This window comes from Pseudomonas sp. FG98 (assembly GCF_057808595.1).
Genome location: NZ_JBMDIJ010000004.1, coordinates 1 through 55,903, shown reverse-complemented (window position 1 = coordinate 55,903; position 55,903 = coordinate 1). Strand labels below are relative to the sequence as shown.

Annotated in this window: 54 protein-coding genes and 2 pseudogenes (1 of these 56 cut by a window edge); 24 read left to right on the top strand and 32 right to left on the bottom strand. The window is 63.8% G+C overall.

The window, feature by feature from the left end:
• A protein-coding gene (phaC, locus tag ACODSK_RS04270; protein ID WP_489014109.1) for a class II poly(R)-hydroxyalkanoic acid synthase crosses the window boundary here: on the top strand, window positions 1–131 show its 3' portion. 1,552 nt of this gene lie to the left of the window's left edge; only the last 131 of its 1,683 coding nucleotides appear in the window; the start codon falls outside the window, past its left edge; it ends in the stop codon at window positions 129–131.
• 12 nt (window positions 132–143) lie between these two features.
• Window positions 144–758 carry a TetR/AcrR family transcriptional regulator gene (locus tag ACODSK_RS04265; RefSeq protein WP_489014108.1) on the top strand — a complete coding sequence of 205 codons (615 nt, stop codon included), beginning with the start codon at window positions 144–146 and terminating at the stop codon, window positions 756–758.
• 148 nt (window positions 759–906) lie between these two features.
• Here ACODSK_RS04265 and ACODSK_RS04260 read toward each other — a convergent pair whose 3' ends face one another.
• From ACODSK_RS04260 to ACODSK_RS04250, 3 genes are all read right to left on the bottom strand, one after another.
• Entirely contained in the window at window positions 907–1,755 is an 849-nt protein-coding gene (locus tag ACODSK_RS04260; protein ID WP_489014107.1) for a phasin family protein, read from the bottom strand.
• Window positions 1,756–1,765: 10 nt separating this feature from the next.
• On the bottom strand, window positions 1,766–2,185 hold the full coding sequence (locus ACODSK_RS04255; protein ID WP_489014106.1) for a phasin family protein: 420 nt from the start codon (window positions 2,183–2,185) through the stop codon (window positions 1,766–1,768).
• Window positions 2,186–2,320: 135 nt separating this feature from the next.
• Window positions 2,321–2,596 carry a polyhydroxyalkanoic acid system family protein gene (locus ACODSK_RS04250; protein WP_489014105.1) on the bottom strand — a complete coding sequence of 92 codons (276 nt, stop codon included), beginning with the start codon at window positions 2,594–2,596 and terminating at the stop codon, window positions 2,321–2,323.
• Window positions 2,597–2,723: 127 nt separating this feature from the next.
• Here ACODSK_RS04250 and ubiE point away from each other — a divergent pair, with 127 nt between their 5' ends.
• From ubiE to ACODSK_RS04195, 11 genes and pseudogenes are all read left to right on the top strand, one after another.
• Complete coding sequence (ubiE, locus tag ACODSK_RS04245; protein WP_330076054.1) at window positions 2,724–3,494, top strand: bifunctional demethylmenaquinone methyltransferase/2-methoxy-6-polyprenyl-1,4-benzoquinol methylase UbiE; 771 nt, start codon at window positions 2,724–2,726, stop codon at window positions 3,492–3,494.
• Window positions 3,494–4,117 carry a ubiquinone biosynthesis accessory factor UbiJ gene (locus ACODSK_RS04240; protein ID WP_489014104.1) on the top strand — a complete coding sequence of 208 codons (624 nt, stop codon included), beginning with the start codon at window positions 3,494–3,496 and terminating at the stop codon, window positions 4,115–4,117. Before ubiE ends, ACODSK_RS04240 begins: the two co-directional genes overlap by 1 nt.
• Entirely contained in the window at window positions 4,114–5,718 is a 1,605-nt protein-coding gene (ubiB, locus tag ACODSK_RS04235) for a ubiquinone biosynthesis regulatory protein kinase UbiB (protein WP_489014103.1), read from the top strand. The genes ACODSK_RS04240 and ubiB overlap by 4 nt, the downstream gene beginning before the upstream one ends.
• A 73-nt stretch (window positions 5,719–5,791) precedes the next feature.
• Window positions 5,792–6,184, top strand: a complete 393-nt coding sequence (gene hisI, locus ACODSK_RS04230; protein WP_330076051.1) for a phosphoribosyl-AMP cyclohydrolase — start codon at window positions 5,792–5,794, stop codon at window positions 6,182–6,184.
• Between the two features lie 2 nt (window positions 6,185–6,186).
• Window positions 6,187–6,522: a phosphoribosyl-ATP diphosphatase gene (locus ACODSK_RS04225; protein ID WP_489014102.1), complete on the top strand. Its 336-nt coding sequence runs from the start codon at window positions 6,187–6,189 to the stop codon at window positions 6,520–6,522.
• 25 nt (window positions 6,523–6,547) lie between these two features.
• The gene (locus ACODSK_RS04220) at window positions 6,548–6,820 is read left to right on the top strand and encodes a twin-arginine translocase TatA/TatE family subunit (RefSeq protein ID WP_330076049.1); all 273 of its coding nucleotides are present in this window, start codon (window positions 6,548–6,550) and stop codon (window positions 6,818–6,820) included.
• 4 nt (window positions 6,821–6,824) lie between these two features.
• A complete protein-coding gene (gene tatB / locus ACODSK_RS04215) occupies window positions 6,825–7,226 on the top strand; it encodes a Sec-independent protein translocase protein TatB (protein ID WP_489014101.1) in 402 nt (133 codons plus the stop codon).
• Window positions 7,223–8,014, top strand: a complete 792-nt coding sequence (tatC, locus tag ACODSK_RS04210) for a twin-arginine translocase subunit TatC (protein ID WP_489014100.1) — start codon at window positions 7,223–7,225, stop codon at window positions 8,012–8,014. Before tatB ends, tatC begins: the two co-directional genes overlap by 4 nt.
• A complete protein-coding gene (locus ACODSK_RS04205) occupies window positions 8,011–8,718 on the top strand; it encodes a 16S rRNA (uracil(1498)-N(3))-methyltransferase (RefSeq protein ID WP_489014099.1) in 708 nt (235 codons plus the stop codon). The genes tatC and ACODSK_RS04205 overlap by 4 nt, the downstream gene beginning before the upstream one ends.
• Window positions 8,719–8,866: 148 nt before the next feature.
• Window positions 8,867–9,928 (top strand): annotated as a pseudogene (locus ACODSK_RS04200) (methyl-accepting chemotaxis protein); the annotation flags it as partial.
• Complete coding sequence (locus tag ACODSK_RS04195; protein ID WP_489014285.1) at window positions 9,911–10,783, top strand: methyl-accepting chemotaxis protein; 873 nt, start codon at window positions 9,911–9,913, stop codon at window positions 10,781–10,783. The pseudogene ACODSK_RS04200 and the gene ACODSK_RS04195, both read left to right, overlap by 18 nt.
• Window positions 10,784–10,888: 105 nt before the next feature.
• Here the strand turns inward: ACODSK_RS04195 and ACODSK_RS04190 are convergent, their stop codons facing one another.
• The 18 genes from ACODSK_RS04190 to hutC form a co-directional block, all read right to left on the bottom strand.
• Window positions 10,889–11,623 carry an amino acid ABC transporter ATP-binding protein gene (locus tag ACODSK_RS04190; protein ID WP_489014283.1) on the bottom strand — a complete coding sequence of 245 codons (735 nt, stop codon included), beginning with the start codon at window positions 11,621–11,623 and terminating at the stop codon, window positions 10,889–10,891.
• Window positions 11,616–12,578: an amino acid ABC transporter permease gene (locus ACODSK_RS04185; protein ID WP_489014098.1), complete on the bottom strand. Its 963-nt coding sequence runs from the start codon at window positions 12,576–12,578 to the stop codon at window positions 11,616–11,618. Before ACODSK_RS04185 ends, ACODSK_RS04190 begins: the two co-directional genes overlap by 8 nt.
• 77 nt (window positions 12,579–12,655) lie before the next feature.
• Window positions 12,656–13,456, bottom strand: a complete 801-nt coding sequence (locus ACODSK_RS04180) for a transporter substrate-binding domain-containing protein (RefSeq protein ID WP_489014097.1) — start codon at window positions 13,454–13,456, stop codon at window positions 12,656–12,658.
• Window positions 13,457–13,644: 188 nt separating this feature from the next.
• A complete protein-coding gene (mdoH, locus tag ACODSK_RS04175; protein ID WP_489014096.1) occupies window positions 13,645–16,218 on the bottom strand; it encodes a glucans biosynthesis glucosyltransferase MdoH in 2,574 nt (857 codons plus the stop codon).
• Window positions 16,211–17,953: a glucan biosynthesis protein G gene (locus ACODSK_RS04170; protein ID WP_489014095.1), complete on the bottom strand. Its 1,743-nt coding sequence runs from the start codon at window positions 17,951–17,953 to the stop codon at window positions 16,211–16,213. Before ACODSK_RS04170 ends, mdoH begins: the two co-directional genes overlap by 8 nt.
• A 264-nt stretch (window positions 17,954–18,217) precedes the next feature.
• A complete protein-coding gene (dtd, locus tag ACODSK_RS04165) occupies window positions 18,218–18,655 on the bottom strand; it encodes a D-aminoacyl-tRNA deacylase (protein WP_075804885.1) in 438 nt (145 codons plus the stop codon).
• Window positions 18,652–19,626 carry a prolyl aminopeptidase gene (gene pip / locus ACODSK_RS04160; RefSeq protein ID WP_489014094.1) on the bottom strand — a complete coding sequence of 325 codons (975 nt, stop codon included), beginning with the start codon at window positions 19,624–19,626 and terminating at the stop codon, window positions 18,652–18,654. Before pip ends, dtd begins: the two co-directional genes overlap by 4 nt.
• Window positions 19,627–19,822: 196 nt before the next feature.
• Window positions 19,823–20,623, bottom strand: coding sequence for an N-formylglutamate deformylase (gene hutG, locus ACODSK_RS04155; protein WP_489014093.1), 801 nt, complete (start codon window positions 20,621–20,623; stop codon window positions 19,823–19,825).
• A 9-nt stretch (window positions 20,624–20,632) separates the two neighbouring features.
• Window positions 20,633–21,838, bottom strand: a complete 1,206-nt coding sequence (gene hutI, locus ACODSK_RS04150) for an imidazolonepropionase (protein WP_489014092.1) — start codon at window positions 21,836–21,838, stop codon at window positions 20,633–20,635.
• Between the two features lie 12 nt (window positions 21,839–21,850).
• Complete coding sequence (gene hutH, locus ACODSK_RS04145) at window positions 21,851–23,386, bottom strand: histidine ammonia-lyase (protein WP_489014091.1); 1,536 nt, start codon at window positions 23,384–23,386, stop codon at window positions 21,851–21,853.
• A 21-nt stretch (window positions 23,387–23,407) separates the two neighbouring features.
• Window positions 23,408–24,931 carry a histidine ammonia-lyase gene (gene hutH, locus ACODSK_RS04140; RefSeq protein WP_489014090.1) on the bottom strand — a complete coding sequence of 508 codons (1,524 nt, stop codon included), beginning with the start codon at window positions 24,929–24,931 and terminating at the stop codon, window positions 23,408–23,410.
• Window positions 24,932–24,939: 8 nt separating this feature from the next.
• A complete protein-coding gene (locus ACODSK_RS04135) occupies window positions 24,940–25,770 on the bottom strand; it encodes a quaternary amine ABC transporter ATP-binding protein (RefSeq protein WP_489014089.1) in 831 nt (276 codons plus the stop codon).
• Window positions 25,767–26,618, bottom strand: coding sequence for an ABC transporter permease (locus tag ACODSK_RS04130; RefSeq protein ID WP_489014087.1), 852 nt, complete (start codon window positions 26,616–26,618; stop codon window positions 25,767–25,769). The genes ACODSK_RS04135 and ACODSK_RS04130 overlap by 4 nt, the downstream gene beginning before the upstream one ends.
• A gap of 28 nt (window positions 26,619–26,646) precedes the next feature.
• Window positions 26,647–27,621: an ABC transporter substrate-binding protein gene (locus ACODSK_RS04125; protein WP_489014086.1), complete on the bottom strand. Its 975-nt coding sequence runs from the start codon at window positions 27,619–27,621 to the stop codon at window positions 26,647–26,649.
• Window positions 27,622–27,700: 79 nt separating this feature from the next.
• Window positions 27,701–29,113: a purine-cytosine permease family protein gene (locus ACODSK_RS04120; protein ID WP_489014085.1), complete on the bottom strand. Its 1,413-nt coding sequence runs from the start codon at window positions 29,111–29,113 to the stop codon at window positions 27,701–27,703.
• 124 nt (window positions 29,114–29,237) lie between these two features.
• A complete protein-coding gene (gene hutU, locus ACODSK_RS04115; RefSeq protein WP_489014084.1) occupies window positions 29,238–30,920 on the bottom strand; it encodes a urocanate hydratase in 1,683 nt (560 codons plus the stop codon).
• Window positions 30,921–31,244: 324 nt separating this feature from the next.
• Window positions 31,245–31,823 carry a HutD/Ves family protein gene (locus tag ACODSK_RS04110; RefSeq protein ID WP_489014083.1) on the bottom strand — a complete coding sequence of 193 codons (579 nt, stop codon included), beginning with the start codon at window positions 31,821–31,823 and terminating at the stop codon, window positions 31,245–31,247.
• Entirely contained in the window at window positions 31,820–32,530 is a 711-nt protein-coding gene (gene hutC, locus ACODSK_RS04105; RefSeq protein WP_489014281.1) for a histidine utilization transcriptional repressor HutC, read from the bottom strand. Before hutC ends, ACODSK_RS04110 begins: the two co-directional genes overlap by 4 nt.
• Before the next feature lie 143 nt (window positions 32,531–32,673).
• Between hutC and ACODSK_RS04100 the strand changes: the two genes are divergently transcribed.
• On the top strand, window positions 32,674–34,038 hold the full coding sequence (locus ACODSK_RS04100) for a formimidoylglutamate deiminase (RefSeq protein ID WP_489014082.1): 1,365 nt from the start codon (window positions 32,674–32,676) through the stop codon (window positions 34,036–34,038).
• Between the two features lie 366 nt (window positions 34,039–34,404).
• Here the strand turns inward: ACODSK_RS04100 and ACODSK_RS04095 are convergent, their stop codons facing one another.
• Window positions 34,405–34,968 (bottom strand): lipocalin family protein, encoded by a 564-nt coding sequence (locus ACODSK_RS04095; RefSeq protein ID WP_489014279.1) that lies wholly within the window; start codon window positions 34,966–34,968, stop codon window positions 34,405–34,407.
• Entirely contained in the window at window positions 34,968–35,222 is a 255-nt protein-coding gene (bamE, locus tag ACODSK_RS04090; protein ID WP_330076028.1) for an outer membrane protein assembly factor BamE domain-containing protein, read from the bottom strand. The genes ACODSK_RS04095 and bamE overlap by 1 nt, the downstream gene beginning before the upstream one ends.
• Window positions 35,223–35,449: 227 nt before the next feature.
• On the opposite strand from bamE, the pseudogene ACODSK_RS04085 reads away from it, so the two are divergent.
• Together ACODSK_RS04085 and ACODSK_RS04080 are read left to right on the top strand one after the other, a co-directional pair.
• Window positions 35,450–36,487 (top strand): annotated as a pseudogene (locus ACODSK_RS04085) (HAMP domain-containing protein); the annotation flags it as partial.
• Between the two features lie 24 nt (window positions 36,488–36,511).
• Window positions 36,512–37,342, top strand: coding sequence for a methyl-accepting chemotaxis protein (locus ACODSK_RS04080; protein WP_489014277.1), 831 nt, complete (start codon window positions 36,512–36,514; stop codon window positions 37,340–37,342).
• 122 nt (window positions 37,343–37,464) lie between these two features.
• On the opposite strand, the gene ACODSK_RS04075 is transcribed toward ACODSK_RS04080, so the two are convergent.
• From ACODSK_RS04075 to ACODSK_RS04065, 3 genes are all read right to left on the bottom strand, one after another.
• Entirely contained in the window at window positions 37,465–38,061 is a 597-nt protein-coding gene (locus ACODSK_RS04075; protein ID WP_489014081.1) for a DUF924 family protein, read from the bottom strand.
• A 7-nt stretch (window positions 38,062–38,068) separates the two neighbouring features.
• Window positions 38,069–39,079, bottom strand: coding sequence for a class 1 fructose-bisphosphatase (locus tag ACODSK_RS04070; protein ID WP_489014079.1), 1,011 nt, complete (start codon window positions 39,077–39,079; stop codon window positions 38,069–38,071).
• A 144-nt stretch (window positions 39,080–39,223) separates the two neighbouring features.
• Window positions 39,224–41,674, bottom strand: a complete 2,451-nt coding sequence (locus ACODSK_RS04065) for a glycogen/starch/alpha-glucan phosphorylase (protein WP_489014078.1) — start codon at window positions 41,672–41,674, stop codon at window positions 39,224–39,226.
• A 209-nt stretch (window positions 41,675–41,883) separates the two neighbouring features.
• Here ACODSK_RS04065 and ACODSK_RS04060 point away from each other — a divergent pair, with 209 nt between their 5' ends.
• Entirely contained in the window at window positions 41,884–42,288 is a 405-nt protein-coding gene (locus tag ACODSK_RS04060; protein ID WP_489014077.1) for a YkgJ family cysteine cluster protein, read from the top strand.
• 163 nt (window positions 42,289–42,451) lie between these two features.
• Here the strand turns inward: ACODSK_RS04060 and typA are convergent, their stop codons facing one another.
• Both typA and thiI read right to left on the bottom strand, forming a co-directional pair.
• Window positions 42,452–44,275 (bottom strand): translational GTPase TypA, encoded by a 1,824-nt coding sequence (gene typA / locus ACODSK_RS04055; RefSeq protein WP_489014075.1) that lies wholly within the window; start codon window positions 44,273–44,275, stop codon window positions 42,452–42,454.
• 115 nt (window positions 44,276–44,390) lie between these two features.
• Window positions 44,391–45,845 carry a tRNA uracil 4-sulfurtransferase ThiI gene (gene thiI, locus ACODSK_RS04050; RefSeq protein ID WP_489014074.1) on the bottom strand — a complete coding sequence of 485 codons (1,455 nt, stop codon included), beginning with the start codon at window positions 45,843–45,845 and terminating at the stop codon, window positions 44,391–44,393.
• Between the two features lie 330 nt (window positions 45,846–46,175).
• Here thiI and glnA point away from each other — a divergent pair, with 330 nt between their 5' ends.
• From glnA to ntrC, 5 genes are all read left to right on the top strand, one after another.
• On the top strand, window positions 46,176–47,582 hold the full coding sequence (gene glnA, locus ACODSK_RS04045; RefSeq protein ID WP_489014073.1) for a type I glutamate--ammonia ligase: 1,407 nt from the start codon (window positions 46,176–46,178) through the stop codon (window positions 47,580–47,582).
• Between the two features lie 147 nt (window positions 47,583–47,729).
• On the top strand, window positions 47,730–48,179 hold the full coding sequence (locus ACODSK_RS04040) for a cupin domain-containing protein (RefSeq protein WP_489014072.1): 450 nt from the start codon (window positions 47,730–47,732) through the stop codon (window positions 48,177–48,179).
• A 14-nt stretch (window positions 48,180–48,193) separates the two neighbouring features.
• On the top strand, window positions 48,194–48,685 hold the full coding sequence (locus tag ACODSK_RS04035) for a YkgB family protein (protein ID WP_489014070.1): 492 nt from the start codon (window positions 48,194–48,196) through the stop codon (window positions 48,683–48,685).
• 306 nt (window positions 48,686–48,991) lie between these two features.
• The gene (glnL, locus tag ACODSK_RS04030; protein ID WP_489014069.1) at window positions 48,992–50,077 is read left to right on the top strand and encodes a nitrogen regulation protein NR(II); all 1,086 of its coding nucleotides are present in this window, start codon (window positions 48,992–48,994) and stop codon (window positions 50,075–50,077) included.
• Window positions 50,074–51,510 carry a nitrogen regulation protein NR(I) gene (gene ntrC, locus ACODSK_RS04025; protein ID WP_489014068.1) on the top strand — a complete coding sequence of 479 codons (1,437 nt, stop codon included), beginning with the start codon at window positions 50,074–50,076 and terminating at the stop codon, window positions 51,508–51,510. The genes glnL and ntrC overlap by 4 nt, the downstream gene beginning before the upstream one ends.
• Before the next feature lie 295 nt (window positions 51,511–51,805).
• Here the strand turns inward: ntrC and ACODSK_RS04020 are convergent, their stop codons facing one another.
• A complete protein-coding gene (locus ACODSK_RS04020; protein WP_489014067.1) occupies window positions 51,806–52,246 on the bottom strand; it encodes a hypothetical protein in 441 nt (146 codons plus the stop codon).
• On the opposite strand from ACODSK_RS04020, the gene trmL reads away from it, so the two are divergent.
• Entirely contained in the window at window positions 52,245–52,700 is a 456-nt protein-coding gene (gene trmL / locus ACODSK_RS04015) for a tRNA (uridine(34)/cytosine(34)/5-carboxymethylaminomethyluridine(34)-2'-O)-methyltransferase TrmL (RefSeq protein WP_064302627.1), read from the top strand. The genes ACODSK_RS04020 and trmL overlap by 2 nt on opposite strands.
• Before the next feature lie 163 nt (window positions 52,701–52,863).
• Here the strand turns inward: trmL and secB are convergent, their stop codons facing one another.
• Genes secB through ACODSK_RS04000 form a run of 3 tightly spaced genes read right to left on the bottom strand, consistent with a single transcriptional unit; the run spans window position 52,864 to window position 54,056 of the window.
• Window positions 52,864–53,343, bottom strand: coding sequence for a protein-export chaperone SecB (secB, locus tag ACODSK_RS04010; RefSeq protein ID WP_075804911.1), 480 nt, complete (start codon window positions 53,341–53,343; stop codon window positions 52,864–52,866).
• 40 nt (window positions 53,344–53,383) lie between these two features.
• Entirely contained in the window at window positions 53,384–53,638 is a 255-nt protein-coding gene (gene grxC, locus ACODSK_RS04005) for a glutaredoxin 3 (protein ID WP_489014066.1), read from the bottom strand.
• A gap of 1 nt (window position 53,639) precedes the next feature.
• Window positions 53,640–54,056 carry a rhodanese-like domain-containing protein gene (locus tag ACODSK_RS04000; protein ID WP_489014065.1) on the bottom strand — a complete coding sequence of 139 codons (417 nt, stop codon included), beginning with the start codon at window positions 54,054–54,056 and terminating at the stop codon, window positions 53,640–53,642.
• Window positions 54,057–54,270: 214 nt separating this feature from the next.
• On the opposite strand from ACODSK_RS04000, the gene gpmI reads away from it, so the two are divergent.
• Entirely contained in the window at window positions 54,271–55,806 is a 1,536-nt protein-coding gene (gene gpmI / locus ACODSK_RS03995; protein WP_489014064.1) for a 2,3-bisphosphoglycerate-independent phosphoglycerate mutase, read from the top strand.
• The last annotated feature ends 97 nt before the right edge of the window (window positions 55,807–55,903 follow it).

Genomic DNA, 55,903 nt, shown 5'->3' with positions numbered 1-55,903 from the left:
GCTGGTGGCCGCTGTGGCTGGAGTGGATCCAGGGGCGTTCCGGCGCGCTGCGCGAGACCGGCACCACCCTGGGCAGCGCCAGCTACCCGGCCATGGACCCCGCACCCGGCCAGTACGTGCTGGTGCGCTGATCAGAGGATTGGATGAAGACCCGCGACCGCATCCTGGAATGCGCCCTGCTGCTGTTCAACGAGCAGGGCGAACCGAATGTCTCGACCCTGGAAATCGCCAATGAACTGGGGATCAGCCCGGGCAACCTGTACTACCACTTCCATGGCAAGGAGCCGCTGGTGCTGGGGCTGTTCGAGCGTTTCGAGGAAGAACTGACGCCGCTGCTCGACCCGCCGCTGGAGGTGCGCCTGGATGCCGAGGATTACTGGCTGTTCCTGCACCTGATCGTCGAGCGTATGGCGCAGTACCGGTTTCTCTTCCAGGACCTGTCGAACCTGACCGGACGCCTGCCCAAACTGGCGCGCGGGATGCGCAACCTGCTCAATGCGCTCAAGCGCACACTGGCTACCCTGCTGGCCAATCTCAAGGCGCAAGGGCAAGTGGTCAGCGATACTCGTGCGCTGGGGCAACTGGTGGAGCAGATCACCCTGACCTTGCTGTTTTCCCTGGATTACCAGCGGGTGCTGGCCAAGGAAGCCGAGGTGGGCGTGGTGGTGTACCAGGTGATGATGCTGGTGGCACCGCATCTGGAAGCGCCGTCGCGACATGCGGCGGAGCAACTGGCCTTGAGGTATCTGGAGGGCTGATGGCCTCATCGCTGGCAAGCCAGCTCCCACAGGTTTGGAGCGGCACCCGGTAACTGTGGGAGCTGGCTTGCCAGCGATGAGGCCCGAGAGGACAAAACAAAACGCCCGGCACTGAGCCGGGCGTTTTGTTTGGAGCAGCCGCCTGTGATCAGGTCTGGCTGGTCGGCGTTGCCGGTGCCGATGGCGCCGGGGCGCTGCTGGCTGCCGGGGCAGCACTCGGTGCAGGTGCGGCGCTGGCGGTCGGTGCTGCCGGCTTGGCAGCCGCAGGCTTCGGCGCTGCCGCTTTCTTCACGACAGGCTTCTTCGGCGCGGCAGGCTTGGCGGCCGCCGGCTTGGCTGCGGGTTTCGCCGCAGGTTTGGCGGCCGGCTTCGCGGCAGCGGTTTTCGCTGCAGCCGGTTTGGCTGCTGGCTTGGCCGCAGCCGGCTTGGCCGCCGCAGGTTTTGCAGCAACCGGCTTGGCTGCCGCAGTCTTGGCTGCAGGCTTGGCCGCTGCGGTTTTCGCCGCAGGTTTCGGCGCAGCCTTGGCCAACGGCTTGGCAGCGGTGGTCTTGGCCGCAGCGGATTTCGCCGAAATCGGCGTGACCGACTGACCAGTGAGTTTCTCGATCTGCTTGGTCAGCTTGTCGACCTGGCTGTGCAGTGCCTTGACCTCGTTGCGGCTCGGTACACCGAGGCGCGAGATGGCGCTGTTCAGACGCTTGTCGAACGCTTCCTCCAGTTCACTCCATTTGCCCAGCGCGCGATCCTTCACATCGGTGACCCGCGAGGTGGCAGCCTTGGCGCCATCCTTTGCGGTGTCTTTCGCGGTATCGACGGTTTTCTTCGCCTGCTTCTCGGCTTTCTCGCCGTCCTTGACCAGGGTATCGAACAGCTTGGGGCCGTCCTGGTCGATCTTCGAGTAGATACCCAGGCCTGCCAGCCAGATCTTGCGGGAGTACTTCTCGATCCCGCCGATCCAGGAGCTGCCTTCTTTCTCAGTCGTCTTCTTGCCAGCCATCCCGCTCTCCTTATTGTTTGCCCGCGACACGTTCGAGCAACGCCGTCAGCTCATCGAGCTTGGCGGAAAGTGTCTCCACGTCATGTTTAGACGGAATGCCGATGCGATTCAAGGCGCTGGCGACCCGTGTGTCGAAAGCCTTTTCGATTTTATCCAGTTGAACTTCGACCTTGCCCTTGACGCTGCGCAGTTCAGCCTTGGCCGAATCGATCTCGTTGTTGGCCGCGTCGACTTCGCGATCGATGCGTTTTTTGCCGCGCTTCTCGACGGCTTCGCCGGCCTTGATCAGGTCCTTTACGTAGTCGGCGCTTTCCTGGCCGACCCGGGTGTAGGCGCCCAGACCCGCCAGCCAGATCTTGCGCGCGTAGCCACGCACTTCACCCAGGCTGTTCTGGACGTCGTCTTTTTTCTTGAGAATCGCTTTGGCCATGTTCTGCACCTCACACTCAATTGAAGGAATGGAAGAACTTACCCACGGGATTGGGGATTGCAGGCCAAGCTACGGAGAAAAATTAGAATCGGCACCCTAAAGGCGGGGCGCATTGCACACCCCGCCACGCGCAATTCAGGCCAGTGCCTTGTCCAGCGCCCGCTCGATCTCGCTCTTGATGGTGCCGCCCATCATCGACAGCATCATGCCCAGCTTCAGCTCGACGCGGATCACGTCGTCGCCGATCTCGACGCTGCCGTTGGCACCGCTGCGCTTGACCTCGACGCGGTCGCCCTTCCATTCGGCCTTCAGGTCGTACTCACGGGAGAGCTTGTCGACCAGAGCTTCGGCCTTCTGCCGGGCGGCGTCGCGGCCGAGGCTGTGTTTACGTTCAACGCTGATCTGGGTCATTCATGAGGTCCTGGCTGCAAGGGCATACTCGCGCATTATGCCCCCGCCTCCAGCCGCGACAACCCCGCCAAAGACAAATGCAGCCGCACGCCCTAGAATGGCGAGTAATTTTTCCCGGTGAAGCGATATGAACGAGCAGCGCAAAGGCGATAACGCCGAACCCACCACTCATTTCGGCTACAAGAGCGTCCCGGAAAGCCAGAAGGCCGACAAGGTCGCCGAGGTCTTCCACTCGGTCGCCGCCAAATACGACCTGATGAACGACGTGCTTTCCGGCGGCATGCACCGCCTGTGGAAACGCTTTGCCATCGAACTGTCCGGTGTGCGCAGCGGCAACCGGGTGCTGGACATCGCCGGCGGTACCGGCGACCTGACCCGCAAGTTCTCCCACCTGGTCGGCCCTACCGGCCAGGTCGTGCTCGCCGATATCAACGCCTCGATGCTCAAGGTCGGCCGTGACCGCCTGCTCGACCTGGGCGTGGCCGGCAACGTCGAGTTCGTCCAGGCCGACGCGGAAAAGCTGCCGTTCCCGGACAACCATTTCGACTGCGTGACCATCGCCTTCGGCCTGCGCAACGTCACCCACAAGGACGAAGCCCTGCGCTCCATGCTGCGCGTGCTCAAGCCCGGTGGCCGCCTGCTGGTGCTGGAGTTCTCCAAGCCGACCAGCAAGCTGATGTCCAAGGTCTACGACGCGTACTCCTTCGCCTTCATGCCACTGGCCGGCAAGCTGATCACCAACGACTCGGAAAGCTATCGCTACCTGGCCGAATCGATCCGCATGCACCCCGACCAGGAAACCCTCAAGGCCATGATGGTCGACGCCGGCTTCGACCGCGTCACCTACCACAACATGACCAACGGCATCGTCGCCCTGCACCGCGGTATCAAACCCTGATGCTCCTGGCCGGCCTTCTCGCCAGCGTCGAGCACGGCCTCAACCGTGTCCTGCGCCTGGACAGCACCGCGCTGCCGCGCCTGGCCCCGCTCGATGGCAAGGTGATTGCCATCGACTGCCGCCAGCCGGCCCTGCAACTGTTCATCCTGCCCAGCGACGAAGGCCTGCTGTTGGCCAGCCAGTGGGCCAATGCTCCCGACTGCACCCTGCGCGCCCCAGCCAGCAGCCTGGTGCAACTGACCCTCAGCCAGGACAAGACCGCCGTGCTGCACAGCCCGCAGGTCGAGCTGGATGGCGACAGCACGGTGCTGCTCGACCTGTTCGGCGTGCTCCAGGACCTGGAGCTGGACTGGGAGTACGAAGTCTCCCGCTGGCTCGGCCCGGTAGCCACGCAACTGCTCGGCAGCCACCTGCGCAGCCGCGCCAACTGGACCCGGCAGAGCCTGTCCAGCCTGGGCCGCACCGCCTCCGAGTACCTGGCCGAAGAGTCGCGGACCCTGGTGGGCCTGCGCGAAGCCGAAGCCCGCTTCGGCGAACTCGACACCCTCAAGCTCGACATTGAACGCCTCGAGGCGCGCATCGAGCGCCTTGCCCGATCCCTTGAATCCAGCGATAACGCATGAAGCTGCTCGCCGTCCGCCGTCTGTTGCGCATCCAGCGCGTCGTGATCCGCTACCGTCTCGATGACCTGCTGTTCGACCTGCCCCTGCCCTGGTGGCTGGCTTCGTTGCGGCTGCTCATGCCGTGGCGCTGGCTGCCCCGGAAAAAGCTCGACCTCAGCCGTGGCGCGCGCCTGCGCCTGGCTCTGCAGGACCTCGGGCCGATCTTCATCAAGTTCGGCCAGTTGCTCTCCACCCGCCGCGACCTGCTGCCGGCGGACATCGCCGACGAGCTGATGCTGCTGCAGGACCGCGTGCCACCTTTTGATCCACAAAAGGCCGTGGCCCTGATCGAGGAGCAGCTCGGTGCCAAGGTCGGCGAGATCTTCTCGCGCTTCGACGTCGAGCCACTGGCCTCGGCCTCGGTGGCCCAGGTGCATGCCGCACGCCTGAAGAGCGGCGAGGAAGTGGTGGTCAAGGTGGTGCGCCCAGGCCTCAAGCCGGTGATCGCCCAGGACCTGGCCTGGCTGTTCCTCATTGCCCGCGGCGCCGAGCGAGTGTCCGCCGATGCCCGCCTGCTGCACCCGGTGGACGTGGTCAGCGACTACGAGAAAACCATCTACGACGAGCTCGACCTGCTCCGCGAGGCGGCCAACGCCAGCCAGCTGCGGCGCAACTTCGAAGGCTCGGACATGATGTACGTGCCCCAGGTCTACTGGGACTGGTGCCGGCCCAAGGTACTGGTGATGGAGCGCATCTACGGCATCCAGGTCACCGACCTGGAAACCCTCGCCGATCAGCGCACCGACATGAAGATGCTGGCCGAGCGCGGCGTGGAGATCTTCTTCACCCAGGTGTTCCGCGACAGCTTCTTCCACGCCGACATGCACCCCGGCAACATCTTCGTCAGCACGGTCAAGCCGTGGAGCCCGCAGTACATCGCCATCGACTGCGGCATCGTCGGCAGCCTGACCCCGGAAGACCAGGACTACCTGGCGCGCAACCTGTTCGCCTTCTTCAAGCGCGATTACCGTCGCGTGGCGCAGTTGCACATCGATTCCGGCTGGGTGCCGGCGCAGACCAAGCTCAACGAATTCGAAGCGGCGATCCGCACCGTGTGCGAGCCGATATTCGAGAAACCGCTCAAGGACATCTCCTTCGGCCAGGTGCTGATGCGCCTGTTCCAGACCGCGCGGCGCTTCAACATGGAAGTCCAGCCGCAACTGGTGCTGTTGCAGAAGACCCTGCTGAACATCGAAGGCCTGGGCCGCCAGCTGTATCCGGACCTGGACCTGTGGAGCACAGCTCAGCCGTTCCTCGAACGCTGGATGCGCGACCGGGTCAGCCCCAAGACCCTGCTGCAGAACCTGCACAGCCAGGTAGAACAAGTCCCGCACCTGGCCAACATGACCCGCGACCTGCTCGAACGCATGTCGCAGCCGCACCTCAACGACCCGCCAGCGCCGTGGAAGCAGCAGGACCACTGGGCTCTGCGTCTGCTTGGCGCGGCCCTGCTGGGCGGTGGCGCGGTGCTTGCCACCGGTGCCGAACAGATCGCCGCCACCAGCGCCTGGCCCGCCTGGCTGATGCTGGCCGCCGGCCTTTATCTGGTGGTTCGCCGATAGCCAGCCGCGCCACCGACTGGCACACTAGCCGCCGGCATCGGCGCGGGGCCGTGGCCTGATTTGGGAGTCGAACATGAAAGACTGGCTGGACGAGATCAAGTGGGACAGCAACGGCCTGGTACCGGCCATCGCCCAGGACCACAAGACCGGGCGCGTGCTGATGATGGCCTGGATGAACCGTGAGTCCCTGGCCCTGACCGCCGCCGAGCAGCGCGCCATCTACTGGTCGCGCTCCCGTGGCAAACTGTGGCGCAAGGGCGAGGAGTCCGGCCACGTGCAGAAACTGCACGAGCTGCGCCTGGACTGCGACGCCGACGTGATCATCCTGATGGTCGAGCAACTGGGCCACATCGCCTGCCATACCGGCCGCGAAAGCTGCTTCTACCGCGTCTTCGAAGACGGCCAGTGGAAGATCGTCGACCCGGTCCTGAAGGACCCGAACGCCATCTACAACGCAGGACACTGAACATGAGCGACACCCTGGGCCGCCTGGCCGAAGTACTGGAAGCCCGCAAGGGCGCGGCCCCCGACAGCTCCTACGTGGCAAGCCTGTATCACAAGGGCCTGAACAAGATCCTGGAGAAGGTCGGCGAGGAGTCGGTCGAAACCATCATTGCCGCCAAGGACGCCGCCGTCAGCGGCGACTGCAGCGATGTCATCTATGAAACCGCCGACCTGTGGTTCCATAGCCTGGTCATGCTTTCAGCCCTGGGCCAGCACCCACAAGCGGTGCTGGACGAGCTGGAGCGCCGCTTCGGACTTTCGGGCCACGACGAAAAGGCCGCCCGCCAGCCATCGGCGTAACTGAATTCATTCGAGGAATTGCACCATGGGTATTTTTGACTGGAAACACTGGATCGTCCTGCTGGTCGTCGTGGTACTGGTGTTCGGCACCAAGAAGCTGAAGAACTTCGGCAGCGACCTGGGCGAGTCCATCAAGGGCTTCAAGAAGGCCATGAACGAAGACGAAAAACCGGCGGAGCCAACCGCTCCCACCGCGCAACCGTCCCAGCCGGTCCCACCGCAGTCCGCCCCGCTGAACCAGCCGCACACCTATGACGGCGAGGTCCAGAAGGTCCAGGAACCTGCAAGGAAAGAGTGATCCCATGTTCGGCATCAGCTTCAGCGAGTTGCTGCTCGTCGGCCTGGTCGCCCTGGTGGTGCTCGGTCCCGAGCGCCTGCCCGGCGCGGCCCGCACCGCCGGCCTGTGGATCGGCCGGCTCAAGCGCAGCTTCAATTCCATCAAGCAGGAAGTCGAACGCGAGATCGGCGCCGACGAGATTCGTCGGCAACTGCACAACGAGCACATTCTCTCGATGGAGCAGGAAGCCCGGCGCATCCTCAATCCGCAGAGCGTGACCCCGGACCCGGCCACCACGCCAGGCAGCCAGCCGATCGTCGAGCCCGCACCTGTGGCACAAACCACGCCAGTGCCGCCCGCCGCGCCTGACGCCGCACCGGTCACGCCGCCGCCCACCGAACCGAACCAACCGCCGCGAGCCCCATGAGCGAGATTCCGGAACACGACCAGCCGATGCCGCTGGTGTCGCACCTCACCGAACTGCGGACCCGCCTGCTGCGCTGCGTGGCGGCGGTCTTCCTGATCTTCGCCGGGCTGTTCTCCTTCGCCCAGCAGATCTACACCCTGGTCTCGGCGCCACTGCGCGCGCACCTGCCGGCCAACGCGACGATGATCGCCACCGACGTGGCCTCGCCGTTCCTCACGCCGTTCAAGCTGACCATGATCGTCTCGCTGTTCCTGGCGATCCCGTTCATCCTCTACCAGATCTGGGGCTTCATCGCGCCGGGGCTGTACCGCCATGAAAAGCGCGTGGCCATTCCCCTGCTGGTCTCCAGCATCCTGCTGTTCTACGCCGGCATGGCCTTCGCCTACTTCCTGGTGTTCCCGCTGATCTTCGGCTTCTTCGCCAGTGCCACCCCCGAGGGCGTGTCGATGATGACCGACATCGCCAGCTACCTCGACTTCGTCATGACCCTGTTCTTCGCCTTCGGCGTGGCCTTCGAGATTCCGGTGGCCGTGGTGCTGCTGGTGTGGATCGGCGTCGTGGACGTGCAGTACCTGCGCAAGATCCGCCCGTACGTGATCATCGGCTGCTTCGTGGTCGGCATGATCCTGACCCCGCCGGACATCTTCTCGCAGACCCTGCTGGCGGTGCCGATGTGGATGCTGTTCGAGATCGGCGTGCTGTTCGGCGGCCTGGTGCGCAAGCGCAGCCAGGAACACGACAGCGGCAACGACACCCCTGACGACCAGCCGCCAGCGACCCAGGCGTGAACCTGCTGCTGCTTGAGGAGGCCGACTTCATCGCGGCCGACCGTGCGGTCCTGAGCGACCGCCGCTTCACCCATATGCAGGAGATCCACCGCGTTGCGGTAGGTGACAGCCTGCGCGTCGGCCGCCTCGGCGGTCTGATGGGCCAGGCCCGGGTCGAACGTCTGGAAGGCCATGAGGCCGAGCTGTCACTGAGCTTCGACCAGGCCCCGCCAGCCAAGCTGCCGCTGACCCTGGTCCTCGCCCTGCCACGGCCGAAGATGCTCCGCCGGGTGTTCCAGACCATCGCCACCATGGGCGTGGCGAAGCTGGTGCTGGTCAACAGCTACCGGGTGGAAAAGAGCTTCTGGCAGACCCCCTTCCTCGACCCCGACAACATCCGCGAAAACCTTATCCTCGGCCTGGAACAGGCCCGCGATACGGTGCTGCCGGAAGTCATCATCGAGAAGCGCTTCAAGCCCTTCGTCGAAGACCGCCTGCCCGCCATCGCCGCCGGCACCCTCGGCCTGGTCGGCCACCCCGGTAACCACCCACCCTGCCCGCGTGGCGTCGACGAAGCGGTGACCCTGGCCATCGGTCCGGAAGGCGGCTGGATCCCCTACGAAGTCGATCTGCTGGGCAAGGCCGGACTCAACCCGGTGCAGCTTGGCGAGCGCATCCTGCGCGTGGAAACCGCTGTCACAGCGCTGCTGGCCCGGCTTTTCTGAGCCAATTCCCACACCGTCCATAAGACTATTGGCTACCTCTTTGGCCCCGGATTAGACGCATTTGTCATCTTCAGTTTTGTAGCGCCAGGCCGATTTAGGAAGACAGCATAAAAATATCTGCCACGCCTGACAGAACCGGAGTTACCGCATGTACCGTTGGATGGCCCAGCACCTGGGGAACGTGAGCGTCAACCGTAAATTGGGGATCGGCTTCAGCATCGTCCTGCTGCTGACACTGGTCATCACTTTCACCGGCTGGCAGGGTCTCGGCGGCGTCACCAGCCGGGGTGACAAGCTCGGCGAGATCTCCGAGGTGTACCAGGCCACCCAGACCCTGCGCATCGCCCGGCAGACCTACGAACACAATCGCGATGCCGCCTCCAGCGCCCTGGTGGAAAAGGCCCTGGCCTCGCTGGATACGACCCTGGAGAAGGTGCGCAAGCGCATCGACGAGCCCCAGGACAGCCAGCGTCTGACCCAGCAGAGCCAGGCGGTACGCGCCTATGAAAGCGCCTTCGCCGACATGAAGCGCGCCGCCGACGCCCGCGAAGCCGCCCGCGCCATCCTCGGCAGCAGCGCCGACAAGGCCGCTGCCCTGCTCGACCAGGTCCAGCAGGCGCTGCTGCAGAACGGCGATATCGTGGTGTTCAACAACGCGGTAGAGACGGCGAAGCTGCTGCAACAGGCGCGCTTCCAGGTCCGCGGCTACACCTACAGCGGCAAGGACGAATTCCAGGCCACCGCGCTGACTGCCATCGACCAGGCCCTGGCCCTGATCAAGGCGCTGCCGGACAAGGTCCCGGCGGAACACCACGGCAACCTGTCGGCCACCGCCGAGGCACTCAACGCCTATCGCGGCGCCGTGGTCCAGGTCGGCACGGCTCAGGAAGCCAGCGACAAGTCCCTGGCCGAGATGGGCAAGCTGGGCACCCGCCTGCTCGACCTGAGCATGGAGCTGACCCAATCGCAGACGCAGATCCGCGACAACGAATCCCAACACGCCAAATCCATGCTCGGCCTGGCCACCGTGCTTGCCCTGCTCTTCGGCATCATCGCCGCCTGGGCCATCACCCGGCAGATCGTCGTGCCGCTGCGCCACACCCTGACCGCCGTCGACCGCATCGCCGGTGGCGACCTCAGTCACGATCTGATCGACCAGCGCCGCGACGAACTGGGCCAGTTGCAACGCAGCATGCAGCGCATGACCGTCAGCCTGCGCGAGCTGATCGGCGGCATCGGCGATGGTGTCACCCAGATTGCCAGCGCCGCCGAAGAGCTGTCGGCGGTGACCGAGCAGACCAGCGCCGGGGTCAACAACCAGAAGGTCGAGACTGACCAGGTAGCCACCGCCATGAACGAAATGGCCGCCACCGTGCACGAAGTCGCGCGCAACGCCGAGGAAGCCTCGGAAGCGGCGAAGATGGCCGACAACCAGGCCCGCGAAGGCGATCGCGTGGTCGCCGAGGCGATTGCCCAGATCGAACGCCTGGCCAAGGAAGTGGGCAACTCCAGCGAGGCCATGGGCCGGCTCAAAGCCGAAAGCGACAAGATCGGCAGCGTGCTGGACGTGATCAAGTCAGTGGCCGAGCAGACCAACCTGCTGGCCCTCAACGCCGCCATCGAAGCAGCCAGGGCCGGTGAAGCCGGACGTGGCTTCGCCGTGGTCGCCGATGAAGTGCGCAGCCTGGCCCAGCGTACCCAGCAGTCCACCGAGGAAATCGAAGAGCTGATCGCCGGTCTGCAAAGCGGCACCCAGCAGGTGGCGGCGGTGATGGACAACAGCCGCAGCCTGACCGACAACAGCGTGCAACTGACCCGCAGTGCCGGGGTGTCGCTGGAGACCATCACCAAAACCGTGTCGTCGATCCAGTCGATGAACCAGCAGATTGCCGCAGCGGCAGAGCAGCAGAGTGCGGTGGCGGAAGAGATCAACCGCAGCGTGATGAACGTGCGGGATGTGTCGGACCAGACGGCGTCGGCGAGTGAGGAAACGGCGGCGTCCAGTGTTGAGCTGGCGCGGCTGGGGACGCATTTGCAGGGGCTGGTGTCGCGCTTCCGTCTGTAGCTTCAGGTTGTCCTTGAGGGCCTCATCGCTGGCAAGCCAGCACCCACAATGCAGTCACTGTGGGAGCTGGCTTGCCAGCGATAGGGCCTGGAAGATCAATGAAGCTTAAAGAACCTGACGCAGGAAAGCCTGTGCCCGCAGGTCCTTCGGCGCCGTGAAGAACTGCTCCGGCGGCGAGTCTTCCAGCAACTTGCCGTGATCGAAGAACAGCACCCGATCCGCCACTTCCCGGGCAAAGCCCATTTCGTGGGTGACGCAGACCATGGTCATGCCTTCCTGGGCCAGGGTCTTCATCACATCCAGCACCTCGCCGACCATCTCCGGGTCGAGCGCCGAGGTCGGTTCGTCGAACAGCATCACCTTCGGTTCCATCGCCAACGCCCGGGCAATCGCCACGCGCTGTTGCTGACCGCCGGAGAGCCGCGACGGATACTCGTTGGCCTTCTGCCCGATCCCCACCTTCTCCAGCAACGCCTTGGCCTTGGCCTCGCGCTCGGCCTTGCCGCGCTTGCGCACGACCTTCTGCGCCAGGCAAAGGTTTTCCAGCACGGTCATGTGCGGGAACAGGTTGAAGTGCTGGAACACCATGCCGACTTCACGGCGATAGGCGTTGATGTCGGTCTTCGGGTCAGCCAGTTGCAGGCCGTCGATGGCAACGCTGCCGGAGTCGAAGGATTCCAGGCCGTTGAGGCAACGCAGGAAGGTCGACTTGCCCGAGCCCGACGGGCCGAGCACCACCAGCACTTCGCCACGGGCGACCTGGGTGGTGACGTTATCCACAGCCCGCACCACCATGCCGCGGGTGTCGAAGACTTTGGTCAGATCACGGACTTCAATCACTTTGCGCAAGCCTCCGCTCGAGCCGGCTGGCGATTTGCGACAGCGGCAGGTTGATCAGCAGGTACAAGCCAGCGACACAGAACCAGATCTCGAAGGTGGAGAACGAGGTGGTAATCGCTTCGCGGCCGCTCTTGGTCAGCTCGGTGATGGCGATCACCGAGACCAGCGAGGTGTCCTTGACCAGGCTGATGAACTGCCCGGCCAGTGGCGGCAGCACGCGCTTGAAGGCCTGCGGCAGGATCACATGGCGCATCGACTGCGAGGCGTTCAGGCCCAGGGAGCGGGCCGCCTCGTTCTGGCCCTTGGCGATGGACTGCACGCCGGCACGGACGATCTCGGCCACGTAGGCGCCGGTGAACAGCGCCAGCGCCGCCACCCCGGCGAACTCCCGGGACAGGTTGAGCACGGTACCGATGAAGAAATAGAAGATGAAGATCTGCACCAGCAGCGGCGTGCCGCGCACCAGTTCGACGTAGACGGTGGACAGGTCGCGCAGGGTCGGGTTGCTGGACAACCGGCACAGCCCGGCGAACAGGCCGATCACCAGGCCGGCGATACCCGAGGCCACGGAGATCCAGATGGTGGTCCACAGGCCCCAGGCCAGCGGGCCGGCGGCCCAGTGGTGGGTCAGGCCGATGACATCGCCTTCGGCCACGTCGTCGCCCTGGGACAGCTGCACGCTGGCCTGATCAACTTCCAGCACCTGGTCGTTGCCGTCTTCATCACGCAGGGTCACCACGGCGGTGTCGCCCTTGCGCACGATCTCCTGCACGGTGCCGTAGCCAGCGGCGCGGTGGGCTTCTTCGGCCTGGTAGGCGAAGTACTGCGGCACACGGTTCCAGCGCCACTCGTAGGAAATCATCGAGGTGGCGAAATACAGACTCAGCGCCAGTCCGACCAGGACCAGCGCGGTCAGCCCGTGCCAGGGCCACTGGGCTTTCTTGTGTTTGATCACGTTGCGGGTTCCGTAAATGCGAACGCGCAGGACAAGCCTGCGCGTCGGGTTTCAAGCCTGGGCGTGGCGCCTGGGCCTTATTCCATGTCCTTCAGCCAGTCGGTCTTCTTGAACCACTTGTCGTGGATTCGATCGTAGGTGCCGTCGTGCTTGATCTGGTGCAGGAAGTTGTTGATGAAGTTGATGCTGTCGTAGTCGCCTTTCTTCAGGCCGAAGGCCAGCGGCTCGTAGGTGAACGGCTTGTCCAGGTAGACCAGCTTGCCTGCACCGACCTTGGTCAGGGCGACGACGTTGTACGGGGCGTCGTAGACGAAGGCATCGGCCTTGCCGTTGACCACGTCGAGCACACCTTCCTGCTCGTTGTCGTAGCCGTGGTACTGGGCCTTGCTGATCATTTTCTTGGCCATCATCTCGCCGGTGGTGCCCAGCTTGGAGGTCAGGCGGTATTCGGCGCTGTTCAGGTCCTTGTACGACTTGACCTTGCCCTCCAGTTCCTTGCGGATCAGCAGGGTCTGGCCAACGACGATGAAGGGCTCGCTGAAGTTCAGCTTCAGGTTGCGTTCCTGGGTCAGGGTCATGCCGCTGCCGATCATGTCGAACTTGTTGGTCATCAGGGCCGGGATGATGCCGTCGTAGGCGGTGGAGACCAGCTCCAGCTTGACGCCCATGGACTTGGCCATGGCCTTGAGGATGTCCACTTCGAAGCCGATGATCTCGCCACGCTTGTTGGTCATCTCGAAGGGCATGTAGGTCGGGTCCATGCCCACGCGCAGGGTGCCGCGCTTGACCGCGTCATCGATCACGCCGGCCTGGGCCGAGCACACCGCCACGGTGGCCGCGACGCCGGCCAGCAGCATCGACAGAGACTTCTTGAACATCACCACTTCCCCCAAACAAGAGAACCCACGAATTTTATTGTGTGCGCGAAAAGTCCTACAGACGTCGCGCCATAGTCGGGGTGGGATGCTAACGCATGAGCGGCACGGGACCTAGCGCCCGTGAAGACTTTGTTACTTATTGATACCAGAAAATGACAACGGGGCGACGAATGTCGCCCCGTTGCGGGTCAGGCGTTGGCCAGGGCCGGCTGGGGTGCCGGCTCCGGATGCAGCGGCAGCAGTGGCGAGTGCGGATCGTTGGCGATCGACTTGCGCCAGACCTGCAGCCAGGCCGAGTTCTCCTCGGCCCAGACCTGGTCGTGCAGACGGGCCAGGGCCACCGGATCGCTGAGCAGTGCCAGGCGGGTATTGCCGTCCAGCCCGGACGGGCCGACCTCCAGGGCCTTGGCGATGCGCTCGGCACGCAGCGCTTCGATCGGCTCGGCGATACCGTGGCGGGCAGTGGCCAGGGCGCAGGCCAGGGCGTTTTGCTTCGGATCGACCACCGCGCGGACGAAGCCGTCGCGCAGCGCGTGCCAGCGGTTCTCGTGGGTGTACTGGTCGGTAGACAGCAGTTCCTGCGGCGTCGAGTACTCCTCGGGGATCAGGAACAGCTTCTCGTCCTTGGCGCGCAGGCCCAGGTTGACCCGGCTGGAGATCACCGACACCGGGATCGACAGGGTCAGCGAACCAACGATCGGCACCAGCCACCACAGGAAGCTCGGGTTCAGCCAGGCCACCAGCAGCGCCCAGGCCACACCCAGCAGGGTCTGCGGGCCATGGCGACGGACCGCTTCGCTCCACGGGGTGGAGTCGTCGTCACGCTGCGGCGAGTTCCAGGTCGCGGCCCAGCCGAGGAAGGCGGCCAGGACGAAACGGGTGTGGAAGATCATCCGCACCGGCGCCAGCAGCATGGAGAACAGCATCTCCAGGAGCATCGACATCGTGACCTTGATCCGGCCGCCGTACTCTTTCGCGCCCTTGGCCCAGATCAGGATGACGCTGAGCAGCTTGGGCAGGAACAGCAGCACGATGGTGGTGGAGAACAGCGCGATGGCTTTTTCCGGGTGCCACTGCGGCCACAGCGGGTACAACTGCCGTGGTTCGAGAAAGTACTGCGGCTCCATCAGGGTGTTGGTCGCCAGCAACGCCGTCGACAGCACCAGGAAGAAGAACCACAACGGCGCCGACAGGTAGGACATCACCCCGGTGAGGAACACCGCGCGGTGCACCGGGTGCATGCCCTTGACCAGGAACAGGCGGAAGTTCATCAGGTTGCCGTGGCACCAGCGACGGTCGCGCTTGAGCTCGTCGAGCAGGTTCGGCGGCAGTTCTTCGTAGCTGCCCGGCAGGTCGTAGGCGATCCACACGCCCCAGCCGGCACGACGCATCAGCGCGGCTTCGACGAAGTCGTGGGAGAGGATCGCACCGGCGAAGGCGCCCTTGCCCGGCAACGGCGCCAGGGCGCAATGCTCGATGAAGGGTTTCATGCGGATGATCGCGTTGTGACCCCAGTAGTGCGACTCGCCCAGCTGCCAGAAGTGCAGGCCGGCGGTGAACAGCGGGCCGTAGACGCGGGTGGCGAACTGCTGCATGCGCGCATACAGGGTGTCCATGCCCGAAGCCTTCGGCGCGGTCTGGATGATCCCGGCATCCGGGTTGGCTTCCATCAGGCGCACCAGGCTGGTGAGGCATTCGCCGCTCATCACGCTGTCGGCGTCGAGTACCACCATGTAGCGGTAGTCCCCCCCCCAACGACGGCAGAAGTCGTCGAGGTTGCCGCTCTTGCGTTTCACGCGGCGACGGCGGCGACGGTAGAAGATCCGCCCGAAGCCGTTGGTTTCGCGGCAGACGTCCAGCCAGGCCTGTTGCTCGGCGACGGCGATGTCGGTGTCGTTGGTGTCGCTGAGGACGAAGAAGTCGAAGCGGTCGAGGTCACCGGTGGCGGCAACCGACTCGAAGGTGGCGCGCAAGCCGGCGAACACCCGCGGTACGTCTTCGTTGCAGATCGGCATGACCAGGGCGGTGCGAGCGCCCTTCTCGATCGGCTCGTTGCCGGCGCTGCTTCCGGAGATCCGGTATTTGTCGCGCCCGGTGAGCAGTTCGAGGAAGCCCATCAAGGCGGTCCAGAAACCTGCCGAGACCCAGCAGAAAAGGATGCCGAAGAGGATCAGGATGGTGGTCTGCAGCGCATACGGCCAGACCTGGGTAGCGGTCTGCAGCAGCGGTTGGTGCATCACCTCTTCGAGGTCGACGAAGGACCAGCCCTGGTACGGCAGGATGCCTTTCATGTACCAACCGGCGACCAGGGTCTGGCCGATCATCAGGGCCAGCAGGATATAGCGGCGCATCGAGCCGACCCAGCGCCAGCGCGCGGCCGGCAGCTCGCGTTTTTCCGGAGCCGGCGCGTTGGTGCGCCCGGTCAGCCGGCGCCAGCCGCGAATCAGGATGTTGGTCCGCCATGGTTCGGGAACGACCCGGGTGCGACGGATCGGCGGGGTCGCCTTGAGGCAGACCCGGCCGCGGGCGTCGAGGCCGAGCATCTCGGCCTCTTCCATATCGGCAGCCGTGAGCAGATTCAGCCGGCTGCCCACCGAACCCTGGGTGGGCTCGGCATCGGCAGTGGCTGGCTGCGCCGACAGGCGCTGGTGCAACTCGCTGAACGAGTTGCAGCTGGCGAGTTCCGCCCGCTGCTCGTCGCTCAGTGGTAGGTGGGCCAGATATTCGCCAAGCGACTCCGGCCGTGCTGAAGAGTTACTCATCGGCAGGCAACTGATAGCTCCAGGTCTCGGTCAGCACCTGTTCGGTGGTGGCCGGGGCCTCGGTGGTGGGCGCCGCTTCGGCGGCAGGCTGCTCGGCAGGTTGCTCGGCCTTCGCGGTTTTTGCCGCGGCCTTGTCATGCTTCGCAGGTTTTTCCTGTTTCTTCGGCTCTTCCTGCTTTTCAGGCTTGGCCGGCTCGACCGGCACATCGCGAACCAGGGCAGCGCGCATTTCCACGGCCTTGCCCGGATCCTTGACCTTCATCCGCAGGGTCAGGCGCCAGCCCTTGATTTCAGGGTTGTAGCGCAGGTTGTTTTCCACCAGCTCGGCATTGTCGTCCAGGCTGACCTGGCTGCGTACCGGGGTGTCTTCCGCCAGCTTGGCCAGCGCCGGGCCTTCGAAGTCGACCAGGAAGGCCACGCTGCCGTCAGGCTGGCGAATCAGGTTGGATTGCTTGACGTCGCCGGTGGAGCGCATGGTCTGCTTGACCCAGCCTAGTTCAGGCGAGTGGAAAGCGTCTTCGTCCATGGTCCAGTGCAGGCGGTATTCGTAGTCGATCGAGGTGCCTGGCTCCGGCAGTTTCTCCGGGCTCCAGAAGGCCACGATGTTGTCGTTGGTCTCGTCGGCGGTCGGGATCTCGACCAGGTCGACGGTGCCCTTGCCCCAGTCGCCCTTCGGCTCGATCCAGGTGCTTGGACGCTTCTGGTAGTTGTCATCCAGGTCTTCGAAGTAGCTGAACGCGCGGTTGCGCTGCAGCAGACCGAAGCCGCGCGGGTTTTCCACGCTGAAGTTGCTCACGGCCAGGTGTTTCGGGTTGTTCAGCGGACGCCACAGCCATTCGCCGTTGCCGGCGTGGATCGACAGGCCTTCGGAGTCGTGCAGCGAAGGACGGTAGTTCGGCACGCGGGACGGCTGGTTGGCGCCGAACAGGTACATGCTGGTCAGCGGGGCGATGCCCAGGCGGCTGACGTGGTCACGCAGGAAGACTTTCGACTGCACGTCGACGATGGTGTCCGAACCCGGACGCAGGATCAGCTTGTAGGCGCCGGTGGAGCGTGGCGAATCCAGCAGGGCGTAGATCACCAGGTGCTTGTCGCCGACGTTCGGGCGCTCGACCCAGAACTCGGTGAAGCGCGGGAACTCTTCGCCGGACGGCAGCGCGGTGTCGATCGCCAGGCCACGGGCCGACAGGCCGTACACCTGGCCCTTGCCGACCACGCGGAAGTAGCTGGCGCCGAGCAGGGTCATGATTTCGTCCTGCTTGTCCGCCTTGTTGATCGGATAGAGGACGCGGAAACCGGCGTAGCCGAGCTTTTCGGTGGCCTTGGCGTCGAACTGCAGGTCGCCGAAGTCGAAGCGGCTCGGGTCGTACTTGATCTCTTCGACGGTGGTGGCGGTGACTTCGTTGATTTTCACCGGTGTGTCGAAGTGCATGCCCTGGTGATAGAAGGACAGCTCGAACGGGGTTTTCTCCCCGGCCCACTCGGCTTTTTCAGCGCGGAAGCGGATCTTCTGGTAGTCGGCGAACTTCATGTCGCGGAACACGGCAGGCAGATTGCTTTTCGGTGCTTCGTATTTCTGTCCGGCCAGGTCCTTCGCCTTGGCCGCCACGTCGTCAAGGTTGAACGCCCAGAGCTGGCCGGAGCCGAGCAGGCACATCAGTGCCGAACCCGCGATCAGGGCCTTGCGCAGCCGGCTGGCAGGCATTCTTGAAGCATTAAAGGGACTTACAATCACGAGCAACCCTCGCCGAATACAGATCTAAAGAACCAACGGCCAGCGACACATGCCGGGTTGGCGAGCACTGTTCGGACTCCGAAAGGGCGCAATGATTCCCCAAACGGTTCCGGACAGTTCTCGAGTCAGAGTGAAACAGGCCGTCGAACGCCGGCCCACGTAGCGCGCGATTATCTAGCAGGCTGCGTTACAACGCATCAGGGCCAGCGAACTATTTTTGCTGTGAAACCCCTTGTTTTCCTGCAAACAGGGGGATTTTTGCCTTCATATTTGTAACATAAATGTTACCGGGCCATCATTGACCAGGTGAACCTGCATGTCGGCACCGAAGCGACCACTGCCGACAGTCCCGTGCTTGAGCCTCGCCTGGGCCAGCAGGTAGTCGAACAATTCGGCGCCGAGGGCCGGCGGCGCAGCGGTGGAGAAGCTCGGACGCAGGCCGCTGCGGGTGTCGGCGGCCAGGGTGAACTGGGACACCAGCAGCAGGCCGCCGTCGATGTCCTTGAGCGACAGGTTCATCTTGCCCTGTGGATCGCTGAAGACCCGGTAATTGAGCAATTTGTGCAGGAGCTTGTCGGCGTGTTCCGGGGTGTCGCCGGGTTCCACCGCGACCAGCACCATCAGGCCCTGGTCGATGGATCCGACGATTTCCCCCTCCACTTCCACGCGCGCGCCACGCACGCGTTGCAGCAACCCCTTCATGCTTCGTCCAGAGGCAGATCGAGCAGGCGTCGGGCCATCTGGTCGGCGGCGCGCACCAGGGCGTCGGTGATGCCCGGCTCCGAGGCTGCGTGGCCAGCATCGCGAATCACCTTGAGTTCGCTGTTCGGCCAGGCCTGGTGCAGTTCCCAGGCGTTGTCCAGCGGGCAGATCACGTCATAGCGGCCATGCACGATCACCGCCGGCAGGTGGGCGATCTTCGGCATGTCGCGGATCAGCTGGTTGTCTTCGAGGAAGGCGTTGTTGACGAAGTAGTGGCATTCGATGCGGGCGATCGACAGCGCGCGCTGCGGCTCGGAGAAGCGGTCGACCACCAGCGGGTTCGGGCGCAGGGTCGCGGTGCGGCCCTCCCAGGTGGACCAGGCCTTGGCCGCGTGCATCTGGGCGATCTGGTCGTTGCCGGTCAGGCGCTTGTGGAAGGCCTGGACCAGGTTGTCGCGTTCCTCAGGCGGGATCGGTGCGATGTAGTCCTGCCAGTAATCAGGGAACAGGCGGCTGGCGCCACCGGTCTGGTAGAACCACTCGATCTCCTGCGGACGGCAGAGGAAGATGCCGCGCAGGATCAGGCCATGGACGCGCTCGGGATGGGTCTGGGCGTAGGCCAGGGCCAGGGTCGAACCCCAGGAGCCGCCGAACAGCACCCACTTGTCGATGCCGAGGTGCTTGCGGATGCGTTCGAGGTCTTCGACCAGGTGCCAGGTGGTGTTGTTTTCCAGGCTGGCATGGGGGGTGGAACGGCCGCAGCCGCGCTGGTCGAAGGTGATGATGCGGTAGACGGTGGGGTCGAAATAGCAGCGGCTCTGGGCATCGCAACCGGCGCCAGGGCCACCGTGGATGAACACCACCGGCAGACCTTCCGGGGAACCACTTTCATCGACGTACAGTACATGCGGTGCTTCGACTGCCAGATCGTGCCGGGCGTAGGGTTTGATCTGTGGGTACAAGGTCTGCATTACGCACTCCGTGTGGGAATTATTCTGCCGTGGGGCATCATAAACCCGAATTGCGCTTTGAGCATGCCCCGTTGGGTCAAGTGTTCTTCAGGTAGTTGGAGGGTGAGGCTGATGGCCCTATCGCCGGCAACGCCGGCTCCCACAGGTATCGTGTGCACCGCAAACCCTGTGGGAGCTGGCGTTGCCAGCGATGACGTCAGCGATATCGCCGCTGAGCCCAGGCCAGAACCTCTTCCAGCATCCCCCGCAACACCACCTGGGTAGGCTCCGCCAGGTCAGGCCGGTAGGTGAACGGCTCCACCTCCTCCATATAAGTACTCTGTGCCAGCTCCAGCTGCACCGCATGAATGTCGTTGGCCGGGTCGCCGTAATGCCGGGTGATATGCCCGCCCTTGAAACGCCCGTTCAGCACGTGGCTGTAATTTCCAGCCTTGGCGCACACCGTTTTCAGCCTTTCGGCCAGCTCCGGATCGCAACTGGCGCCATTGAAGGTACCCAGGTTGAAGTCCGGCAGCTTGCCGTCGAACAGGTGCGGCACATGGGAACGGATCGAGTGGGCATCCCACAGCAGCGCGTAGCCGAATTCCGCCTTGAGCCGCGCCAGTTCGTTGCGCAGGGCGTCGTGGTACGGCCGCCAGATGCCATCGAGATAACCGGCCCGCTCTTCGGCCGACGGCACCTTGCCGTCCTCGAACAACGGTTCGCCATCGAACAGCGTCGCCGGGAACAGCCCGGTGGTGGCGCCGGCATATAAAGGCTGGTCATCCTCGGGCCGGTTCAGGTCGATGACGAAGCGCGAATACTCCGCCGCCACCACGCTGGCGCCCATCTCGCGGACGAAGTCATACAGCCGGGGAATGTGCCAGTCGGTATCCGGCAGGCTGCGCGCCGCCGGGACCAGGCCATCGCGCACCGTGGGCGTCAGTTGCAGACCGGCGTGGGGCATGCTGACCAGCAGCGGCAGCCGGCCCTGGTGAAAACTCACAACCTTTTCCATCTTCGTGCCTCAATCAGTCAGTTCGACGCCGTGGCGCACCACGCGTTTGTCCAGCTCGCCACCCAACCAGTAGGCCAGGTCGGCCGGTCGCTCGATGTCCCAGGCGACGAAGTCGGCGACCTTGCCCGCCTCCAGCGAACCATGGCTATCGCCCAGGCCCAGGGCCGTGGCGGCATGCAGGGTGACGCCGGCCAGGGCTTCTTCCGGGGTCATGCGGAACAGGGTGCAAGCCATGTTCAGCATCAGCCGCAACGACAGCGCCGGCGAGGTGCCGGGGTTAAGGTCGCTGGCGATGGCGATCTTCACCCCGTGCTTGCGCAGGGCATCCATCGGCGGCAGTTGCGTCTCGCGCAGGTAATAGAAGGCGCCAGGCAGCAGCACGGCGACGGTGCCGGCGGCGGCCATGGCAATGGCGTCGTCCTCGGTCATGAACTCCAGGTGGTCGGCGGACAATCCGTGATAACGCGCCGCCAAGCTGGAACCGGCCAGGGACGACAACTGCTCGGCATGCAGCTTGACCGGCAGGCCCAGTTCCCGGGCCTTGATGAACACCCGCTCGACCTGCGCCGGGGAAAACGCCAGGTACTCGCAGAAGGCATCCACCGCATCCACCAGACCCTCGGCGGCCAGGGCCGGGAGCATCACTTCGCAGATGTGAGTGATGTAGTCGTCGCTGCGCTCCTTGTATTCCGGCGGCAACGCGTGGGCCGCCAGGCAGGTGGCGCGCACGGTGAGCGGCAGGGTTTCACCGAGACGCCGGGCGACCTTGAGCATCTTGCGCTCGTTGTCCAGGTCCAGCCCGTAGCCGGACTTGATCTCCAGGGTGGTCACGCCGTCGCGCATCAGCGCCCGTACCCGGCGCAGGGCGCTGGCGTACAGCTCATCCTCGCTGGCCGCGCGGGTAGCGCGCACGGTGCTGGCGATGCCGCCGCCCTGGGCGGCGATCTCGGCGTAGCTGACGCCCTGCAGGCGCTGCTCGAACTCGCCGCTGCGGTTACCGCCGAACACTGTGTGGGTGTGGCAATCGATCAGCCCCGGGGTGACCCAGGCACCGCCCAGGTCGACCCGCTGCTCGACGGCGATATCCGGCACCGAGCCGCGCGGGCCGATCCAGTCGATCCGCCCGGCGCTGGTGATGATCGCCGCATCCTCGATGATCGAGTAGCTGCCGTTGGCCATGCTCGCCACATGGCAGTGCTGCCAGAGGGTTTTCATCGGCACTCTCCGTCAGCCCAGGCTCGGCAGCACGCCGCCCGGCAGCAGGCCGGTCAACCGGCCCTCGGCCAGCAGCTCCACGGCAATTTCGATATCCGGGGCGAAGAAGCGGTCCTTGTCGTAATGCGGCACGCGATCACGCAGGGTCTTGCGTGCCTGTTCCAGCTTGGCCGAGGTCTTCAGGCCGGTACGCAGGTCGAGGCCCTGGCAGGCGCCGAGCCATTCGATGGCGAGGATGCCGCGGGTGTTCTCGGCCATCTCCCACAGGCGCTTGCCAGCAGCCGGGGCCATGGACACGTGGTCTTCCTGGTTGGCCGAGGTCGGCAGGCTGTCGACGCTGTGCGGATGGGACAGCGCCTTGTTCTCGCTGGCCAGGGCGGCGGCGGTGACCTGGGCGATCATGAAGCCGGAGTTGACCCCGCCGTTTTCCACAAGGAACGGCGGCAGTTGCGACATGTGCTTGTCCATCATCAGCGAGATGCGCCGCTCGCTCAGCGAACCGATCTCGGCAATGGCCAGGGCCATGTTGTCGGCGGCCATGGCCACCGGCTCGGCGTGGAAGTTGCCGCCGGAGATCACGTCGCCCTGCTCGGCGAATACCAGCGGGTTATCGGACACGGCGTTGGCCTCGACCACCAGCACCTCGGCAGCCTGGCGCAACTGGGTCAGGCAGGCGCCCATGACCTGTGGCTGGCAGCGCAGGGAGTACGGGTCCTGGACCTTGCCGCAATGCTCGTGGGAGGCCGACACCTCGCTGCCCTCGGCAAGCAGGTCACGGTAGCAGGCCGCCGCGTCGATCTGCCCGCGCTGGCCGCGGGCGGCGTGGATACGGGCATCGAACGGCGAGCGTGAGCCGAGCACGGCTTCGACAGTCAGGCCGCCACAGGCGATGGCGGCGGCAAACAGGTCCTCGGCTTCGAACAGGCCACGCAGGGCGTAGGCGGTCGAGGCCTGGGTGCCGTTGAGCAACGCCAGTCCTTCCTTGGCCGCCAGAGTCAGCGGCTTGAGACCGGCCACAGCCAGAGCGTCGACAGCCGACAGCCATTCGCCCTTGTGCCGCGCCTTGCCTTCGCCCAACAGGACCAGCGACATATGCGCCAGCGGCGCCAGGTCGCCGGATGCGCCCACCGAGCCTTTCAACGGAATGTGTGGATAAACCTCGGCGTTGACCAGGGCGATCAGCGCATCGATGACCACGCGGCGAATGCCGGAGAAGCCCCGGCTCAGGCTGTTGATCTTCAGCACCATGATCAACCGCACCATGGCGTCGTCCAGCGGCGCGCCGATACCGGCGGCGTGGGACAGCACCAGCGAGCGCTGCAGGTTTTCCAGGTCGTGGCTGGCGATGCGGGTCGAGGCCAGCAGGCCGAAACCGGTGTTGATGCCATAGGCGGTGCGGTCTTCGGCGAGGATCTGCTCGACGCAGGCGACACTGGCGTCGATCTGCGCCGCTGCGCTGGCGACCAGGCTCAGGCGCGCCGGGGTCTTATAGATGCCGCGCAGTTCGGCGAGGCTGACCTGGCCGGGAATCAGGTTGAAGACTTGCATATTCAGGCTCCTTGTATGAGGTCACAGCAGGGTCGGCAGCACGTGCCGGGGCCCCTGCGGTTGTTTGAGCAACGCGGCCGCGCGGGCGATGTCCGGCGCCAGCCAGCGATCCTGCTGGTAGGCCGGGACCTGTTCGCGCAGCAACTGCCAGGCGCGTTGGGTACCGGCGCCAAAGCGCTGCTCCTTGAGAAATTCGAAGGCCTGGGCCGCCAGCAGGTACTCGATGGCGAGGATCTGCGTGCAGTTTTCCAGGGCCCGGTGCAGCTTGAGCGCGGCGCTGGTGCCGAGGCTCAGGTGATCTTCCTGCAGGCCGGAGGTGACGAAGTTATCCACAACCGCCGGCTGGGCCAGTTGGCGGTTTTCCGCGCATAGCGAGGCAGCGACGTACTGCACGATCATCATTCCGGAGTTGACCCCCGGCTCGCTGACCAGGAACGCCGGCAGGCCGCTGACATGCGGGTTGACCAGGCGATCCAGGCGGCGCTCGGCGATCGAACCGGTCTCGGCGATGGCGATCGCCAGCAGGTCGGCGGCCATGGCCACGGACTGGCCGTGGGGGTTGGCCTGGGACATCACCCGGAAATCCTCCGGAGTGCCCAGCAGCAGCGGGTTGTCGGTGGCGGAGTTGAGTTCGGTCTCGATCTGCCTGGCCGCGTGGGCCAACTGGTCACGGGCCGCTCCGTGAACCTGCGGAATGGAACGGATGCTCAGGGCGTCCTGGGTGCGGATGCCCTTGCTGATGGCGATCACTTCGCTGCCGTCGAGCAAGGCGCGCAGGTTGGCGCCAACCTGCTGCATGCCCGGATGAGGCTTCAACGCGATGATCTCGGCATCGAACGCGGCGATCTGCCCGCGCAGGGCCTCGAAGCTCATGGCCGAGACGATATCGGCCCAATGCAGCAGGTGCGTGGCGTCGGCCAGGGCCAGGCAGCTGAGGCCGGTCATGCACGGCGTGCCGTTGACCAGGCACAGGCCGTCCTTCGCCCCCAGCACCACCGGTTTCAGGCCTTCTGCGGCCAGGGCTTCGGCGGCTTCGACCACCCGCCCGCGATAGCTGACCTTGCCCACCCCGAGCAGGCAGATACCGACGTGAGCCATATGGGTCAGGTAGCCCACCGACCCCTGGGACGGCACCTGCGGGGTGATCCCGCGCTCCAGCAGGGCCAGGAGCATTTCCACCACCGGCCGCTGGATCCCCGACTTGCCGTGGCTGTAGTTGACGATGGCGGCGCAGATGATCGCCCGGGTCTGCTCGTCGGCCAGCACCGGCCCCACGCCACAGGCGTGGCTGAGCAAGGTGTTGCTCGACAGCCGGCTCAGTTGCTCGCCCTCCAGCGCCACGTTGCACAGCGCGCCGAGGCCGGTATTCACGCCATAGGCACGCTCGCCGCTGTCGACGATGCGGCGGACGATGGCCTGGGCATTCTCGATCCGCGCCCAGGCGCTGTACGACAGGCTCAGGCTGGCACCGTGGCGGGCCACGGCGACGATGTCCTGCCAACGCAACGGGGCGTCGGCGATCACCACTTGTTCCACTGGCTGCATGGCGGTCCTCATACGGTGGCGGCGCGGCGCTGGACGAAGCGGTCGACGTATTCGTCGGCCGGCGAATGGAGGATCTCCCGCGGCGTGCCGACCTGGATCAGGCGGCCGTCCTTGAGGATCGCGATGCGGTTGCCGATGCGCACGGCTTCATCGAGGTCATGGGTGATGAAGACGATGGTCTTGTTCAGGGTCTTTTGCAGTTCCAGCAACTGGTCCTGCATTTCCGCGCGGATCAGCGGGTCGAGGGCGCTGAAGGCTTCGTCCATCAGGATGATGTCGGTGTCCGCCGCCAGGGCCCGGGCCAGGCCGACGCGCTGACGCATGCCGCCGGAAAGCTGGTGCGGGTAGGACTTCTCGTAGCCCTTCAGGCCGACGGTGGTGATCCAGTGCTGGGCGCGCTCGGCGCACAGTTGCTTGCTCTCGCCACGCACCTTGAGGCCGTAGGCGACGTTCTCCAGCACGGTCTTGTGCGGCAGCAGGCCGAAGCTCTGGAACACCATGCTGATCTTGCGCCGGCGGAATTGGCGCAGGGCTTCCATGTCGTACTGCAGGATGTCTTCGCCATCCACCAGGATCGCCCCGCTGGTGGGGTCGATCAGGCGGTTGAAGTGGCGCACCAGGGTCGACTTGCCGGAACCGGACAGGCCCATGATGACGAAGATCTCGCCAGCGCCGATGGACAGCGACAGGTCGTTGACCCCCACCACGCAGCCGGTCTTGGCCAGCACCTGCTCCTTGCTGTGCGACTCGCCGATCAGTTTCAGCGCTTCCGCAGAGCGCTCGCCGAAGATCTTGAAGACATTCTTCACTTCGATCTTGTTCATCGCCGCCGTACTCATTTGCTCACCTCATGCCGCGCCCGGCCGTAGGCCTGGGTAATGCGGTCGATCACCACCGCGAGAATCACGATTGCCAGCCCGGCTTCCAGGCCGCGACCGACGTTCAGGGTCTGGATGCCCACCAGCACGTCCTCGCCCAGGCCACGGGCGCCGATCATCGAGGCGATCACCACCATCGACAGGGCCATCATGGTGGTCTGGTTGATCCCGGCCATGATGCTCGGCAGGGCCAGCGGCAACTGGACGCCGAACAGCTGCTGCCAGCGATTGGCGCCAAAAGCGTTGATCGCTTCCATGACCTCGCCGTCGACCTGGCGGATGCCCAGGTCGGTCAGGCGGATCAGCGGCGGCGCGGCGTAGATCACCGTGGCGAAGATCGCCGGCACCTTGCCCAGGCCGAACAGCATCAGCACCGGGATCAGGTACACGAAGCTGGGCATGGTCTGCATGATGTCGAGCAGCGGCATGAGGATCGAGCGCAGGCGGTCGCTGCGTGCCGAAAGGATCCCCAGGGGGATGCCGATCAGCACCGAGATCAGCGTCGCCACCAGCATCAGCGCCAGGGTCTGCATGAGCTTGTCCCACAGTCCCACCGCGCCGACCAGGAACAGCAGGCCGACGATTACCAGGGTCGGCAGCGCGCGACGGGTGGCATGCCAGGCGATACCGGCGACGATCGCCAGCATCAGCCACCAGGGCGTGGCCCGCAGCAGGCCTTCGAGGTTGACGATGGCCCACAGCAGGGTGTCGGAGATCTGCCGGAACACATCACCGTAGTTGGTCACCAGGGCGTCGACCCAGCCGTTGACCCAGTCGGCGATGGAGAAGGTAAATTTTTCGGGGAACATAGGGTTCACTCGTCAGGTAGATAGAAACTCAGAGCGCGGCGTCGATCTTCTTCGCGGCGTCTTCGCTGACCCAGGTGTGCCAGATTTCAGGATGTTCCTTGAGGAAGGCTTTCGCCAGCTTCGGCGACTCGATGCGCTCCTTGGTCATGCGAGCAAGGTTCTGGTTGAGCACGTCGATCGGCAGGTTGACCTTCTCCAGCACCGCCACCAGTTCCGGAGCGCCCTCGTGGAACGCCTTGGACAGGCCGACCTTGATGCTGACGCTCTTGTCGACGCCCGGCTTTTCATCCAGCTTGACCAGGTCGACCTGGCCCATCAGCGGGGTCGGGGTCCAGTAGTAGAAGAGGATCGGTTCGCCGCGCTTGTAGCTCGACAGCACCGCTGCATCCAGGGCCGGGCCGGTGCCAGGACGGAAGTTGGTGTAGCTGCTTTCCAGGCCGTAGTCCTTGAGCATTTCGGTGTTGTCCAGCTCGCAGGTCCAGCCGGCCGGGCAGTTGTAGAAACGGCCCTTGGACGGCTCTTCCGGGTCCTTGAAGATCGCCGCGTACTGGCCCAGGTCAGCGATGGCCTTGAGGTTCGGCGCCTTGGCTTCCAGCTTGCGCTTGGCGTCGCCCTCGATCACGTAGCGCGGCACGTACCAGCCTTCTACCGCGCCCACTACCGGGGCGCCGACACCGACCACCTTGCCGGCCGCCTCGGCCTTCTTCCACACCTCGCTGCGACCCACCCACTCTTCGGCGAAGACCTGGATGTCATTGGTGCCCAAGGCGTTTTCCATGGTGATGGAGTTGCCCGGCAGGCTGTCGGTCTCGCAGCCGTAGCCATTTTTCAGGACGAACTGCATGACGTCGGTCAGCAGCATGCCGCTTTCCCAGTTCAATCCGGCGAACTTCACCGGCTTGCCACTCTCGCACCAACCGGCGGCCTGGGCCGATGCCATGGTGCCGCCCAACAGGCTGGCGGACAGGAACAGGCCCAGCAGCGACTTCTTGGTGTTGTTCATCTGATGCTCCTAAACATGAATGAGGTTGGGCAGTGAAAGGGCCGCGTCGTCGACAACCGGCGCGACCATGCCGGTCTGTTCAGTTACCGGCCGGCAGGATCAGCCGGTCCGGAACCGCCCGGGTAACGCGTCGGGCGACCAGGTAATAGAGAACGGCCGGAACCACGAGGCCGATGATCCAGGAGATATCCACCCCACCCAGGGCCTCCACCAGCGGACCGGTGTAGAACTTGGTGGAGATGAAGGGTAGCTGCACCAGCACGCCGATCACGTAGACGCTGATCCCGGCGATGTTCCAGCGTCCGTAGCGACCGTTGGGGTCGGCCAGGGCCGGCACGTCGTAGTGCTCACGGGTGATGCAGTAGTAGTCCACCAGGTTGACCGCGCTCCACGGGGTGAAGAAGGCCAGCAGGAAGAGGATGAAAGACTTGAATGCACCGAGAAACGAATGCTGGCCGAGCAGCGCGATCAGGGTCGCGGCGCCGACGATCAGCAGGACGAACACCAGGCGTTGCAGGCGCGACACTTCGAGGTGCCCGCGGAAACCGCTGATTACCGTGGCGATGCACATGAAGCTGCCGTAGGAGTTCAGGGTGGAAATGGTCACCTTGCCGAAGGCAATGGTGAAGTACAGCAAGGCGGCGGTAGCGCCGCTGCCACCGAGGCCGACGATATAGGCCACTTCGCGACCGGCGAACTGACCGTTGGCCATGGCCGCGGCGAACACGCCGAGGATCATCGCCACCTGGGCACCGATCACCGAACCGGCCCCGACGGCGAGGAAGGTTTTCAGCGACGAGGTACGGCTCGGCAGGTAGCGCGAATAGTCGGCGACATAGGGCCCGAAGGCGATCTGCCAGGACGCCGCCAGGGACACCGCGAGCAGGAAGCTGCTCCAGCTGAAGTGACGGATTTCCAGGAGCGCGCCGACATCGGTCTGCCCCAGCAGCCGGCTGAACAGGTAGAAGAAGGCGATCACCCCGATGACGCTGGCGATGCGGCCGATCACATGGATCACCCGGTAGCCGAGCACGGTGACCAGCACGATGACGCTGGCGAAGATCAGGATGCCGACGCTGTCGCTGACGCCGAAGAGTTGCCCCAGCGCCTGCCCGGACAGCACCGTGCCGGTGGCGGTGAAGCCCAGGTACATCAGGCACACCAGGACGATCGGGATGGCCGCGCCATACACGCCGAACTGCACGCGGCTGGAAATCATCTGCGGCAGGCCCAGCTTCGGCCCTTGTGCGGCGTGCAGGGCCATGACCCCACCACCGAGCAACTGGCCGATGAGCAGGCCGATCAGCGACCAGAACACGTCGCCGCCCAGCACCACGGCCAGGGCGCCGGTGACGATGGCGGTGATCTGCAGGTTGGCGCCCAGCCAGAGGGTGAACTGGCTGTACAGTTTGCCGTGGCGTTCGGCTTCGGGAATGTAGTTGATCGACCGCCGCTCGATCAGGGGTTTGGAGCTATCAGTGGCCTGGGACATCGTTGTTGTTCTCCCGGGGGATCTTGTCATGTCAAAGCACGGCTACACGGACCGGGCTGCCACGCCACGCGACATGGCAGCCCCCTCCCTGGTCCCGGCGGCGCACCGCCGAACCCTCCAACCCTTATTTGCCGGTGATCATCGGCAGGTTCAGGCCCTGTTCCTTGGCGCAGTCGATGGCGATCTGGTAACCGGCATCGGCGTGACGCATGACACCGGTGCCCGGGTCGTTGGTCAGCACACGGGCGATGCGCTCGGCGGCTTCGTCGGTACCGTCGCAGACGATGACCATGCCCGAGTGCTGGGAGAAGCCCATACCCACGCCGCCGCCGTGGTGCAGCGAAACCCAGGTGGCACCGCTGGCGGTGTTCAGCAGGGCGTTGAGCAACGGCCAGTCGGACACGGCGTCGGAACCGTCCTGCATCGCTTCGGTTTCACGGTTGGGGCTGGATACCGAGCCGGAGTCGAGGTGGTCACGACCGATAACGATCGGCGCCGACAACTCGCCACGGCGGACCATTTCGTTGAAGGCCAGACCCAGCTTGGCGCGCTGGCCCAGGCCAACCCAGCAGATCCGCGCCGGCAGGCCCTGGAAGCTGATGCGCTCGCGGGCCATGTCCAGCCAGTTGTGCAGGTGGGCGTCGTCGGGGATCAGTTCCTTGACCTTGGCGTCGGTCTTGTAGATGTCCTCGGCATTGCCGGACAGCGCGGCCCAGCGGAACGGACCGATGCCGCGGCAGAACAGCGGACGGATATAGGCCGGAACGAAGCCGGGGAAGTCGAAGGCATTGGCGACACCCTCTTCCTTGGCCATCTGGCGGATGTTGTTGCCGTAGTCGAAGGTCGGGATGCCCTGCTTCTGGAACTCGAGCATGGCCTGGACGTGCACGGCCATGGACTGCTTGGCGGCCTTGACCACGGCAGCCGGCTCGGTCTTGGCGCGGTCGCGGTACTGCTCCCAGGTCCAGCCGGCCGGCAGGTAACCGTTGAGCGGGTCGTGGGCGCTGGTCTGGTCGGTGACCATGTCCGGGCGCACGCCACGCTTGATCAGTTCCGGAAGGATTTCCGCAGCGTTGCCCAGCAGGGCGATGGAGATGGCCTTGCCTTCGGCGGTGTATTTGGCGATGCGCGCCAGGGCGTCGTCGAGGTCCTTGGCCTGTTCGTCGACATAGCGGCTGCTCAGGCGGAAGTCGATGCGGCTCTGCTGGCATTCGATGTTCAGCGAGCAGGCGCCCGCCAGAGTCGCGGCCAGTGGCTGGGCGCCGCCCATGCCGCCGAGGCCGGCGGTCAGCACCCATTTGCCCTTGAGGTTGCCGTCGTAATGCTGGCGACCGGCTTCGACGAAGGTTTCGTAGGTGCCCTGGACGATGCCCTGGCTACCGATGTAGATCCAGCTGCCGGCGGTCATCTGGCCGTACATGGCCAGGCCCTTGGCGTCCAGTTCGTTGAAGTGTTCCCAGTTGGCCCAGTGCGGCACCAGGTTGGAGTTGGCGATCAGCACGCGCGGGGCGTTGGCGTGGGTCTTGAACACGCCGACCGGCTTGCCGGATTGCACCAGCAGGGTCTCGTCGTCATTCAGGTTGGTCAGGCTTTCGACGATCTTGTCGTAGCACGCCCAGTTGCGCGCCGCACGGCCGATGCCGCCGTACACCACCAGTTCCTTCGGGTTCTCCGCCACTTCCGGGTCGAGGTTGTTCATCAGCATCCGCAGCGGCGCTTCGGTCAGCCAGCTCTTGGCGGTCAGCGTGTTGCCGCGCGGAGCGCGGATTTCGACGTCACGGAATTTGTTCAGGTTGTTGTCAGTCACGAAAAGGGCTCCTCGAGCGATCTATCCAATCCCAACCCAGGCAGTGGGCCAGCGGTGAAAACCGGTTTTGAGAACAGCGCTGAGGGGATGGCCTGTCCACTCATACGCACACATCTTTACTTGTACATACAAGCATATGCAATTGGATTGCCAACCCGGGGAACGGCTTCCTGAAAAAATTCCGCACATGGGCTACAGCCCTTGTGGAACAAGGCCGGGAAATCTTGCAGAGGGAGAGGAAAACAGCGGAAGGGTGGCGCGAGGACCAAGGCGGCATTGCGCCACCTTGGGGCATTCGGTAACAAAATGTGCGGGAGTGGTGCGTTACTCGGAAACAGCGATGAGTTCGATCAGGCAGCAGCGCCCGGTGATATCCAGTTCGCGCAGTTGCTGGTTGTCCTTGAGGTACAGGCAGTCGTAGAGGCCGAGGTTTTGCTCGCCGTGACCGCTGACGCCAATCTGCAACGCCGCTTGGGCGCTGAACAGCAGCAGCGTGCTGGCCGAGCTGAAGACCCGGCTGTAACCGCTGAACCACTGCAGCCGCGCGCGGTAACGCTGCGGGGCGTAGATCAGGTTGAAATCGCGGATCGGCCCACCCAGCAGACGGCAGCTGACCTGGCTCTCGCCGCTGAACACATAGGCATCGAAAGGCAGGAGCACGCGACTGGCCTGGCCGTCGACCTCGAGCACCATGCCATCGCCCTGCAACACACTGATGATCCGCTGGTAGCCGGCGAAGCTGGAGAAGTCGCCCGACTCACCGATATCGGCGATCGACAGGCGCCAGCCGAAGCCATCCAGGCCCTGGCCGGCGTCGCGGGTGATCTCTTCGGTGCTGCCACCGCCGTTTTTCCACGGCATGCGTGGGTAGTCGGCGGCGCGTAACTGGGTCAACTCGGTCATTTGCTGAAGCGTCCTTCGAGGCGATGGCGGGAGCCGGGGTGGATCAGTCGGGCGGCGGTGACCGGCTGGCGACCCGACCAGGTGCGTCGGCGTATCAGCAGGCACGGTTCGCTGTGTTCGATCTGCAGCAGGCTGCATTCATAGGCATCGGCGAGGATCGCCTCGACCACGTGCTCGCCCTCGGTCAGCGGTGCGACCTGGGACAGGTAGGCGTAGGGGGTCTGCCGGGTGAAATCCTGGTTGAGGTAGTCCGGGGCGATCTGCGCATTGACGTAGCGGTCCTCGATCTGCACCGCCACGCCGTTTTCGTAATGCACGATCAGCGAATGGAACACCCGCTGGCCCTCGCGCATGTCCAGGGCGATGGCGCGCTCGGAGCCGGCGACCTCTTCGGCCAGGGTCACCACCTGGCAGCTGTGCTGGTGACCACGGGCGGCGATTTCATCGGCGATGTTATGTACATCGAACAGCGCCGAGTGGGTCTTGGGTTCCGCAACGAAGGTACCGACGCCCTGCATGCGCACCAGCAGCCCTTCGGCGGTGAGTTCGCGCAGGGCACGGTTGATGGTCATGCGGCTGAAGCCCAGTTCGGCGACCAGCTCGCTTTCCGAGGGCACCCGATGGTGCGGCGGCCAGGTGCCGCTCTCGATCTGCTGGACGATCATTTGCTTGACCCGGGCATACAGCGGCGCCGGCCCCTCGCCCATCTGGGCAACCAGCGTGGAGACAGGAGGTTTCGGCACTGGAAAAGTCCTTGTTCTATTGAATGAACGGTAGCTTGCCGGAGTTTACCGGGCAGGCAAACGTCTGTATATGTATATACAAATAACCAGAACGAGGTGCCGTGTCGATGTCCGTGTACTTTGCCGAGCGTGCTCTGTTGCCCAGCGGCTGGGCTGAAAACGTCCGAATCGAGGTCGGCGCCGACGGCAGGCTGGCATCGTTGCAGGCCGACGCCGCGTCCGATGGCGCCGAAAAACTGGCCGGTCCGCTGCTGCCGGGCATGCCGAACCTGCACTCCCACGCCTTCCAGCGCGCCATGGCGGGGCTGGCGGAAGTGGCGGGCAATCCCAACGACAGCTTCTGGACCTGGCGCGAACTGATGTACCGGCTGGTGGGCAAGATCAGTCCCGAGCAGCTCGAAGTCATCGCCCGCCAGCTGTACATCGAGATGCTCAAGGCCGGCTACACCTCGGTCGCCGAATTCCATTACGTGCACCACGACCCGCAGGGCCAGGCGTATGCCGACCCGGTGGAGCTGTCCCGGCGCATCAGTGCCGCCGCGGCCGGAAGCGGCATCGGCCTGACCCTGCTCCCCGTGCTCTACAGTCATTCCGGCTTTGGCGGGCAGGCACCGAACGATGGCCAGCGACGCTTTATCAACAGCACCGAGCAGTACCTCGACCTGCAAGCGCGCCTGCAGCCGCTACTGGCCGCGCAACCGGCCCAGGCCCTGGGCCTGTGCTTCCACTCGCTGCGCGCGGTCACCCCGGAACAGATCGCCACGGTGCTGGCCGCCAGCGACAAGGCCTGCCCGGTGCATATCCACATTGCCGAGCAGCAGAAGGAAGTCGACGACTGCCTGGCCTGGAGCGGGCGCCGGCCGTTGCAGTGGTTGTACGAGAACGTCGAGGTGGATGAGCGCTGGTGCCTGGTGCATGCGACCCATGCCGAAGCGGACGAGGTGACGGCGATGGCGAAGAGCCGGGCCATCGCCGGGCTGTGCCTGACCACTGAAGCCAACCTCGGCGACGGGATCTTCCCGGCCGTGGACTTCCTCGCCCAGGGCGGGCGCATGGGGATTGGCTCGGACAGCCATGTATCGCTGAGCGTTGTCGAGGAACTGCGCTGGCTGGAATACGGCCAGCGCCTGCGCGACCAGCGGCGCAACCGCCTGTATGGCGCGGCGCAGCCGATGGTCGGACGGACCCTGTTCGATGCCGCGCTGGACGGTGGTGCCCAGGCACTGGGACAAGCGGTCGGTGAACTGGCAGTGGGCAAACGGGCGGACTGGATCGTGCTGGATGGACTGGATCCGTACCTGGCGACGGCCGACGGCGACAATATTCTCAATCGCTGGCTGTTTGCTGGTGGGGATCGGCAGGTCAGGGATGTGATGGTCAATGGCCGCTGGGTGGTGCAGCAGGGGCGGCATGCGGGGCAGGAGGACAGTGCGGTGGCCTTTACCCGGGTATTGAAAGACTTGCTGGGTTGAATTTGATGGCCTCATCGCTGCATGGGTATCTACACATCTCTATCAGGTACAACACGGACCTTGTGGGAGCGGCTGTTAGCCGGGACGCCGGACCGCGCGATCGGCGGCGAAGCCGTCGTAAAACCTGAGTCCCAGGTTTTCCTGACACACCGAGGGCACAGGTTTTATGGCCGCTTCGCGCCCAATCGCGGCTAACAGCCGCTCCCACAGGTACGCGGCGGCGCATCATTTTGTGGTGATCTGAAGTTGTGTAGATACCCATGCTCATCGCCGGCAACGCCGACTCCCACAGGTATCGCGAACGCCGCCAAACCTTGTGGGAGCCGGCATTGCCGGCGATGAGGCCAGAAAGATCACTGCAAGACTTCAGTGCTTGCGCGCCATATCCCGATCCGCCACCCGCCACACCAGCCGGCTGGTGTCATACCCCTGCTGCCGCGCCTTGGCCAGCAGGCTCTCGCGCTCCACCGCCGGCAAGGTTGGCGTGCGCGACAGAATCCACAGATAGCGACGATCCGGATTGCCCACCAACGCCGTCTGATAGTCGCTGCTCACATAGAGCACCCAGTAGTTGCCCTTCGGCGCCCCGGGCAATTTGGCAAACCAGTTATCGAACTGCACCCACAGCTTGTCGGTCTTGCCCGGCACCTGCGGGGTAGCACTGCCGCTCGCTTCCTGCCATTCGCCGTCCAGGGTCAGGCAGCGGTTGAGCACCCCGACGCTGCCATCCGCACGCAGGTTGTAATGCGCCTCGGACTGCGCGCAGTCGCGCTGGAAGTACATCGGCAGCCGGGCCAGCTCATACCACTTGCCCTGGTAACGCTTGAAATCGACGTGATCCACCGTCTTCGGCGGCATGGGCCCGACCTCCGGCGTGGCACATCCGGCCAACGCCAGGGCAGCACAGCATGCCAGCAGCGAGCGACGCATCATTTCAGGCCCTGCCCCGCGTACATCAACACTTTGTCACCTGCGTACTGGACACTGATGAAGGTCTTCTCATCCCCCCAGGTACAGCTGGACACACCCAGGGCGCCGGAACACTCGGTCGGGCTGCCCAGCAGGCTCTCGACCTCCGCCTTGGTCATACCGGTCTTGAGCTTGGAATAGTTCTCCTGGTTGAGCTTGCTGCACGCAGCCAGCAACACACACAGGGACAAGAGGGCGAGGGAACGCAACGACATGGAAGGGATACTCCTGGGAATGAAGGTGACATGGGCCAGACCACTGCCGACAGCTTAGAAGGATAAATCTCACTCCGGTTCCCGAAGGCCCTGCTTTCATTACCGCGCAAACGATCTCCATTTGTCGGAACGTTAGCGGAACCGATTAATCTTTTTCCTGCGACGGACGACACAGGGTGCGCTGCGGCGGATTGCCGCGCCCCTTCCGTATATTGCGTGACCTCCCGATGACCAAGAATCTGAAATTCAGCCACAAGATCCTGCTGGCCGCTGCCCTCGTGGTGGTGGTCGCCTTTACCGGCTTCGTCCTGTTCAACGATTACCGCCAGCGCCAGTCGCTGCGGGTCAGTAGCGAAGCCTCGATGCAGGAGCTGGGCAGCCTGACCGCCGGCAATATCCGCACCTGGCTGGACAGCCGCATCCAGCTGCTGAATTCCTTCGCCCAGCAGGTCGCCGTCGATGGCCCGGGCAAGGACACACTGAGCCGCAGCCTGGCGCTGCCGGTGTACAACGCCAGCTTCGCCCTGACCTATTTCGGCGGCAAGGATGGCGCCATGCAGTCGGTGCCAGCCGGCAACCGCGCTGCCGACTACGACCCGCGGGCACGCGGCTGGTACAAGAGCGCCAGCGCCGCTGGCCAGACCGTGGTCACCGAGCCCTACATCGCCGCCTCCACCGGCAAGCTGGTGGTGACCATCGCCACCCCGGTGCAGCAGGCCGGGCAATTGATCGGCGTGGCCGGCGCGGACACCGCCCTGGACACCATCAGCGCGATCATCAACTCGCTGAATTTCGACGGCCACGGCCATGCCTTCATCGTCAACGGCGAAGGCAAGATCCTCGTCCACCCCAACGGCGAGCTGGCCCTGAAAACCCTGGCGGACGCTTATCCACAGGGCGCCCCGGTGATCGGCAAGGGCCTGAAGGAAGTCGAGATCGACGGGCGCAAGCAGTTCATCGTCTTCAGCCATGTCGACGGCGTGCCCTCGGCGGACTGGTACGTAGCCCTGGTGCTGGACCAGGACTCGGCCTTCGCCATGCTCAGCGAACTGCGCAGCACCGCCGTGGTGGCGACCGTTGCCGCCGTGCTGATCATCATCGCCCTGCTCGGCCTGCTGATCCGCGTGCTGATGGAGCCGCTGCATGTGATGGGTCGCGCCATGCACGATATCGCCGAGGGCAAGGGCGACCTGACCCGCCGCTTGAACATCCATGCCCACGACGAGTTCGGCACCCTGGGCCAGTCGTTCAACCGCTTCGTCGAGCGCATCCACGAGTCGATCCGCGAAGTGGCCTCGGCCACCGGCCAGGTCAACGAGGTCGCCCTGCGGGTGGTCAGTGCGTCGAATGCGTCGATCCACAACGCCGACCAGCAATCGAGCCGGACCAACAGCGTGGCCGCAGCGATCAACCAGCTCGGCGCCGCCGCCCAGGAAATCGCCCAGAACGCCGCCCTCGCCTCGCAGCACTCCAGCGACGCGCGCAGCCTGGCCGAAGATGGCCAGCAGGTGGTCAACCAGACCATCGAGGTGATGAACCAGCTATCGGCGAAGATCAGCGACTCCTGCGGCAATATCGAAACCCTGAACGCCAACACGGTGAATATCGGGCAGATCCTCGAAGTGATCGCCGGGATTTCCCAGCAGACCAACCTCCTCGCGCTCAACGCCGCCATCGAAGCAGCCCGGGCCGGTGAGGCCGGGCGTGGTTTTGCGGTGGTGGCGGACGAAGTGCGCAACCTGGCCCACCGCACCCAGGACTCGGCGCAGCAGGTGCAACGGATCATCGAGGAGCTGCAATCCGGCGCCCAGGTGGCGGTCAGCACCATGACCGAGAGCCAGCATCACAGCCAGCACAGCGTCGGCATCGCCAACCAGGCGGGCGAGCGGCTGGGCAGCGTGACCCAGCGCATCGGCGAGATCGACGGGATGAACCAGTCGGTGGCCACGGCGACCGAGGAACAGACCGCGGTGGTGGAGTCGATCAATGTCGATATCACCGAGATCAATACGCTGAATCAGGAAGGGGTAGAAAACCTGCAGGCGACGTTGCGGGCCTGCCATGACCTGGAGAACCAGGTGGAACGACTGAAGCATCTCGTAGGAAGCTTCAGGATTTGAGGTGAGCTTGAGGGCCAATCGCCGGCAACGCCGGCTCCCACAGGTGATCGGAGTGCACCGCCGAACCTTGTGGGAGCCGGCGTTGCCGGCGATTGGCAATCAAAAACAGCAGAGAATCCGGATCAGAAACGAGAGCCAGGCTCCAGCAGAAAATCCATCTCTTCATTGGTACTCGGCCGCCCCAGCACCAGGTTGCGGTGCGGGAACCGGCCAAACCGCGCAATCACCCGCTGGTGCTGCTCGGCATAGTCGAGGAAGCCTTCGAACAGACGCCGGTCCGCCGTCGGCTGGGCATCCAGCAAGGTCTGGTAGCGCTCGACGCAGATGTTCTGCCAATCCAGCACCTCGGCATGCTCCAGCACCAGCAGGATGAACACCCGCTGCAACGGCAGCAGCTGGTAATCCCAGGCGCGGTCCAGGCCCTGCATCACCAGGACCTGGGCACGCCGGTCGCCATCGAAGGCGCGCGGCGTGTCGCGGTAGATCATGCGCGGCAACTGGTCCAGCAACAGGACCAGCCCCAGCCAGCCCTGCGGGCTTTCCAGCCACTCTTCCAGACCACCGGCCAGCGCCTGCTCGACCAGCGGGCCGAAGCGCTCGTGCGCCTCGGCGTCGTGCTGCTTGCCGAACCACAGCGTGCTCTTCTCGTCAGCGACGTCCTGCGGGCTGGTGCCCCATCCGAACCACCATTCCAACAGCGGCTGCCAAGGTGCGAGCATGGCCTGGTTACTCCTGGTGATAACCGGTGACGCGCTGGACTTCCTCTTTCGAGCCGAGGAATACCGCCACACGCTGGTGCAGGCTGTCCGGCTGGATGTCGAGGATGCGCTGGTTGCCGTCGGTGGACGCGCCGCCGGCCTGTTCGATGATGAAGGACATCGGGTTGGCTTCGTACATCAGGCGCAGCTTGCCCGGCTTGGACGGCTCGCGGGCATCGCGTGGGTACATGAACAGACCGCCACGGGTCAGGATGCGATGCACGTCGGCCACCATCGAGGCGATCCAGCGCATGTTGTAGTTCTTCTTCAGCGGGCCGGTCTCGCCTTCCAGCAGTTCGCCGACGTAGCGCTTGACCGGGGCTTCCCAGTGACGCTCGTTGGACATGTTGATGGCGAATTCGGCGGTGGTTTCCGGAACCTTGATGTTCTCGTGGGTCAGGACGAAGCTGCCCAGCTCGCGGTCCAGGGTGAAGCCCTTGACGCCGTTGCCCAGGGTCAGGATCAGCATGGTCTGCGGGCCGTAGATGGCGTAGCCGGCGGCAACCTGCTTGGTGCCCGGCTGCAGGAAGGCCTTTTCGTTCAGGCTTTCGTTCTGGCTCAGATATTCGTTAGGGCAGCGCAGTACCGAGAAGATGGTACCGACCGAGACGTTGACGTCGATGTTCGACGAACCGTCCAGCGGGTCGAACACCAGCAGGTAGGCGCCTTTCGGGTATTTGCCCGGGATCTGGTAGGCATTGTCCATCTCTTCCGAAGCCATGCCGGCCAGGTGACCGCCCCATTCGTTGGCTTCGAGGAGGATGTCGTTGGAAATCACGTCCAGTTTCTTCTGGACTTCGCCCTGCACGTTTTCCGTGCCCATGCTGCCCAGCACGCCGCCGAGGGCGCCCTTGGACACGTTGTGGCTGATTTCCTTGCATGCGCGCGCCACCACTTCGATCAGGAAGCGCAGATCGGCAGGGGTGCTGTTGCTACGGGTCTGCTCAATCAGATAGCGACTCAGGGTAACGCGGGACATGTATGGCTCCGAAGGAATGAGGGAGTAGGAAAAACCCACGCAGTTTACAGGGAGAGGCAGGCGCGGGCGAGCAGTAGGACAACCCTGCCCGATCAGACGGCACATCCGGGATCTGGTTCCCGCCGTTCGCCGCGCCGGTTCCATTCATTCAAGGGCGGTCCAGATCTCCCGGGCGTACTCGCCGATGGTCCGGTCCGAGGAGAACCAGCCCATCCGCGCGGTGTTGAGCACCGCCGAGCGCCACCAGCGATTGGGCTCGTGCCAGAGCTCGTCGACCCGCCGCTGGGCTTCCCAGTAGGCGTCGAAGTCGGCGCAGAGCAGGAAGCGGTCGTAGGCCACCAGCGAATCCACCAGGCCGACGTAGCGCGCCGGATCGTCCGGCGAGAACACCCCGCCGCGAATCGCCTGGAGCACGTCGTTGAGCCGGTGCGAGGCACCGACGATCGGGCTGGCATTGAAATCGCCGTTGCGCTTGCGGCCTTCCACCTGCTGCGAGGTCAGGCCGAAGATGAACATGTGCTCGGCACCGACCTGCTCGCACATTTCCACGTTGGCGCCGTCGAGGGTGCCGATGGTCAGTGCGCCATTGAGGCCGAACTTCATGTTGCTGGTGCCCGAAGCCTCGTAGCCGGCGGTGGAAATCTGCTCGGACAGGTCCGCCGCCGGAATGATGCTTTCCGCCAGGCTGACGTTGTAGTTGGGCAGGAACACCACCTTGAGCAGGCCGCGCACGGTCGGGTCGTTGTTGACCACCTGGGCGATATCGTTGGCCAGCTTGATGATCAGCTTGGCCTGGTGATAACTGGCCGCCGCCTTGCCGGCGAAGATCTTCACCCGTGGCACCCAGTCGGTGCCCGGCTCGGCGCGGATCGCCTGGTACAGCGCGACGGTGTGCATCAGGTTGAGCAACTGGCGCTTGTACTCGTGGATGCGCTTGACCTGGACGTCGAACATCGCCTCCGGGTTGACGGTGATGCCCAGGCGTTCCTGGATGATGCTCGCCAGTGCCCGCTTGCTGTGCAGGCGCTGCTCGGCGAACTTCTTGCGGAAGGCAGCCTTGTCGGCGAACGGCTCCAGGCCGCGCAGCTTGGTCTCGGGGCTGTCCAGCAGGTCCTCGCCGAGGGCGTCCACCAGCATGGCGGTGAGCTGCGGGTTGGACTGGTACAGCCAGCGGCGGAAGGTGATGCCGTTGGTCTTGTTGTTGATCCGCTCCGGGTAGAGCTTGTGCAGCTCGGAGAACACCGTGCTGCGCATCAGCTTGGTATGCAGCGCCGAGACGCCGTTGACGCTGTGGGAGCCGAGGAACGCCAGGTTGCCCATGCGCACTCGGCGGCCGTTGTCTTCCTCGATCAGCGACACCGCGCGCAGCACGTCGAAGTCATGGATGCCCTTGGCCCGCAACGAGTCGATATGGTGCGCGTTGATCAGGTAGATGATCTGCATGTGCCGCGGCAGCATGCGCTCCATCAGGTTCACCGCCCAGGTCTCCAGGGCCTCCGGCAGCAAGGTGTGGTTGGTGTAGGCAAGGGTGTTGACGGTGAGGTTCCAGGCGGTGTCCCACGGCACTTCGTGCTGGTCCACCAGCAGGCGCATCAGCTCGGCCACGGCGATCGACGGGTGGGTGTCGTTGAGCTGGATCGCTGCCTGCTCCGGCAGGTTGAGCAGGGTGTCGTGCATGTTCAGGTGGCGGCGCAGCAGGTCCTGCAGCGATGCCGAAACGAAGAAATACTCCTGGCGCAAGCGCAGTTCCTGGCCGGCCTCGGTGCTGTCGGCCGGGTACAGGACCCGGGAAATGCTTTCGGCCCGGGCCACTTCGGCGACGGCGCCGAGATGGTCGCCGGCGTTGAAGCGCTCCAGGTGCAGCTCTTCCAGCGCCCGCGCCCGCCACAGGCGCAAGGTATTCACGCTTGCCCCGCGCCAGCCCACCACCGGGGTGTCATAGGCCACCGCACGTACGGTTTCCGCCGGCCACCAGACCTGGCGTGGCTCGCCGCCGCCGTTGTGCACGGTTTCCACCCGGCCGCCAAAGCTGATCGGGTAGATCACCTCGGCCCGTTCGAACTCCCAGGGGTTGCCGAAATCCAGCCAGTTCTCGGTCTGTTCCTGCTGCCAGCCGTCCACCACCGCCTGGCGGAACAACCCGTGTTCGTAACGGATGCCGTAGCCGTGGGCGGCGATGCCGAGGGTCGACATGCTTTCCATGAAGCAGGCTGCCAGCCGGCCGAGACCGCCGTTGCCCAGCGCCGCGTCCGGCTCCAGCAGGCGGATGCGCTCCAGGTCGACGTCCAGGCCTTCGAGGGCCTCGCGGGCCACTTCCAGCAACCCGAGGTTGCTCAGGCTGTCGTAGAGCAGCCGGCCGATAAGGAATTCGAGGGAGAGGTAATAGACCCGCTTCTGGCTGCTGCGGTAGATCTGCCGCGTGTGGTCCATCCAGTGATCGACCATGTGGTCCCTGGCCGCCAGGGCGATGGCTTCGAACCAGTCATGGTCGAAGGCGTGTTCCGGGTCCTTGCCGACCGCATAGGTCAGTTTTTCCAGCACAGCGGTGCGAAACGCGGCCACCTCTGCGTCACGAGCGTTCGATTCCTGAGACATGCGGGGTCCTCGAGCGGATTTGACGATTGCCGATGGTGATCTGACAGACTAGACGGTTCGACACAGTGCATAGGCGCTGGTTCGCACCTTTCATGGTAAAGCGCTGCAAAAGCGGGACCGCTTGCCGGGGAGCGCGCAAATCGTTGTTCACATTTTGATCAACTCCGGTATGATCGCGCGCCTTCCTATACCTATATGCCTGACCCCTGATGAAACCGACCCTGATCGCCGCCGCCGAGCTCGACCGTCTCGAAACGTGGCAAAAGTACGCCAGCCATATGTGCGGCAGCTGCATGTCCACCTGTTGCACCTTGCCGGTGGAGGTGAAGCTCAAAGACCTGATCCGCATCGGCGTGGTGGACGAGTTCGAAATGGGTGATCCGCCGAAGAATATCGCCAAGCGTTTGCAGAAGGATGGCATCGTCGAGCGCTTCAACCAGAAGTCCGGGATCTTCACCCTGACCCGGATGAGCAACGACGACTGCCTCTATCTGGATCGCAAGAGCCGGCTGTGCACCATTTATGACAAGCGCCCGGACACCTGCCGCAACCACCCGCGGATCGGGCCGCGGCCGGGGTACTGTGCGTACAAGCCGAAGCCGGTGAGCCGCTGAAAAAGCATCGCTGGCAAGCCAGCTCCCACAGATTCGGCGGTGCATGCGGACCTTGTGGGAGCTGGCCTTGCCAGCGATGAGGCCCTGAAGAACAGCAGAAGAATTTCAGGCAAAAAAAAGCCCCCGGCCTTTCGACCGGGGGCTTTTTCATTTCAAGCCGGGCTTAGTTGGCCTTGGCTTTCTTGGCAGCGCGGGTACGCTCGCCTTCGTCGAGGATCTTCTTGCGCAGACGGATCGACTTAGGAGTGACTTCGCACAGCTCGTCGTCCTGGATGAATTCCAGAGCCTGTTCCAGGGTGAAACGAACCGGCGGAACCAGGGCGATGGTTTCGTCCTTGCCCGAAGCACGCATGTTGTCGAGCTTCTTGCCTTTGGTCGGGTTCACGCCCAGGTCGTTGTCACGGCTGTTCAGACCAACGATCTGACCGTTGTAGATCTCCTGGCCGTGCTCGACGAACAGCTTGCCGCGCGCCTGCAGGGTTTCCAGGGAGTAGGTCAGGGCCTTGCCGGTCTCGACCGAAACCAGTACGCCGTTCAGACGGCCGGACATGTGGCCGGACTTCATGGTGTCGTAGCGGTCGAAGATCGAGGTCAGGATGCCTGCACCGTTGGTCAGGGTCAGGAACTGGTTACGGAAACCGATCAGACCACGGGCTGGAATGTTGTACTCCAGACGCACACGGCCTTTGCCATCCGGCGCCATGTTGGTCAGGTCGCCCTTACGCAGGCCCATTTCTTCCATGACCTTGCCCTGGGATTCTTCAGGGATGTCGATGGTGACGTTCTCGAACGGCTCCTGCTTGACGCCGTTGACTTCGCGGATGATCACTTCAGGACGGCCTACAGCCATCTCGAAGCCTTCGCGACGCATGGTTTCGATCAGAACCGACAGGTGCAGCTCACCACGGCCGGAAACCTTGAACTTGTCAGCCGAGTCGCCTTCTTCAACGCGCAGTGCAACGTTGTACAGCAGCTCTTTGTCCAGACGTTCCTTGATGTTGCGGGAAGTCACGAACTTGCCTTCTTTACCGCAGAACGGCGAGTCGTTGACCTGGAAGGTCATGGAAACGGTCGGCTCGTCGACGGTCAGCGGCTTCATCGCTTCGACCGCGTCCGGGGAGCACAGGGTGTCGGAGATGAACAGCTCGTCGAAACCGCTGATGCAGACGATGTCGCCAGCCTGGGCTTCTTCGACGTCAACGCGGTGCAGACCGTGGTGACCCATCAGCTTCAGGATACGGCCGTTGCGGCGCTTGCCGTCGGTGTCGATGGCGACGACCGGGGTGTTCGGCTTGACGCGACCACGGGCGATACGGCCAACACCGATAACGCCGAGGAAGCTGTTGTAGTCCAGAGCGGAGATCTGCATCTGGAACGGACCGTCACGGTCAACCGCTGGGGCTGGCACGTTGTCGACGATCGACTGGTACAGCGGGGTCATGTCTTCGGCCATGGCGGTGTGGTCGAGACCGGCGATGCCGTTCAGGGCCGAGGCGTAGACAACCTGGAAGTCCAGTTGGTCGTCGGTGGCACCCAGGTTGTCGAACAGGTCGAAGATCTGGTCCAGAACCCAGTCAGGACGCGCGCCCGGACGGTCGACCTTGTTGATCACGACGATCGGCTTCAGACCGGCTTCGAAGGCCTTCTTGGTCACGAAACGGGTTTGCGGCATAGGACCGTCTTGAGCGTCGACCAGCAGCAGCACGGAGTCGACCATCGACATTACGCGCTCTACTTCACCACCGAAGTCGGCGTGGCCGGGGGTGTCGACGATGTTGATGTGGTAGCCATTCCAGTTGATGGCGGTGTTCTTCGCCAGAATGGTAATGCCGCGCTCTTTTTCCTGGTCGTTGGAGTCCATGACGCGTTCGTCGTTGAGCTCGTTACGCTCCAGGGTGCCGGACTGGCGCAGGAGTTTGTCGACCAGGGTGGTTTTACCATGGTCAACGTGGGCGATGATGGCGATGTTGCGCAGATTCTCAATCACTGTGTGTATCTCGATCTCAGGTATTCGGTGCCGCCGCCAGGGCAGCGGGTTTCAGTAAACGGAGCAGGAAATCCGGTCGGGAGGACGATGGCGGGAACGATCGCCATCGTGCTTCCTAGGCGGGGCGATAAACGCGCACATTGGCGTGTCCCTCACTGAGCAGGTGATGAGCATGCAGGCGGCTCATGACACCTTTATCGCAATAGAGCAAATATTGACGGTTGCCATCCAGGTGCTTGAAGCGGCTGTTCAGAGCGTAGAACGGCACGGCCTGGACTTCGATGCCGTCGAGCAGCAGAGGTTCGTCTTCCTGGGCATCGGGGTGACGGATGTCGATGACGATCTGGCCCGGCAGGGCTTCGCTCAGTTCTTCGACCTGGACGTCCTGGCCCAGTTCGTCGATCACGTGGTCGATGGAGATGTAGCGGGCGCGCTCCAGGGCGCGGTCCAGCACTTCCATATCGAACTGCTTTTCTTCGTGGTCGACGCGGTGGCGCTTGGCGCAGGTGGTCGGGTTCACCGAAATCACGCCGCAGTATTCCGGCATGTGCTTGGCGAACTCGGCGGTGCCGATTTCGTTGGCCTGGTCGATGATGTCCTGCTTGTGGCTGGCCAACAGCGGACGCAACACCAGCTTCTCGGTGGCCGAGTCGATCACCGCGAGGTTCGGCAGGGTCTGGCTGGACACCTGGGAGATCGCCTCGCCGGTCACCAGCGCGTCGATTTCCAGACGATCGGCAACGCGGGTGGCGGCGCGCAGCATCATGCGCTTGAGGGTCACGCCCATATAACTGTTGTCGACCTTGCCGAGGATCTCGCCGACCACTTCCTCGAACGGCACGCTGACGAACAGTACGCGCTGGCTGCTGCCGTATTTCTTCCACAGGTAGTGGGCGACTTCCATCACCCCCAGTTCGTGGGCACGGCCGCCAAGATTGAAGAAGCAGAAGTGGGTCATCAGGCCGCGACGCATCATCTGATAGGCGGCGACGGTGGAGTCGAAACCGCCGGACATCAGGGTCAGGGTCTGCTCCAGCGCACCCAGCGGGTAGCCGCCGATGCCCTTGTGCTGGTTGTGGATCACGTAGAGGCGCTTGTCGCGCACTTCGATACGCACTTCCACTTCCGGGTTGCGCAGGTCGATGCCAGCGGCACCGCACTGCTGGCGCAACTGGCTGCCGACGTAGCGGTCGACGTCCATCGAGGTGAAGTCGTGATGGCCGCCGCGCTTGCAGCGCACGGCGAAGCGCTTGCCGGCCAGCAGGTGGCCGAAGTGGGTCTTGCACTTGGCGACGATATCGTCGAAGTCGCCCAGCGGGTATTCGTCGACCTGCAGGAAATGCGCGATCCCCGGCATGCAGGTCAGGCGCTCGGTCATCTCGCGCAGTACTTTCTCGTCCTCGACGCGGGTCACCACCTCGAGGTTGTCCCAGACGCCATCGACCTTGACCTCGGGATCGAGCTCACGCAGCACGGCGCGGATATTACGGCCGAGCTGACGAATGAACCGCTTGCGGACCGGGCGGCTCTTGATGGTGATTTCTGGAAAGACTTTGACGATCAGTTTCATGGAAAACAGCGCGCGAGCGGCCAGCCGAAAAAGGGGGGCGCGGATTATAGCGGAAATTGCTCAAGGTTTGACCAACTTTTGTCCGAATGCTTTCTTGTGCACCAATTTGGTTCAGCTAGACATTTTTACGCATCCAAAGAGTGCATAAAAAATCGACATTTACTGCTCAAAGGGCTGAAACGCGAGAAAACGGGGCATAAATCCCGTTTTTGGGCACTGGCATGCAATTTGCTCCCTTGTGAGGCAGGTTGCCTTGGTCGAGTATTCCGGCCCGGCATCACCCAAATTCAAGGGCTGCACAGGCAAGCTCTACCCCACCCGGAGGACACCATGTCGAAGTCGGTTCAACTCATCAAAGATCATGACGTTAAATGGATTGATCTGCGCTTCACTGACACCCGCGGCACCCAGCACCACGTCACCATGCCAGCCCGTGACGCGCTGGAAGACGACTTCTTCGAAGTCGGCAAGATGTTCGACGGTTCCTCCATCGCTGGCTGGAAAGGCATCGAAGCCTCCGACATGATCCTGATGCCGGTCGACGACACCGCCGTTCTGGACCCGTTCACCGAAGAGCCGACCCTGATCCTGGTCTGCGACATCATCGAGCCTTCCAGCATGCAAGGCTACGATCGCGACCCACGTGCGATCGCCAAGCGCGCCGAAGAGTACCTGAAGAGCACCGGCATCGGTGACACCGCCTACGCCGGTCCAGAGCCAGAGTTCTTCATCTTCGACGAAGTGAAGTTCAAGTCCGACATCTCCGGCTCGATGTTCAAGATCTTCTCCGAGCAAGGTTCCTGGATGTCCGACCAGGACGTCGAAGGCGGCAACAAAGGCCACCGTCCAGGCGTCAAAGGCGGCTACTTCCCGGTTCCGCCGTTCGACCACGACCACGAAATCCGTACTGCCATGTGCAACGCACTGGAAGAAATGGGTCAGACCGTCGAAGTTCACCACCACGAAGTGGCGACTGCCGGCCAGAACGAAATCGGCGTCAAGTTCAACACCCTGGTGAAGAAGGCTGACGAAGTTCAGACCCTGAAGTACGTCGTGCACAACGTTGCCGATGCCTACGGCCGCACCGCGACCTTCATGCCTAAGCCTCTGTACGGCGACAACGGCTCGGGCATGCACGTTCACATGTCGATCTGGAAAGACGGCAAGAACACCTTCTCCGGCGAAGGCTATGCCGGCCTGTCCGACACCGCCCTGTACTTCATCGGCGGCATCATCAAGCACGGTAAGGCCCTGAACGGCTTCACCAACCCGTCGACCAACTCCTACAAGCGTCTGGTCCCAGGCTTCGAAGCTCCGGTAATGCTGGCCTACTCGGCTCGCAACCGTTCCGCCTCGATCCGTATTCCTTACGTCGGCAGCCCGAAAGCCCGCCGTATCGAAGCCCGCTTCCCGGATCCGGCTGCCAACCCGTACCTGGCCTTCGCTGCACTGATGATGGCCGGTCTGGACGGTATCCAGAACAAGATCCACCCAGGCGACGCAGCGGACAAGAACCTGTACGACCTGCCACCAGAAGAAGCCAAGGAAATCCCGCAAGTCTGCGGCAGCCTGAAAGAGGCCCTGGAAGAACTGGACAAAGGCCGTGCGTTCCTGACCAAGGGCGGCGTGTTCTCCGACGACTTCATCGATGCCTACATCGCTCTGAAATCCGAAGAAGAAATCAAGGTCCGTACCTTCGTACACCCGCTGGAATACGACCTGTACTACAGCTGCTGATCCAGTGACGCCCGCGCAAGCGGCGTAAGTACGTGGAAAAGGCCTCCCTCGGGGGGCCTTTTTCGTACAGCCCCCTGCGAAACACCCGATATTTCCTGCCTCTACCTCCGTCCATGCTAGCCCGCTCTTCATTCAAGCGAGGTTCACATGGTCCGCCCATTTGCTCTGCTCGGCCTGCTCCTCCCCCTGGTCGGGTGCGCCACTCCTGCTGTCGATGGAAAACCCGAAACCACCGTTCTACTCCAGGCCACCCACGCCTGGGACGGAACGAGCTACCAGTCGTATCCCAGTGGCCAACCGCAGTTGACCCTGCTGAAAATCCTGATCCCGCCTCACACCACCCTCGACTGGCACCAGCACCCCACGCCAAGTGCCGGCTACCTTCTGTCCGGTGAACTACTGGTAGATACCCACGATGAAAAACACCTGACGCTGCTCAAGGCCGGCGACGCACTGGCCGAAACTGTCGGTCGCATACATCGCGGAAGAACCGGTGAGCAAGCTGCAGAGCTGATCGTGTTCTATGCCGGCAACACGACACTGCCACTGAGCCAGTCAAACTCCGACCAAGCATCGGCTCCATACGTCAGTCCATGAAGAGAGCCGTTCGAATGATCTCACCTGCCTTGAAACACCTGCTCGCCAGCGATCTGGACATCCGGATCATGCGCTGGGTACTGGTCCTGATCTTCGCAATCTTCGGCTACAGCAAATGGTTTCCCTATGAAGCCGAGGCGTTGATACCACTCGTCGGCAACAGCCCGCTGCTGTCGTGGATGCATCAGCTCTTTGGCATACAGGGCGCCAGCTATGCACTCGGCGTCGCGGAATGGGCGATCGGCTTCGGGCTGATCATCGGAGCATGGCTGCCCAGGGTCTCCGTGGTCGCGGCTGCGGCCTCGTGCGTCACCTACCTGACCACCCTGACCCTGATCTTCACCACACCCAATGCATGGGAAGCCTCTGCGGGCGGCTTCCCGGCGATGGGTGGCGCTACCTCCTTCCTGATCAAGGATGCCGTGCTGCTGGCGGGCTCGATCATGCTGCTCAAGAGCGGCCTGCTGCAGGTGGCCGGCAACTGCCCGAAACCGAAAGCGTCATAGCAACAGTGCCCGACAGGCCTGGAGAACCACTCCAGCCCTGTCGGGCAACCAATTCGAAGCCACTGCTCTATATTGGTGCGCTATAAAAGTAATAGGCGCCCTACATATCCCATTTTGGGTCACTGATACCCGCTATCCCGGTCATATCCTGGCCTTTTTCGGGCAGATTCCCCAGTTTCTCCTGGTTTTCCGCTTCTTTTTGGAGCCTTGGTTTGCTTTTTGCATTTTCCGTGGATCAGCGAATGAACGCGTTCGCGCCCTGACCCTCACAGGTCGACATGTGCCAAAAGAGGTCAAAGACGCCACATGACCATCAGCGATGCACTGCACCGATTGCTACTGGACAACCTGACCACCGCCACCATCCTGCTCAACGCCGAACTGCGCCTTGAGTACATGAACCCGGCGGCGGAAATGCTCCTGGCCATCAGCGGCCAGCGCAGCCATGGCCAGTTCATCAGCGAACTCTTCACCGAGTCCACCGAGGCACTCAATTCCCTGCGCCAGGCGGTGGAACATGCCCACCCCTTCACCAAGCGCGAAGCCCAGCTCACCTCCCTGACCGGGCAGAGCCTCACCGTCGACTACGCCGTCACGCCGATCCTCAGCAACGGCCGCACCCTGCTGCTGCTCGAAGTGCATCCCCGCGACCGTCTGCTGCGCATCACCAAGGAAGAGGCCCAGCTGTCGAAGCAGGAAACCACCAAGATGCTGGTGCGCGGCATGGCCCACGAGATCAAGAACCCGCTGGGCGGGATCCGTGGCGCTGCGCAATTGCTGGCGCGCGAGCTGCCCGACGAGGGGCTCAAGGACTACACCAACGTCATCATCGAAGAAGCCGACCGCCTGCGGAACCTGGTCGACCGCATGCTCGGTTCGAACAAGCTGCCGCTGCTGGCGCTGACCAACGTTCACGAAGTGCTGGAGCGGGTCTGCAGCCTGGTGGAAGCGGAAAGCCAGGGCGGCATCACTTTGGTGCGCGACTACGACCCGAGCCTGCCGGACGTGCTGATCGACCGCGAACAGATGATCCAGGCCGTGCTCAATATCGTGCGCAACGCCATGCAGGCCATCAGCGCGCAAAACGAACTGCGCCTGGGCCGCATCACCCTGCGCAGCCGGGCCATGCGCCAGTTCACCATCGGCCACATCCGTCACCGCCTGGTGGCCAAGATCGAGATCATCGACAACGGCCCCGGCATTCCTGCGGAACTGCAGGACACCCTCTTCTATCCCATGGTCAGCGGCCGCCCGGACGGTACCGGGCTGGGCCTGGCCATCACCCAGAACATCATCAGCCAGCACCAGGGCCTGATCGAATGTGACAGCCACCCGGGCCACACCACCTTCTCGATCTTCCTGCCACTGGAACAAGGAGCCGCTTCCTCATGAGCCGTAGTGAAACTGTCTGGATCGTCGATGACGACCGCTCCATCCGCTGGGTCCTGGAAAAAGCCTTGCAACAGGAAGGCATGACCACCCAAAGCTTCGACAGTGCCGATGGCGTCATGAGTCGCCTCGCTCGCCAGCAGCCGGACGTGATCATCTCCGACATCCGCATGCCGGGTGCCAGCGGCCTCGACCTGCTGGCACAGATCCGCGAGCAGCACCCGCGCCTGCCGGTGATCATCATGACCGCCCACTCCGACCTGGACAGCGCGGTGGCGTCCTACCAGGGCGGCGCCTTCGAGTACCTGCCCAAGCCGTTCGACGTCGACGAGGCGGTTTCGCTGGTCAAACGCGCCAACCAGCATGCCCAGGAACAGCAAGGCATGGATGTCGCGCCCGCCCTCACCCGCACTCCCGAGATCATCGGTGAAGCACCGGCGATGCAGGAGGTGTTCCGCGCCATCGGTCGCCTGAGCCACTCCAACATCACCGTGTTGATCAACGGCGAGTCCGGTACCGGCAAGGAACTGGTCGCCCACGCCCTGCACCGCCACAGCCCGCGTGCCGCTGCACCGTTCATCGCGCTGAACATGGCGGCGATTCCCAAGGACTTGATGGAGTCCGAGCTGTTCGGCCACGAAAAAGGCGCCTTCACCGGCGCGGCCAACCTGCGTCGCGGGCGTTTCGAACAGGCCGACGGTGGCACCCTGTTCCTCGACGAGATCGGCGACATGCCGGCCGACACCCAGACCCGCCTGCTGCGGGTACTGGCCGATGGCGAGTTCTACCGCGTCGGCGGGCATACGCCGGTCAAGGTCGATGTACGGATCATCGCGGCGACCCACCAGAACCTGGAAACCCTGGTCCAGGCCGGCAAGTTCCGTGAAGACCTGTTCCACCGCCTCAACGTGATCCGCATCCATATCCCGCGCCTGGCCGATCGCCGCGAGGATATTCCGACCCTGGCCCGGCATTTCCTCGGCCGCGCGGCACAGGAACTGGCGGTGGAGCCCAAGCTGCTCAAGGCGGAAACCGAAGAATTCATCCGCAACCTGCCGTGGCCCGGCAACGTGCGCCAGCTGGAGAACACCTGCCGCTGGATCACGGTCATGGCCTCGGGTCGCGAAGTGCATGTCGGCGACCTGCCACCGGAGTTGCTGAGCCTGCCGCAGGACGCCGCGCCAGTGACCAACTGGGAGCAGGCCCTGCGCCAGTGGGCCGACCAGGCACTGTCCCGCGGCCAGTCGAGCCTGCTCGACAGCGCCGTGCCGAGTTTCGAGCGGATCATGATCGAGACCGCCCTCAAGCACACCGCCGGCCGCCGTCGCGACGCTGCTGTGCTGCTGGGCTGGGGCCGCAACACCCTGACCCGCAAGATCAAGGAACTGGGCATGAAGGTGGACGGTGCGGACGAGGGCGACGACGAAGAGTCCTGATCGCACAAGCTAAAAAGAACGCGGGGCCGGCGCCTGTCACAGGAATCTGTGAACAGGCCCGGCCCCGCGGTCGTTTCAGCCGGACGACGGCATGAATGCCCCATTGATGAACCGAAATCGCCCCCGACGCACCGCCGGAAGGCAAAAATCCCTACTCAATCAGGGTGAAATACCTCAAAACAGCCTGAAACCCTTGATTTACAGCGGTTTCGTAAAGTTGGCACAGCCCCTGCATTAATACAGACATCTCCAGTTTTGGGGGCCTTGGTACAGGCAGGCCGGGGATTCCCCTCTTTTATTCGTGCAGTCTCACCTGCACACGCCAGCGGTCCTCCACTGACTCTCCCGCCCAGCGGGCCTGCAGTGGACGGGCCGCCACCAGGCTCAGCAACAGACCCTGATCGGTCTTGCGCAGCCGCCAGCTCACCGGCTTGTCGCCGAAGCTCAATTGCCCCTTCGCCGCCTTCCCTTCCGCTTCGAACAGCAGCGCCACGGTGCCTTCGACCACTTCGCCGTGCAGCTTCGGTTCTTCGTTGAACCACAGGTCCAACCCGCCGGCGACCACCTCCACCTGTTCCAGCACCCGGGGTTCGGGTGCGGTCAGGCGGCCGATCATCAGGCCGACCAGCATCCCGAACAGCGCCAGGGAAAACAGCACCCGCGGCCAGGATTTCGAACGCTCATCGGGCTCGTCAGGAGTAGAATGCCCGTCATCTTTATGCTCGGAGCCGTGCATGTTTCACGTGATCCTTTTTCAACCGGAAATTCCGCCCAATACCGGCAACATTATCAGGCTCTGTGCCAACAGCGGCTGCGACCTGCACCTGATCGAGCCAATCGGTTTCGAACTGGACGACAAGCGCCTGCGCCGGGCAGGCCTGGATTACCACGAATACGCCACGCTCAAGCGCCATGCCGACCTGGCATCGTGCCTGGAAAGCCTCGGGCAGCCGCGCCTGTTCGCCTTCACCACCAAGGGCTCGCAGCCGTTCCATGAGGTGGCGTTCGAGCCGGGGGATGCGTTCCTGTTCGGGCCTGAGAGCCGCGGGCTGCCGGCAGAGGTGCTGGATGCCCTGGAAAGCGGTCAGCGCCTGCGCCTGCCGATGCGGCCGGGGTGCCGCAGCCTGAACCTGTCCAACACCGTCGCTGTAGCGGTCTACGAGGCCTGGCGCCAGCAAGGCTTTGCCTGAAAAGCATCGCTGGCAAGCCAGCTCCCACAGGTACTGCACAAGTCTCAAAGCCTGTGCTGACTCTGTGGGAGCTGGCTTGCCAGCGATGAGGCCTTCGACCTCAACACAAATCCAACTGCCATAAAAAAACGCCCCGAAGGGCGCTTTCTCATACCACCAACGCTTATTGCAGCGAAGGCGCTTCGCCAGCTTCCTGCATGCGCTGCATCTCTTGCGCGTACAGGGCGTCGAAGTTGACCGGGGACAGCATCAGCGCCGGGAACGAACCACGGGTGACCAGGCTGTCCAGGGCTTCGCGAGCGTAAGGGAACAGGATGTTCGGGCAGAAGGCGCCCAGGGTGTGGCTCATCGAAGCCGCATCGAGGTTCTTGATCAGGAAGATACCGGCCTGCTGGACTTCGGCGATGAAGGCCACTTCGTCAGCGTTCTTCACGGTTACCGACAGGGTCAGCACGACCTCGTGGAAGTCGCCTTCCAGGCCTTTCTGCTTGGTGTTCAGGTCCAGGGAAACGCTCGGCTCCCACTGCTGACGGAAGATCGCCGGGCTTTTCGGCGCTTCGAACGACAGGTCACGCACGTAGATGCGCTGCAGGGAGAATTGCGGTGCGCTGTCTTCGGCAGCGCCGTTGTTTTGCTCGGTCATGACAGATCCTTCTTTGCAGGGTCTTTAGAGGGTTTGGGATTCACGCGTTGAGCAGGGCGTCGAGCTTGCCGGCGCGCTCCAACGCGTAGAGGTCGTCGCAACCACCGACGTGGGTGTCGCCGATCCAGATCTGCGGCACCGAGGTGCGCCCGGCCTTCTGGCTCATTTGCGCACGCACCTGGGGCTTGCCATCGACCTTGATTTCTTCGAAGGCCACGCCTTTGCTCGACAGCAGCTGCTTGGCGCGGATGCAGTAAGGGCAGTAGTCGCTGGAGTAGACGGTGACCTGGGCCATGTCACTTCACCAGCGGCAGGTTGTCGGCTTTCCAGCTGGACACGCCACCGGACAGCTTGGCAGCGGTGAAACCAGCCTTGAGCAGGTCGCGGCAGATGGCGCCGGAGTGCTGGCCCATGTTGTCGACGATGATCAGGGTCTTGCTGCCTTTGTGCTTTTCCAGCTCGCCGATACGGGCAGCGAACTTGTCCTGCGGAATGTTCACCGCACCAACGATGTGGCCGGCGGAGAATTCCTTGCTCGGACGAATGTCGATCACCACGGCCTTGTCGCCGTTGACCAGCGCGGTCAGCTCGCCATTGCTCAGGCTGCGGCCGCCTTTGCGGGCCTCGTAGACAATCAGCAGGACCAGCAGAACCAGGAAGATAGCAACCAGCAGGTAGTGATTTGTCGCGAATTCAATCAGATGAGCAACCATCGGAGGGTGTTCCAGGTCATTAAAAATGGCGGCCAGTATACACAGCAGCAATGGGCCGCCAAAGCCTGCCGCATGGGGTAAACGACAGCAATTCTCATCATCTTGCTGCAGCCTGTCGGGACGCGCGTCGTGCAAGGGACGTGAAATTCGTCAAGGCTGGCCAATTTGCCCTAAAATGCGGACCTTTCTCATCTACAACCGTGAGTAGATTTTGATGACGAGCACGCCCAAGCCTTTGGTCCTGATCATCCTGGATGGTTTCGGTCACAGCGAAAGCCCCGAGTACAACGCCATCTTTGCCGCCAATACACCGGTCTACGATCGCCTGCGCGCTACCCAACCGCACGGCTTGATCTCCGGCTCCGGCATGGATGTCGGCCTGCCTGACGGGCAGATGGGCAACTCCGAGGTCGGCCACATGAACCTCGGCGCCGGCCGGGTCGTGTACCAGGACTTCACCCGGGTGACCAAGGCCATCCGCGACGGCGAGTTCTTCACCAATCCGGTACTTACCGGCGCGGTAGACAAGGCCGTGGGCGCCGGCAAGGCCGTGCATATCCTCGGCCTGCTCTCCGATGGCGGCGTGCACAGCCACCAGGACCACCTGGTCGCCATGGCCGAACTGGCCGCACAGCGTGGTGCCGAGCGCATCTACCTGCACGCCTTCCTCGACGGTCGCGACACACCGCCGCGCAGCGCGCAATCGTCCATCGAACTGCTCGACGCCACCTTCGCCAAACTGGGCAAGGGCCGCATCGCCAGCCTGATCGGCCGCTACTACGCAATGGACCGTGACAACCGCTGGGACCGCGTCAGCGCCGCCTACAACCTGATCGTCGACAGCGTCGCCGACTACAGCGCCGACAGCGCCCTGGCCGGCCTCGAAGCCGCCTACGCCCGCGACGAGAGCGACGAATTCGTCAAGGCCACCCGGATTGGCGAAGCGGTGAAGGTCGAGGACGGCGACGCGGTGATCTTCATGAACTTCCGCGCCGACCGCGCCCGCGAGATCTCCCGCGTGTTCGTCGAACCGGACTTCAACGAATTCCCCCGCGCCCGCCTGCCGAAACTGGCGGCCTACATCGGCCTGACCCAGTACTCGGCAAAGATCCCGGCCCCGGCCGCCTTCGCCCCGGCCAGCCTGCACAACGTGCTCGGCGAATACCTGGCCAACAACGGCAAGACCCAGCTGCGCATTGCCGAAACCGAGAAGTACGCCCACGTCACCTTCTTCTTCTCCGGCGGCCGTGAAGAGCCGTTCCCGGGCGAAGAACGCATCCTGATCCCGTCGCCGAAGGTCGCCACCTACGACCTGCAGCCGGAAATGAGCGCACCGGAAGTCACCGACCGCATCGTCGAGGCCATCGAGCAGCAGCGCTACGACGTGATCGTGGTCAACTACGCCAACGGCGACATGGTCGGCCATACCGGCGTGTTCTCCGCCGCGGTCAAGGCCGTGGAAGCCCTGGACGCCTGCGTCGGCCGCATCACCGCGGCGCTGGACAAGGTCGGTGGCGAAGCGCTGATCACTGCCGACCACGGCAACGTCGAGCAGATGGAAGACGAATCCACCGGCCAGGCGCACACCGCCCACACCACTGAGCCGGTGCCGTTCATCTATTACGGCAAGCGCGACCTCAAGGTCCGCGAAGGCGGCGTATTGGCGGACGTGGCGCCGACCATGCTGACCCTGATGGGCATGCAGATTCCGGCGGAAATGACCGGTACTTCGATTCTGGTCAAAGCCTGATTTCGCCTGTTCAGGCCTCATCGCCGGCACTGCCGGCTCCCACAAGGTTCTGTGTTCGCCTCGGACCCTGTGGGAGCCGGCATTGCCGGCGATTGGG

Excerpts from the sequence above, each read along its gene's own strand:
- ACODSK_RS04110 (WP_489014083.1), bottom strand. The coding sequence starts at position 31,823 with ATGACCGAGTTGACCCAGTTACGCGCCGCCGACTACCCACGCATGCCG.
- ntrC (WP_489014068.1), top strand. The coding sequence starts at position 50,074 with ATGAGCCGTAGTGAAACTGTCTGGATCGTCGATGACGACCGCTCCATC.
- ACODSK_RS04070 (WP_489014079.1), bottom strand. The coding sequence starts at position 39,079 with ATGTCCCGCGTTACCCTGAGTCGCTATCTGATTGAGCAGACCCGTAGC.
- hutI (WP_489014092.1), bottom strand. The coding sequence starts at position 21,838 with ATGAAAACCCTCTGGCAGCACTGCCATGTGGCGAGCATGGCCAACGGC.
- hutC (WP_489014281.1), bottom strand. The coding sequence starts at position 32,530 with ATGGGCGAGGGGCCGGCGCCGCTGTATGCCCGGGTCAAGCAAATGATC.
- ACODSK_RS04000 (WP_489014065.1), bottom strand. The coding sequence starts at position 54,056 with ATGGTTGCTCATCTGATTGAATTCGCGACAAATCACTACCTGCTGGTT.
- ACODSK_RS04180 (WP_489014097.1), bottom strand. The coding sequence starts at position 13,456 with ATGTTCAAGAAGTCTCTGTCGATGCTGCTGGCCGGCGTCGCGGCCACC.
- mdoH (WP_489014096.1), bottom strand. The coding sequence starts at position 16,218 with ATGAGTAACTCTTCAGCACGGCCGGAGTCGCTTGGCGAATATCTGGCC.
- ACODSK_RS04075 (WP_489014081.1), bottom strand. The coding sequence starts at position 38,061 with ATGCTCGCACCTTGGCAGCCGCTGTTGGAATGGTGGTTCGGATGGGGC.
- ACODSK_RS04040 (WP_489014072.1), top strand. The coding sequence starts at position 47,730 with ATGGTCCGCCCATTTGCTCTGCTCGGCCTGCTCCTCCCCCTGGTCGGG.
- hutH (WP_489014091.1), bottom strand. The coding sequence starts at position 23,386 with ATGCAAGTCTTCAACCTGATTCCCGGCCAGGTCAGCCTCGCCGAACTG.
- ACODSK_RS04250 (WP_489014105.1), bottom strand. The coding sequence starts at position 2,596 with ATGACCCAGATCAGCGTTGAACGTAAACACAGCCTCGGCCGCGACGCC.
- ACODSK_RS04260 (WP_489014107.1), bottom strand. The coding sequence starts at position 1,755 with ATGGCTGGCAAGAAGACGACTGAGAAAGAAGGCAGCTCCTGGATCGGC.
- bamE (WP_330076028.1), bottom strand. The coding sequence starts at position 35,222 with ATGTCGTTGCGTTCCCTCGCCCTCTTGTCCCTGTGTGTGTTGCTGGCT.
- ACODSK_RS04255 (WP_489014106.1), bottom strand. The coding sequence starts at position 2,185 with ATGGCCAAAGCGATTCTCAAGAAAAAAGACGACGTCCAGAACAGCCTG.
- ACODSK_RS04130 (WP_489014087.1), bottom strand. The coding sequence starts at position 26,618 with ATGTTCCCCGAAAAATTTACCTTCTCCATCGCCGACTGGGTCAACGGC.
- ubiB (WP_489014103.1), top strand. The coding sequence starts at position 4,114 with ATGAAGCTGCTCGCCGTCCGCCGTCTGTTGCGCATCCAGCGCGTCGTG.
- dtd (WP_075804885.1), bottom strand. The coding sequence starts at position 18,655 with ATGAAGGGGTTGCTGCAACGCGTGCGTGGCGCGCGCGTGGAAGTGGAG.
- glnL (WP_489014069.1), top strand. The coding sequence starts at position 48,992 with ATGACCATCAGCGATGCACTGCACCGATTGCTACTGGACAACCTGACC.
- trmL (WP_064302627.1), top strand. The coding sequence starts at position 52,245 with ATGTTTCACGTGATCCTTTTTCAACCGGAAATTCCGCCCAATACCGGC.
- ACODSK_RS04100 (WP_489014082.1), top strand. The coding sequence starts at position 32,674 with ATGTCCGTGTACTTTGCCGAGCGTGCTCTGTTGCCCAGCGGCTGGGCT.
- secB (WP_075804911.1), bottom strand. The coding sequence starts at position 53,343 with ATGACCGAGCAAAACAACGGCGCTGCCGAAGACAGCGCACCGCAATTC.
- ACODSK_RS04225 (WP_489014102.1), top strand. The coding sequence starts at position 6,187 with ATGAGCGACACCCTGGGCCGCCTGGCCGAAGTACTGGAAGCCCGCAAG.
- gpmI (WP_489014064.1), top strand. The coding sequence starts at position 54,271 with ATGACGAGCACGCCCAAGCCTTTGGTCCTGATCATCCTGGATGGTTTC.
- grxC (WP_489014066.1), bottom strand. The coding sequence starts at position 53,638 with ATGGCCCAGGTCACCGTCTACTCCAGCGACTACTGCCCTTACTGCATC.
- pip (WP_489014094.1), bottom strand. The coding sequence starts at position 19,626 with ATGCAGACCTTGTACCCACAGATCAAACCCTACGCCCGGCACGATCTG.
- ACODSK_RS04060 (WP_489014077.1), top strand. The coding sequence starts at position 41,884 with ATGAAACCGACCCTGATCGCCGCCGCCGAGCTCGACCGTCTCGAAACG.
- ACODSK_RS04035 (WP_489014070.1), top strand. The coding sequence starts at position 48,194 with ATGATCTCACCTGCCTTGAAACACCTGCTCGCCAGCGATCTGGACATC.
- ACODSK_RS04195 (WP_489014285.1), top strand. The coding sequence starts at position 9,911 with ATGCAGCGCATGACCGTCAGCCTGCGCGAGCTGATCGGCGGCATCGGC.
- hutG (WP_489014093.1), bottom strand. The coding sequence starts at position 20,623 with ATGGAAAAGGTTGTGAGTTTTCACCAGGGCCGGCTGCCGCTGCTGGTC.
- ACODSK_RS04065 (WP_489014078.1), bottom strand. The coding sequence starts at position 41,674 with ATGTCTCAGGAATCGAACGCTCGTGACGCAGAGGTGGCCGCGTTTCGC.
- ubiE (WP_330076054.1), top strand. The coding sequence starts at position 2,724 with ATGAACGAGCAGCGCAAAGGCGATAACGCCGAACCCACCACTCATTTC.
- ACODSK_RS04220 (WP_330076049.1), top strand. The coding sequence starts at position 6,548 with ATGGGTATTTTTGACTGGAAACACTGGATCGTCCTGCTGGTCGTCGTG.
- ACODSK_RS04240 (WP_489014104.1), top strand. The coding sequence starts at position 3,494 with ATGCTCCTGGCCGGCCTTCTCGCCAGCGTCGAGCACGGCCTCAACCGT.
- ACODSK_RS04095 (WP_489014279.1), bottom strand. The coding sequence starts at position 34,968 with ATGCGTCGCTCGCTGCTGGCATGCTGTGCTGCCCTGGCGTTGGCCGGA.
- thiI (WP_489014074.1), bottom strand. The coding sequence starts at position 45,845 with ATGAAACTGATCGTCAAAGTCTTTCCAGAAATCACCATCAAGAGCCGC.
- ACODSK_RS04020 (WP_489014067.1), bottom strand. The coding sequence starts at position 52,246 with ATGCACGGCTCCGAGCATAAAGATGACGGGCATTCTACTCCTGACGAG.
- ACODSK_RS04265 (WP_489014108.1), top strand. The coding sequence starts at position 144 with ATGAAGACCCGCGACCGCATCCTGGAATGCGCCCTGCTGCTGTTCAAC.
- tatB (WP_489014101.1), top strand. The coding sequence starts at position 6,825 with ATGTTCGGCATCAGCTTCAGCGAGTTGCTGCTCGTCGGCCTGGTCGCC.
- glnA (WP_489014073.1), top strand. The coding sequence starts at position 46,176 with ATGTCGAAGTCGGTTCAACTCATCAAAGATCATGACGTTAAATGGATT.
- ACODSK_RS04135 (WP_489014089.1), bottom strand. The coding sequence starts at position 25,770 with ATGAGTACGGCGGCGATGAACAAGATCGAAGTGAAGAATGTCTTCAAG.
- ACODSK_RS04125 (WP_489014086.1), bottom strand. The coding sequence starts at position 27,621 with ATGAACAACACCAAGAAGTCGCTGCTGGGCCTGTTCCTGTCCGCCAGC.
- tatC (WP_489014100.1), top strand. The coding sequence starts at position 7,223 with ATGAGCGAGATTCCGGAACACGACCAGCCGATGCCGCTGGTGTCGCAC.
- hisI (WP_330076051.1), top strand. The coding sequence starts at position 5,792 with ATGAAAGACTGGCTGGACGAGATCAAGTGGGACAGCAACGGCCTGGTA.
- ACODSK_RS04120 (WP_489014085.1), bottom strand. The coding sequence starts at position 29,113 with ATGTCCCAGGCCACTGATAGCTCCAAACCCCTGATCGAGCGGCGGTCG.
- hutH (WP_489014090.1), bottom strand. The coding sequence starts at position 24,931 with ATGCAGCCAGTGGAACAAGTGGTGATCGCCGACGCCCCGTTGCGTTGG.